This is a genomic window from Clostridium polynesiense (assembly GCF_000820705.1).
GTDB lineage: Bacteria > Bacillota > Clostridia > Clostridiales > Clostridiaceae > Clostridium_AA > Clostridium_AA polynesiense.
This window is the reverse complement of record NZ_CCXI01000113.1, coordinates 1-50,106: the sequence shown is the minus strand read 5'-3', so window position 1 is coordinate 50,106 and position 50,106 is coordinate 1. Positions and strand designations below refer to the sequence as shown.

Here is a 50,106-nt window from a genome sequence, read left to right as displayed (position 1 = left end):
AAAATGAGATTTGGCAGGCAGGAGAAGAGGTTTATTTGAAAATTTTAAAAGAAGGCAGGCTGGATATATAATAAAACTGATTCTGAGCTGCAGCAGATAAAGCTGCAGCTTTTTTGTATTCTGCAGAATTTGAACATTTCTTCAAAACTTTTAGCCTGTGAAGCTTAAGAATCTTCATTAAATTCTACCCCATTCTCTTGCAGAGAAAAAGTTTTACTAGAAATAGTGAGAATATTCAGGTAAAATGTAGATATAATGGTATAAATTGTATAAGGGGGATTATTAATGCTTTGGGTAAAAAGAAAAAATAATAATGAATTTGATATTAAAGATGAAGATATAACAGATGAGGGAAAAAGGCTTCAGAAAAATCCGCTGAAGCTTATTAAAAATCAAAAGTATCAGGGGATTATAGGAAAAAGAATAAAAGGTGAAATAGAGGAGGCTTTAATGGTATCTTCTGAGTTAATCGATTCCGTAGAAAGTATTAACCAGGAGATGATAAAACAAGGGGATCATGTTCAAAAAACTGTGGATGTGTCATTAGAAGTGGGGGCCTTTGCCGAGGAAGTTACGGCCAATGTGGATGAGACTGTAAAAATAATAGGAAGCACCATGGAAAAAGCTCAGTTAGGAAGAGAATCTTTGGAGACTCTTATTAATAGCATAGAAAACGTTAAAGATACCGTGGAAAATATGAAGGAAGTAATTAATGCTTTAATGGACAAATCATCAAGAATTAAGGGGATAGTAGACACGATTAAAGGAATTGCAAAGACCACACATCTGCTTTCTTTAAATGCTAATATTGAAGCAGCTAGGGCAGGAGAAGCGGGAAAGGGATTTTCAGTAGTGGCAGGAGAGGTAAAAAAGCTTGCAGAAAGCAGCTCTCAATCTGCTAATGAGATAGATAGGATAATACAGGATATGGGAGAAGTTACCGCTAAAACTCTTGATACTATAATTTCCGGAGTTGAAAAGGTAAGAGAAAGCACTTCTGTTGCTGAAACCACAGGAAAGACTATAGAGGACATGGTGGCCTCAGTGGAGACCACCAGGGCTATTTCCCATCAGATAGGGGAAGCTGTAAAGGAGCAGTCTAATAAAAATCAGTATCTGATAAATGTAATAGACGGCATGGTTAAGGTAGCGGAGGCTGTTAAAGCATTAAATGAAAATATTTCTGTTAATGCTGAAAGGCAAAAGGCCAGCTTAAATATGCTGAAAAGCACTATAGATAATTTAAATATACTAACTAATATAGAAAATATTGATGGTGAAGCAGAAGAAACTACATTTACCATGGAAAGCCAGGCTGCTGCAACCTTGGATCCTGCATTCTGCAGCGATATTAGTATCTCCAATCTTCTGGCTCCAATACATGTAGGACTTGTACAGTTTGGTACAGGTACTGATATATTAGGAGGTATAGCAAGATCCTGGCATCTGGAAAGTGATAATATTACCTGGATATTTAATTTAAGAAGGGATATGAAGTTTCATAATGGCAGAAATATTACCGCAGAGGATGTTAAATATTCTTTTGAAAGATTATTGAGTAAAAAATTAAATTCTCCAAACAGATGGTTTCTTTCTCTGATTCAGGGGGCAGAAGATTTCTATAATGGAAGAGCCGGAGAAGTAGAGGGATTAAAAATTGCAGATATTTACAGCCTCAAGGTTATTTTAAAATATCCTTATGGAGCCTTTTTAAGCAATCTTGCTCACAGCTCCTGTGTTATAGTACCTAGGGAGGATATAGATAAGATAAGCAGTAATCCAGTAGGTGCGGGACCTTATAAGGTTATTTCCTGCGATAAAACCTCATTGCGGCTGAAAAAGGTAGGGAATTATCCTTTGGGAGAAGCTTTGGTAGATAATATAGTTTTTAATTTCCAACAGGAAAATTCTGAGGAGAGATTCCTTTCTGGAGAAATAGATTATATAAGCATAGGAGCTCACAATAAAGATAGGATTAAGCCGTCAGAATTCAATGTTTCTAAAATTGAATGTGCAGGCTTAAGATTTATAGCTTTTAACTTTAGAAGCAGCAATCCTTTGGTAAATAGCAGAGAAGTAAGGCAGGCTATAAATTATGCTGTCGATAGAGATAAAATAGTTAAAGAAGCATTGGCAGGTTTGGAAACTCCAGCTAGAGGAGTATTTCCTAACATACTTTTTAATAATAAGGAAAATAAGGGCTACAGAAAAGATATGTTGAAGGCAAGACAGCTTATGGAGGCAAGCAAGGTCAAAGGTGGAACTCTGCAGTTTCATGTAACTAAAAATTCTAACAAAAATGCTTTTCAATACAAGTTGTTCAATATCATAAGCGAGGATTTAAAGCAGCTTAATATCGATGTCAAATTAAAAGAATTTGAACCAAAAGATTATTATGATGAAAAGAACTTAAAAAACTGCGATATGTTTCTTTTTGGATGGCTTGGAGATTCAGGAACCGCGGATAATTTTATAGAGCCTTTAATAGATATTAATAATTCCTCAAACAGAAACAAATACAATAATCCGGAGTTAATGAAGCTTTTGGAAAAATCTAAAATGACTCAAAATCCTTATAAATACAGAGAAAGACTAAGCAAGCTTGAAGCCAAGATGATGGAGGATGCTCCGTGGATCACTTTAACAAACATTTGTGTTACTTATGGTTATAATAAAAGAATAAAGGGCTTTAAAGTTCATCCTTTAAATATTATAATGTATAGGGATATGTGGATTGAATAATCTTAACCTATTATGAGTTATAATAAAAATGTATATCATATTTAAGGGGGACTTATTATGAGAGTAAAAAAAGCTATAATACCCGCTGCAGGTCTAGGAACAAGATTTTTACCAGCAACCAAATCTCAGCCAAAGGAGATGCTTCCTATAGTAGATAAGCCTACTATTCAGTACATAGTGGAAGAAGCGGTTTCCTCCGGCATTGAACAGATACTGATAATAACAGGAAGAAATAAAAAATCCATAGAAGACCATTTTGATAAATCAGTAGAATTAGAAAAAGAATTAGAAGAAAAAAATAAAGAGGATCTTTTAGAGCTGGTTAGAGGTATATCTTCACTGGCAGAAGTTTATTATATCAGACAAAAGGAGCCGAAAGGTCTCGGCCATGCAATTTACTGCGCTAAAACCTTCGTGGGAAATGAACCCTTTGCGGTAATGCTGGGGGACGATATAGTAGATAGTTCCAAGCCATGCCTAAGGCAGCTTCTTGACTGCTATAGTGAATATAAAACAAGCATCTTGGGAGTACAGCAGGTTCCTCAGGAAGATGTGAGCAAATACGGAATAGTAACTCCTCTTAAAATTGAGGAAAATGTATATAAGGTTAAGGATTTGGTTGAAAAGCCTAAAATGGAGGAATCTCCTTCCAATATAGCCATATTGGGAAGATATATAATAACTCCAAAGATATTTGAAATACTGGAGCATACAGCACCAGGTGTAAATGGTGAAATTCAACTTACCGACGCCTTGAGACTTCTCATGAAGGAGGAGGCTATTTACGCTTATTCCTTTGAAGGTCACAGATATGATGTTGGCGATAAGCTTGGATATCTTCAGGCTACAGTGGATTATGCCTTGAAAAGACCGGAGCTTAAAGATGGCTTTATGGAATATCTAAAGAAAATAGTTCATGAATAATCAGTGTAATAATCTAAAAATGTATTTTTATACAGATTAAGCTTAAAAAGAATTATTATTTATAAAGTGAAACACCTTGATTTTACTTATAGGGGTGTTTACATTTTGTTTATAATATTCATAAAATATTCTTGCATACCTTGTATTAAAATGGTAATATTATATTGTGTTCAAAATATGAACCTATAGATTAATTACTAACTTTGAATAGAGGGATAAAATGAGAGCTATTATAATGGCTGCGGGAATGGGGACAAGGCTTAGACCCCTTACAGACAACTGTCCTAAATCCTTAGTGAAGGTTATGGGACAACCTATTCTTGAAAGGCAGATAGAATTTTTAAAAGAAAAAGGTATAGAAGAAATAATAATCGTTACAGGTTATATGGCAGAGCGTTTTGATTATCTTAAAGAAAAATACGGCGTGAAACTCATAAATAATGATAAATATAATGTTTATAATAATGTTTATACTATGTATCTTGTAAGGGATTATTTAAAGGATGCCTACGTTACTGAAGCAGATGTTTATATGACAAGAAACTTTTTTACAAGGGATTTGAAGACTTCTACTTATTTTTCCGGAATTAAGAAGGATTTTAAATCAGAATGGATATTCCACTTTGATGAAAATGGAAGGATCCATGAAATAGAGGTAGGGGACGGTACGGATTATATTATGTGCGGAATATCCTACTGGACTGAAAAAGATGGGGGAATCATAAAAGAGGCTTTAGAAGAAGCTGTAAGGGAAGGCAGCTTTAACAGTATGTACTGGGACGAGGTTGTTAACAAATCTTTGGCTAATGCAGAGGTGTACATTACAAAAATCAATTCTGATGATTGGTTCGAAATCGATTCTATTAAGGATTTACAGATTGCAGAAGATTATTTAAAGAGCTGCATCAGATGATTTTGTCAGGTGCCAGGCACCTGACAAATGACTTATAGGAGAACATAATGTCAGGTGCCTGGCACCTGACAAAAAATTATAAGTAGTAGGAAGGGTGTAATTATGAATTTTAAAAAGTTGTCAGCGGTGTGTTTAAGTGTGTTATTGACATTTTCTGTGGCAGGATGCGGCAGTAAGAAAGAAGCAGAAAAGAAGGAAATTACTGTATATACTTCTATAGAAAGCGAATATATACCGGCTTATAAAGAGGCTTTTAATAAAAAGTACCCGGACATAGAGGTAAATATAGTGAGAGATTCCACCGGTGTTATTACCGCTAAGCTTCTGGCAGAAAAGGACAACCCTCAAGCGGATGTGATTTGGGGACTAGCTGCTTCCAGCTGTTTAATATTGGATGGTGAAAAGGTTTTGGCAGAATATAAGCCTCAGGGAATTGAGAAGATAGATAAAAGATTTGTGGATTCGAAAAATGAAATTCCTCACTGGGTAGGTACATGTCTTTGGTTTGGAATAATATCTGCTAATGAAGAAGAAGGAAAAAGCAAAAATTTACCTATGCCTGAATCCTTTGAGGATTTAATAAAGCCTGAATATAAAGGACAAATAGTTATGCCTAATCCTGGATCTTCAGGAACAGGTTACTTGCTTGTGTCCTCATGGATTAAATCCATGGGAGAAGAAAAGGCTTGGAAGTACATGGATGAGCTTCACAAGAACATTAAAAGTTATGTTCATTCAGGAAGTGCACCTACTAAAACTACTGCTACAGGAGAACAATTTTTAGGCTTAGGTATGGACTTTGAAAGCTTAAGAATGCAGAAGAATAACCCTCAGCTTAAAACTATATTTACCAAAGAGGATTTTGGATGGGACGCAGAGGTTAATGCTCTTGTAAATAAAAAGGAGATTAAGGAAGAAGCAAAGCTTTTCTTAGATTGGGCTATTTCTAAAGAGGCCATGGATGCATATTCTGTAAATAGAGGACTTATCACCTATGAAGGTATGGATTCCAAGGTAGAGGGCTATCCACAAAATGTAAAGGAGAGGCTTTTAAAGCTGGATCTAAGCTGGATGGCAGAAAACAGAAGCAGAATAATAAATGAGTGGACTAAGAGATATGGTTCATCAAATAATTAATGGAGTGCAGTGATATGAGTTATCTTAAAATAGAAGGTGTAAATAAAAAATTTGGGAAGTTTAATGCTCTTAAAGATATAAATCTTGAAATAAACAAAGGGGAATTCCTGTGTTTTTTAGGACCTTCCGGATGCGGCAAAACTACTCTTTTAAGGATAATATGCGGTCTCGAAAGGGCTGATGAAGGAGTAATTCTCCTGGAGAATAAAGATATTACAAATCTGGAAGCGTCCAAAAGAAATATGGGAATAGTATTTCAAAATTATGTGCTTTTTCCAAACATGACCATTGAAAAAAATATAGCTTATGGATTAAAGAATAAAAAGCTTTCCAAAGAGGAGATAAACTCAAAGGTAAATGAAGTTTTGGAACTTGTAGGGCTTATGTCTGAAAAGCATAAATATCCTAATGAACTTTCAGGAGGTCAACAGCAGAGGGTAGCCCTGGCAAGAGCTGTTGCCCTTTCTCCAAATATACTTCTTTTAGATGAGCCGTTAAGCGCCTTAGATGCAAAGGTAAGGGAGTATTTAAGGCATGAATTAAAGATGATTCAGCAAAAGCTAGGAATAACTACTATAATGGTAACCCATGACCAGGAGGAGGCATTAACCCTTGCTGATAAAATAGTGGTTATGAAGGAGGCTGAAATAGTTCAAATAGGCACCCCGGAAGAAATTTATAAGCATCCTGTAAATCAGTATGCAGCTGATTTTATAGGAAAGGTTAATTTTATAAGAAAAGCGGATGATATTTTTATGATAAGACCGGAAGAAGTGGAATATTCCATAGAAGAGAAAGAGGGCTACGAAAAATATAAGGTTAAAAGTATAGAGTTTAGAGGACCCTTTTACAGAATAACCGCAGATGCAGAAGAAGAATTAGAATGCGGAGAAATAGCTATAGACATGTTTTCAGCTATAGAAGAAAAATTTAACTTAAAAATGGGTTCAGATATCTTCATAAATACTTTAAATCTTAAGAAATTGGAGGAATAACTTTGAGGACAATGGGAAAGTCACGATTTTTAAAGCTCCTATTCCTTGGAGTTTCACTGTGTTTTTTGGTATCAGCTCTTCTGCTGCCTATTATGACGCTTTTTTCCAGGGTGTTTTTTTCTAATGGAAGCTTTATAGGTATAAAAAATTTTCAAAAGTATTTTTCTTCTCCGGGAGTTGCAAGCTCCGTAAGCCACAGCTTTTCCGTTTCGCTGATAACTACTGTGATAGTTTTATTTATAGCTTTTTGGTATGTGTATGCACTGGAGAGAAGCAGCATAAGGGGTAAGGGAATATATAGGTGGATTGCCATGCTGCCTCTTTTTGCACCCTCAATGACCCATGGTATAGCACTGATTTACCTTTTCGGAGCAAAGGGGATTATAACCTCCGGTTTTTTTGGGGCTTTACCCTGGCTGAATTTTGAGTTTCCTCTTTACGGAAAATGGGGAATAGTATTTGCAGAGGCAATATACGTTTTTCCTGCGGTCTACCTGATGCTTTCTGTAGCCTTTAAGACAGTAGATTACAGGTTATATGAGGCTGCAGAAGTAATGGGTACTAGTAGTGTAAAGCAGTTTTTCACGATAACACTGCCGGGAGTTAAGTTTGGAATTATCAGTGCCTTCTTTTCAGCATTTACAATGGTGTTTACGGATTTTGGAGCCCCTAAGGTAGTAGGAGGCAACTATAATCTTCTTGCTACGGACATATTTAAACAGGTTATAGGACAGCAGAACATAACCATGGGTGCTGTGGTAGGAATGCTGCTTATTATACCTTCTGTTATAGCTTTTATTGCAGACAGGTTAATTAGCCGAAGGAATTCAGCGGTGGATTCAAAGGCAAGACCTTATATAATTAAAGAAAATAAAGGAAGAGACATCGTACTTGCCTTTTTCACTGCGTCAGTATCTTTCATAATACTAGGAATCTTTGTCACAATATTATTTGCTGCTCTGGTAAAGAGATGGCCTTATGATTTAAGCTTAACACTTCAGTGGTTTAAGATTAAAACCTTAGGTAAAAGCGTAATGGAGATATATAGGGATACTATATTTGTAGCCATGCTCAGTGCTGTTATGGGGACTATCATAACCATTATAGCTTCATATATAAGTGAAAGAGGAAGAGATTTCAAGCCCCTTAGAACGGCGGTGAGATTTTTATCCTTAATTCCTTTAGCATTGCCTGGGCTTGTAGTAGGTTTATCTTATATCCTTCATTTTAACGATAAAGATAATCCGTTGAATTTTATATACGGGACATTTTTTATACTGATACTTGCCAATGTACTGCATTTTTACTCTGTTCCTTTTCAGACTATTACAGGAAGCATGAAGCAGCTGGATAGAGAATACGAGAATTTGTCGGAATCATTGGGGATGCCTTGGTATCATGTGTTTTTTAGGGTTATACTACCCATGTCCAAAACTGCAATTATCGAAAGCTTTTCATATTTCTTTGTAAATTCTATGATGACAGTATCTGCGGTAACCTTTTTATATACCACAAAAACAAAAGTGGCATCAGTAGAAATGATAGACAGGTACGATGCAGGGGATATTTCTACTGCAGCGGCAGTAGCGGTACTCATAATATTAACCAATATTATCTTTAAGTTTACCCTTGAAAAGCTTAAGAGTATGAAGCATAGATATATTAAAAAAAGAATGGAGAAAATTAAAATTAATAATCCTATATAAATAATAACCTCCAATAAAAGTATTTTAACTTTTATTGGAGGATTTTACGTATAATATAATGTATAATAATTTTAGCTGTCTGATAGCGTACAGATTGCTGAGCAAAGCAATAAGGAAGGTGGATTTTTATGAAGGGGAACAGTAACAAGAGGAAACACAGGGGTGTAAAGATCGTAGCTATTATTCTTGGTGTATTATTGGTGCTTGCAGTCTCTGCAGGAGCAGTAGGGTATTTTTACCTAAATAAAATTAAAAATATAAAAATAGATGAAAATGCGGTTTCGGTAAGCGAAATACCTGATACCATACAGAATGAGGAAGGAAAGGATATAAAAAGAAACGACGTGACAAATATACTTTTATTAGGAGTGGATAAAGAGGAGAATGCCTCTGACAGCATAATAGTCCTTTCCATAGACAATACTAAAAAGCAGATTAAAATGTCCTCTCTTTTAAGGGATACTTATGTGTTTTACGGCGATAATAATGTTAATAAACTTAATTATGCCTATAACTACGGAGGAGAAGTTAATTCGGTAAAAGTTGTAAATGAGCAGTTTAAGCTGGATATTAAGGATTATGTGAAGGTGGATTTCGGAGGCTTGGCTAACATTATAGATGCAATTGGAGGGATAGAGATAAACGTTAAAGCTAACGAGCTTCCTCTTTTAAACTCCTATGCTAAAAGCATTGCAAAGATCACCGGAACAAAGTATACTCCTCTTTCAAATTCAGGACATCAGAAAATTAACGGACAGCAGGCGGTGGCATACAGCAGGATAAGGTATGTTGGCAATTTTGATTATGAAAGGACGGAAAGGCAGAGAAGGGTGCTTTTTGCTGTGTTTGATAAAATTAAAAGTGCTCCTATAACCAGGTATCCTGAGCTGGTAAACAAACTTGCACCTTATGTTGAAACAAGTTTATCCAACACTGAAATGATATCATTAGGATCAAAGGTAGTTCTTTACGGTAAAAATGGAATCAAGGAAACTAGATGTCCCTATGATGAGTTTAAGCAGGACACTGAAATAAAAGGTGTTTTTTATCTAAAGTGGGATAGAGATAAAAATATAGAAAAGCTCCACAGATTTATTTATACAAATTAAATAAAAAGCTTTGGCAGGAAGTTTTATGTTTCTCCGCCAAAGCTTTTTATTTTTATATATTTTATAATCAGAATTATATTTTAAATCTGCCGGTAACCTCATCTAAATCTGTGACAATGCTGCTTAAGGCAGAGGCTGAGTTTGTGATTTCTTCCATGGAGGTTGACTGCTCTTCCACAGAAGCTGATATTTCTTCCGATGAGGCGGCTGATTCCTGTGCTATGGAAGATATATCTTCAAATATAGAAAGAACTATATCTTTCTTTTGATTTACTCTATTAACTTTTTCAGAAAGAACTTCAATCTGCTTGGTAGTTTCCTCTATAGCATCATATATTTCATGGAAGGAGGTTTCTGCGTTGTCTACAGAAAGTTTTTCCTCCGTCATTACACTTTTAGAAAGCTCCATGTTATTTTTCATATCTGAAATGCTTTTTACTATCTGATTTGTTATGGTTCCTATAGTCTTTGTGGATTCTGAAGTCTGTTCAGAGAGTTTTCTGATTTCCTCAGCTACTACAGAGAATCCTTTCCCTGACTCACCGGCTCTGGCAGCCTCTATAGCTGCATTCAGAGCTAAAAGGTTAGTTTGCTCTGCAATGGAGCTTATACTGGTGACTATGCTGCTTATGCTATTAGAGGCCTTTGTCAGATCTTCAGTGGTATGGGATAATTTATTAACTACATCTTCATTATCACTAGTGCGATCCTTCAAAAGGTTCATTGCCTGTAAGCCGTTAAGACTCTTATCCTTTGCTATTTCTGATTGAAAGTTAACCCTTCGGGAGCTTTGCACGATTTCTTCCACTTCCTTAGAAAGCAATGAAAGCTCCTGCAGCCCTTCACTGGATTCCCTAGCTCGTTTCATAGCACCTTGTGCCAGATCTTCTATACTGGAGGATACCGCGGTAATAGCTCTTGAGTTCTGCTTTGTTATTTCCACCAGCATATTTGAATTATCCATGAGATTTTCAGAGTTTGATTTTAAAAGGGAAACAACCCTTCTCAAGTATTCCCTGAGATTTGCCAGGGCTGTAGCCATTTCTCCTATTTCATCCTTTTGCTGCAAAGCTGAATTTATATCCTGATTTTCATAATGCTCAAGGTTTAAGTCCGCAGTTCTTTTTATAGCCTGAGTCACTGCCTTTATTTTCTTTGAAATCCTCCCACTTATGACCATAGCTGTAATAATAGAAAAAATAATTCCAAAGAATATTAAGATGGATACTATGATAATAAGGCGTGTAATGGGTGCATACACCTCATTTTCCGGGGCTATAATGCCAAAGGTCCACTGATTAGACATACGTGAAAAAACCACTTTTGATTTTTTCCCGTTTATAACTTCAGTAGTTATGCCGTTTCCATTGGATTTTATGTACTCTTCTAAAGCATTAAACCGTCCTTCTTCTATGCTGCTTAAAGTATCTGCTTCGTTATATTTATCATGAATCACGAATCTAAAGCTTTCATTTAGCAGAAATCCGTATCCGGAATTATAAATCTTCATATCTTCTATAGAAGACTTAAAATCCCTTAAAGGTATATGGACTCCGGCAACTCCTATGGCAACACCTTCCTTTAATACAGGTACACTGTAGGTTATAAGCTTAAGCTTCGAAGCTGAATCTGTATAGGGCTGGCTCCAGCTGGAGCTTTTATTATTAAGAGATGTGTAGAACCACTTTAAATCCCCATTTTCAGCGGTGTACTCTCCAATTGTTCTTTGGTTTGTAAACTCATAATTTCCTGTACGATCTTTATCCTGCATTATGTATTCCTTTACATTAGCGGTTACCGAAGGATCAAAGATTACAAATACACCGGAAAACTCGTTATTTGTATCACAGTACTCCTTGATTAAATGCTTCATTTGGCTGTCATAGGCATTTAAATCCTTCTTCAAGGTATTTATATCTATAATGCTTTCTGCGGCATTAGCTAAGGAGTGTGACACAGAGGTAACCTTCATAAGAGTTTTGTCAAAGCTGTTAGCTTTTGCTTCTGCAAGATTCCCCATTTTATCCTGCGATTCAGCTTTAACGGAATTCATAATAATCAAAGTGCTTGTCATAGCCACAGTACAGGAAACTAAAATAGTGCAGACTACTATAGCTAAGGTTATTTTTGAACTTATTTTTTTCATTTTCCTTCCCCCATGATTTCTATAGTCTTCTATATTATATCACTTATAGAAAAATATATAAATTATACCATGTAAAATGAAGAATATTTAGTAATAAATGTATAAACTCAGGTATAATGGATATAATCTTCAATAGAATTATATTGGAGGTATGCAAGATGAATAAAATTGTATTGGTTGGCAGATTGATTAAAGATCCAGAATTAAGAATACTAGAAGGCAGTGAAAAAGTATTTGCAAGATTTGTAATTGCTGTAGACAGAAACTTTCGCTCAGCCGATGGTGAGAAAAAAGCAGACCTTATACCTGTTACCATTTGGGGTAGAAAAGCTCAGGTTGTATGTGAATATATGAAAAAAGGTAGCCTAATCAGCATCAGCGGAAGGTTGAGAACCGGTAGCTATGAAGACGAGGATGGTAAAAAGAGATATATTGCTGAAGTTGTAGCTGAGGATTTTAGATTTGTAAGCAATAAAAGGCCGGAAAAGGAAGAATTGCAGACACAGTAAGGCTTAAAACTGATTTAGAATTAAAATGCTGAAAGTTAATTTAGAATTAAAAGTTAAAATTGAAAGGTTTAGGGGGATTCCTCTGGAATTTCTTAGATTTAATGTTTTTAAAAAACTCCGGAAGGAGTTTTTTTCTTCATTTTAAATTTTATATTATATAAACTGATTGGACAATCTGTTTCAGTGAAAATAAAAACGAGAGGAAGGATTATTTAAAGTCCTCACTCTCGATTTTTATCATCATAGTATACTATTTACAATTAAAGCTTATGTGGCTGGTAAAAGTATGGTTTACAGTATATTGCTGCTTAAAGCTTCTTCTTTGGTTATAGCTTTTTTAATACCGTTCATAATCTTTGTAGAAGCCGCTATATTGCCTAAGAGGATTCCGCCTACGAGCCTATTGTCTTTGAAGAATAACTTTTTATAGATATTTTTGCTTTCGTCTTTAAAGGAAAGCTGCTCTAAGCTCTTATCTTCAAAGTTTATAGTGCCTGCAGAGAAAACTCTGGCATTCATAGAGTTAAATATAACAGAAGAAACAAATTGCTGGAATTCTGCATTGTCTCCTGCAGCATTGATTCCTGCAACTTTGCCCATTTCAATAGCAGCTGGCCAGTTTCCATAAACTATCCCGTTTAATTCTGCGCAGTCACCGCAGGCATAAATGTCAGGAAGATTAGTTTCCATTTTTTTGTTTACTATAATGCCTTTATCAACGGATATACCGCTTTGCTTTGGAAGGGATATATTGCATCTTATACCTACTGAAAATAATAGTACATCGCAATCTACAGTTTTTCCGCTTTTCAATTTTATACTGCTTACTTTATTATCTTTAAGGATAATTTCTTCAGCGCTGTCGCCAAGGATTATATCGATGCCGCAGGTATTTGTTATTTTTTCAAATAGTTCTGCTGCTTCTAAATCCAGCTGTCTAGGAAGAAGTCTTGGGAAAAATTCTACTACTGTAACTTTAACGCCTTTTTGATGCATTTCCCAGGCAGCCTCAAGACCTAACAAACCTCCGCCTATAACTACTGCGTTTTCAGCCTTATCAAGGGAATCCCTTAAGCCGACAGCATCTTTAATATCCTTAACAGTATATATTCCCTGGATGCTTCTGTAGTTGTCAGGACTTAAAGTAATATCTCCCGCTTTAATAGGCAGTACGAAATTATAACTTCCGTTAGCAAGTATCAGCTTATCATAGCTTAATTCTTCGCCGGTATTTAATACTATCTTTTTGTCCTGAGATTTTATCTCCACAACTTCAGCACCTAATATTTTATGGATATTATTTTCTTCATACCATTCCGGTGAAACCAAATAAAGCTTTTTATCTGGAACAGGTCCGGATATTAAATCAGAAACCTGAGGTCTGAAGTAAGAATTAGCCTCTTCTTTAGAAATAAGGGTTATACTGCATTTTGAATTTCTTTCTCTTATAGATTTTGCTGCATAGAAGCCAGCAGCACCATTTCCAATAATGATAAATTGATCTTTACTTTCTGATTTAAAGGCTTCTTTCGCCGCCTTTACCTCTTCAAATTGATCCCTGCCAGCGCCGCATACAGGGCAGATTTCCGGAGGAAGCTCTCCTTCGAAAATCTCTCCGCATATCACGCACTTCCATAGCTTTACTTTACCTGAGGCCTTTATTTCTTCAAAGGATGATGAGCTTTGCGTGGGACCATCGTCTTCTGACTCATCATCATTTAATGACTTTTTTTTTGATGAAGCACCATCGTCTTCAGGAGATTTTCCCAGCATCATATTGGCAAAACCTACTCCGTAATTAAAGCATTCCTTTAAATCCTCATCAGAAGGTTTAAAGTTTATTTTCAGTCCATCGCCATAAATTTTCATTTTAAGCTCTTTTAATCTTGTATTAATCCTAGGAACGGCCTCTCCGCTCCAACCGTAAGAACCGAAGGCTCCAGCTGTTTTTCCACCGTGAATAACAGGATTCAGCTTGGATAACAAGTCTCTTATAGGCTCTAAAAGTTCGCTTACTATAGTAGGGGAGCCAAAAAGTATACCATCTGAATTGGATATATCATTTACTATATCCTTCATATCATGATGAATTACATCATAAAGTTTAACCTCTATATTTCCAACGGATTTAATACCTTCTGCTATGGTCTCAGCCATTTGAGCAGTGTATCCATAAGCAGAAACGTAAGAAATAGTTACCTTCTTTGTATTATTTTCCACAGGAGTACTCCATTCCTTATAAAGCTCAATTACCTTCCAAGGGGTTTCTCTTAAAATAGGACCGTGTCCAGGAACTATCATATCGATGTCCAAGTCTTTTATTTTATCATAAGCTTTAAGTACATAAGGCTTAAAAGGTCCCATGATAACATCATAGTAATATCTTAAAGACTCCATATATTCTCCCAGTTTATCTTCAGGTATAAGATCGTCATACATACCTTCAAAGCAGTAATGTGTTCCGAAAGAATCGCAGGTAATCAAAGTTTTATCTTCAGGTATATGAGTATATATAGTATCAGGCCAATGGAGGAAAGGAGTAGAAATAAAGTTAAGGGTCTTATTTCCAAGGCTTAGGCTGTCTCCATCACCTACGGTTATAGATTCAAATTCTCTGTTAGCAATTCCTTTTAAGAATTTTAAAGCAGCAGCGCTTCCCACCACCTTAGCTTTAGGGGAAAGCTCTAATATTCTTGCTACGGATCCGGCATGGTCAGGCTCTGTATGGCTTACTACTATATAGTCAATATTTTTGATATCTATATTTAAGGAATCTAATCTTTCTATATATTGATCAAAAAACTGAGCCTTAACGGTGTCGAATATAGCTGTTTTTTCACTTCCTTTAACAACATAAGAGTTATAAGTTGTGCCATAAGGGGTATACATTATAATATCAAAAATTCTTAAATCCGGGTCAAAGGCACCAACCCAATAAATATCCTTTTTAACTTCTAAAGATTTCATATGCACGCATCCTCCATAATAATTTATTATATATGTTAATTTATTATCAAATATAGGCAAACAAATAGAAGTAATAAATGTATATAGTATTACTTAATAATGATTATTTGTTATATATTAATTATACACTAAAAATATATAAAGTAAAGGTCTCTTTGTTAAATTTTATATAAATACCACTGGTGAAAAGTTAAAGTTTCTTTTATAATATAATAATTGATAGTAAATTTGTTTACAAAACTATTAATTTTTTAGACACTTATAGTCAAATTATAAGGAGAGTAATATGAGCAAATTATTATTTATATTCTTATTTTCTGCAGTTCCTATAGTGGAACAGAGAGGCGCTATACCTATAGGAATACTTGCATACAATTATAATCCTCTGCTGGTTATGGTATTAAGCTATATTGGAAGCCTGCTTCCGGTACCTTTTATAATGCTGCTTTTTAATAAAATATATAACTGGCTTAAAACAAAAAGGCAGTTTGATTTTCTTACTAATATTATTGACAATAAGATTAGAAAAAATATTGGAAAGTTCGAAAAATATAAGGAAATTGCCCTTATTACCTTTATAGCTATACCACTGCCTACTACAGGCGTATGGACAGGTACAGCCATAGCAGCGTTTTTAGGATTAGATTTTAAAAAATCCTTTTTATGTGCAGCTTTAGGAGGCTTGTTATCCGCTATAATCATTACAGTGATTTCTGTAATGATACCGGGATTCTTCCCAGTTAAGCAGGTATTCTAAAAAATTGAGGCGATTAATTGAGAGTGAGTTTATTTATAAAGCTCTCTCTAGCTCCATAACCCTTTAAAAGGGATAAATTGCAGATTAAACCCGGAGATTTTAGCTGATCTCCGGGTTTATTATTTTTTTTGAATATATTTTTAGAAAATTTAATGTTATTTTGTATTATTTTGTTAAAATGTGATGTAAACTTCCTCTAAAAAGCTACGATAATAGTAACCAGGCTTTAACTATAAAATAAGGCTCTATATTAACATAGGATCATTCTAGGAGGAATAAAATGAAATTAATAAAGGATTTATCTATAAAAGCCAAACTGCTGATGTCCTTCGGCATAATAGCATTTTTAGTATTAGTTATAGGGTTCCTAAGTAACGGCGCCATTAATAGAATTTCAGAAAATGGTAATATACTTTACGATGAGAATCTTCGCAATATAAAGGAAGTTCTTACTATTAAGAATAACTTGATGAATGTGGAAAGTGAAATATTTAAGGCTGTTCTTTTGAATAATCAAGAGGAAACGAATAAGTCTTTAAATGAAATAGAAGAAATTAAAGCAATTAACAAAGAATTGGTGGATCAATATGGAAGCAGAAGTCTTTCTTCAGAGGAAAGAGAAATCTGGGAGAGATTTTATTCCCATTTAGAGGAGTACAGAAAAGAAAGGGATTCTGTTTTAGCGCAGGCCAAATACGGTAATTACACAGAAGCACGTATGAGATTAAATGGATTAAAAGAAAAAACACAAATGATGTTTAAGCAGATAGATGAATTAATACAGATTACTGATACCCAGGCAAAAGACAAAAATGATGACAATGCGGATATCCATGTTAAAACTGAAATATTCATGTACTGCATCATAGCTTTAATATTCTTAACTGCGTTAGTCATTGGTTTAATACTTGCAAGATACATTTCAAAGGTACTGAAAAAAGGGATAAGCTTTGCGGAGGCTTTGGGAGAGGGAGATTTAACCTATTCTATAAGTTATGATAATAATGATGACTTTGGAAAACTTATAAATGCTTTAAACACTGCTCAGGACAGAATGAAAAAAACCATTAAGTCAATAGTGGATCAGACAGAAGAGGTTACAGCCTCCAGTGAAGAGCTGTCAGCTATAATGGCGGAAATGGCAGGAGGTTTTAATCACATAAATGACAGCACTGTAGGTATAGTAAAGAGTGTGCAGGAAATAAATGCGGTGACAGAAGAGCTTACAGCTACTATACAGCAGGTTAACTCAGGTCTTAATGAAATGGCGGTTCATTCTTCAGAAGGAAGTCATCAGTCTGAAGCTGTTAAATCAAGAGCTGCAGATATTAAATCAAGAGGTGAAAAATCACAAAACATTACTTATGAAATTTATGAAGAAAAAGAAAAGAATATCATTGAAGCCATAGAAAACGGTAAAGTGGTAAATGAGATTGGAATAATTGCTGATTCCATAGCTGCAATCGCCGAGCAGACTAACCTTCTGGCGTTAAATGCCGCCATTGAAGCAGCAAGAGCAGGGGAAAACGGAAGAGGGTTTGCTGTAGTAGCGGAGGAGATTAAAAAGCTTGCAGAGCAGTCTGTGCAGTATGTTAGAGACATACAATCAGTGGTTTCAGGAGTAAACGGTGCTTTCAGTTATTTAACTGAAAACTCAAAAGGATTACTAGACTTTATAGACAATCAGGTTAAAAAGGACTATACTCTGTTAATAGATACAGGAAATGTATATGAAGAGGATGCAGGCTTTCTTAGTGAATTATCACAAAATATGGCGGCAATGTCCCAGGAGCTTAATGCTTCAGCAGAACAGATTTCCGGAGTAATAGAAAATATAGCTGAAAATATGCAGGATACTACAAATAACTCAGAGGATATATTAAGCAATATAGAAGATACTTCTAAGGCTGTAAGCCAGGTAGCTCTCACAGCACAGCATCAGGTTGAGATAGCTGAAAACTTAAATCGATTGGTGCAGGTATTTAAGATATAGGCTTTGAAAATTATTTTCTTAATTGATTTGTAAGCACCAGAAGTTTTTCTGGTGCTTTTCTATTTTGGTTTTTTTTGGTTATCTATTGATTTATCGGTATAATCTGTTATAATAAAATTAGGGCGTGAGAACGTATACAATCCATCGACTATGGTAAATGAGAATTAAAGTCAAGACAGCTGAATGACAAGGTCATTCGGCTGTCTTGATTTTTTACTATACAGGGCTATATAAATACCTAAGAACTTCATCTCATTCTTTCTATTCTTATTTTCATAATTATATACTGTAATTAAATGTATATTGAGTGTATATTATTTCCAGTGATATAATTAATATATATTTTACTAATATATGTAAAGGGGTAGAAATATGGAAATTAATAAATTTCAAGAGTTTAAAGAAAAACTTCAAAGAAATATAGGAAAGGTTATCATAGGCAGAGAGGATAAAATAAACAAGATAATTGCAGCTTTTATATGTGGAGGACATGTTCTTCTGGAAGACGTGCCTGGGCTTGGAAAAACAAAGCTTGCAAAGAGTCTGGCAAAAAGCCTGAATTTAGATTTTAAAAGGATACAGTTTACTCCGGATATACTTCCCTCGGATTTAACGGGGATATATTTTTACAATCAAAAGCTGGGGGAGTTTCAGTTCAGGCAGGGACCGATCTTAAGCAATGTACTTTTAGCTGATGAGATAAACAGGGCAACTCCAAGAACTCAATCCGCTCTCTTGGAATGTATGGAGGAAAGGCAGATTACAGTGGAGGGAAACACTATTAAGCTTCCAAAGCCTTTCTTTGTAATAGCCACGGAAAATCCTGTGGAGCAGTTTGGTACCTTTCCTCTTCCGGAGGCACAGTTGGACAGGTTTTTTATAAGGATTTCCATGGGGTATCCTGATTATAATGAGGAAAAAGGGATAATGGATAGATTCATGCTGGAGGACCCTTTAAACAGCCTTACAGAAGCGGTAAATGAGGCTGAGATAAATTATGTTATGGAAAATGTGGTTAAAGTACAGATTAATGATGAAGTTAAGAATTATATACTGGACATTGTTAGAAGAACAAGGAATCATGAGATGATTGCGCTTGGAGCTTCTCCCAGAGCTTCTTTAAGCCTTATGAAGGGAGCCCAGGCTATAGCTGCTATTCAGGGAAGGGATTATGTTATACCGGAGGATGTTAAAACTATTGCAGTGGAGGTTTTAAGCCACAGGATAATACTTAAGAATAAAAGCTATTCCTCAGAAAATTTATCTGCTTCAAAGGTAGTTGAGAATATACTTAACGAGGCGAATGTCCCCCTTGAATATATTGCCTTGGAAAAATAATGAGGTGTAAATATGAAAATATATATTATATTTATATTCCTTCTCACAGGAGCTTACATAGCATCAGTGTGCTACAGAAAGTATGCTTTTAACAATTTATCCGTTAAAAGAAGCATAAGCAGGGATAAATTATTTCCCGGGGAAGAATTTAAAATTAACCTTCAAATCGAAAACGGAAAGTTAATCCCTGTTCCTTTTTTAAATATCGAGGAGATAATGCCTTCCCAGGTAAAGAAAAAGAATTTAAGATACAACGAAACCATGGGAAATACAGTAAGCTACTCTGATATATATTCAGTGGGAGGAAGAGAAAGGGTAAAAAGAAGTTATCCTGCTGAAATAAATAAAAGAGGCGTGTATTTTTTAAGAAATTTAAATGTAACTATAGTAGATTTTTTTGGTATGGATAAGGAAGAGAAGCAGATAGAGGATTTTAAAGAAATAGTAGTTTACCCTAAGCTGAAGGATTTTAGCCATATAAATGTTACAAGTAATTCTATATTGGGAGAAAATATAATAAAGAGGTGGATATTCACCGATCCCATATTTATAAAAGGAATCAGAGATTATACAGGCAGTGACAGGATGAAGGATATCCACTGGAATTCCAGCTTAAGGATGGGCAATCTCATGGTTAAGGAATATGACTATTCCTCGGATAAGGAGGCAGTACTAATAATAAATGTTCAGTATAACAGACCTTTCTGGAACAGCATTAACGAAGAGAGAGTAAATAAAAGCTGCGAAATAGCAGCTTCACTATCCCAAAGCTTTTTAGATAAGGGTATTCCTGTAGGGCTTTGGAGTAATGCTCATATAATATCCCACTATGGTGATCTAATGGATAAGGTGCCTAATTCACTGAATAATATGGCGGATATATTAGAATTCTGCGGAAGGGTAGACAGCACGCCCAGAGAAGATTTTTATGATTATTTCAAAAGGAATTTAGGTTTACTAACAGGAAATACAGTATGTGTTATTATTGCGGGCTATCTTTCAAGAGACGTTCAAGAGCTTATAGAAGCCTCAGCAAGGCAGGGAAATATAATAAAGATTATAGATATATCCAGGAAAAATGATTTAGATGAGATAGCGGGAACAGAAAAATTAAATGTTAGGGAGGTATTATAGTATGAAGGCTTATAAATTTTTAAGACTGCTCTACGGTCTCCATATAATAACCCTGACTTACATCGCTTTTTTTGTCATCTATATTGGTATCTTCTATGAGAATTATGGTTATAAAGAATTTTTTATTTCAGTGATTACGGTCCTTAGCTTTCTGTATTTAAGCGACAGGCAGTTGAAGAATAAAAAGCTTATTCTTGCACTCCCAATGCTTCTAAGCTGTGCTTTGACCATTATATTTTATGGACACCGTTGGTTGCTATATTATATACCTTCTCTGTTAACTCTTATATATACTTCCCATAAGAATGTATACAGCCTTTCACCGGATTATTTAAAAGAAGAAATTAAAAAAGGTATTTACGTTATAATGGCTCTGGGAATAGTGGTGATATTTTTAAGAGAGGAATATACAGGGTATATACTTAGGTTTTATATTCTCTATCTCCTTCTTTCTGTTTGGATGCTAAGGCAGTCCAGCAGGCTTCAATATGAAATAAAGGGAAGAAAGTCGTTGATAAATGATGTGTTTATAATGGTTGCGGTGCTGATACTTTCTATGGACTTTTTTTATAATAATACCGTGAAGATTATAAAAACCATTTATTCGTATCTTATGGAAATTTTTGATAAGCTGATATATATTTTTTTATATTTGATAAAGGATGGATTCCAATGGCTTTATTACAGGATAAATCTTTCTTCTCAGGGACTGAATACAGAGGCTAATAATGAAAAAGTTAATGAATTTGAATTTATGGATATGGAAGCGGTAAACTACCATATCTTAAGTAAACTTCTTAAATTGGCTGTATTAGCAGTTATAATTTATATAATATATAAGGCTTTCAAAAGGTTAAAGCTCCAAAGTGAGTATATTGCAGAGGGGGTTTTAGAGGAAAGGGAGAAAATATCAAAGGAATCCTTGAGAAAAAGATCTTTAGACAGGTTAAAGGAGGTATTTAAGAATATGACTCCTCCCAAGAATCCCAGAGGAAGGGTGCTGTATTACTTTGGTAAAATTCAAAGGTTCTCTCAGGGAAAGGATATATTCAGAAACTTTATGACCGCCACTCAGCTAATGAGAATACTAAAGCTGAAGGGAAACTACGGAGAGGACGCTGGTGTTGAAGAAATAGGCAATATATATAACAAAGCGAAATTTTCCATGAATGAAATTAAAGACAGTGACAGTGAAAAGCTGCAAAAGGGATATAGGGACATAAAAAAGCTGTATAGAGAATGATATTTGAACTGATGGGTAAGGTTCTATGGCAGCATATATGTAGCTTTATGGATTATTTATAAATATTTTAAAATAAAATTTTGCAACAGATATACTAAGGATTCGACAAAATTGTGAGAAAATTAGGAATATTATACCAATTACCATCTTTAAATGTAGTAAACAAGCCATTTATAGGCACAAACATGTCAAAATAAAAGGATAAAATCTTTTAACTCACTTCACTATTTGACATATATTTTGTATTTTTAATGTTAATATAAAATACATAAATATGACTTATAACGTATGCTCAAAAGTGAATAATTTTTTGAGGGGGAAAAAAGATGAGGGTTGTAAAGAATTTAGTAAGGATTATGGAGGATGCAAACAGAAAGTCTATTTATTATTACAGGGTAGTAAAGGGTATAAAAATGGGAATACAGGCATACGGCATAGAAATAGAAAGGATAGATATGGAGGGAGAAGATATAATCAACATTGAAAGGGACAGCATAGACAGTATAACTCCCCAAAGATACAAAGTATATGACTTGATTAATATCCTTTATGATAATGAGGTGTCGCCTATTCATCTTGTTGATATCATCGGTGAATATGTAGATTCCTATATATCTGATTTTGATAAAACCTTAAACTGTATAGCTACGAACTAATATAATTTTAAATATTCCGGAAGCTGATGCACAATGAACCATGTATCTTGTGTAACAGCTTCTTTTTTGCTGAGTTTACTAATTACTATATTTTAAGGTATTATTTAAAATATAAACATTTAAAAAGAAGGTATTAATATGATAATTGGCATTGGAACGGATATAATTGAAATAGAGAGAATTAAGAAGGCTGTATCTGAAGGAGTGAGCTTTAAAGAAAAAGCTTTTACTTCCGGGGAAATAAACAGTGTAAAAGGAATTATGCAATATTCCAATCTAGCGGGATATTTTGCAGCTAAGGAAGCCTTTGCTAAGGCTCTCGGAACGGGATTTAGAGGATTTGGATTAAAGGATGTTGAGATATATAAAGATGACTTAGGAAAGCCTAACGTAAGGGTATCAGGAAAGGCCGAGGCCTTGTGTGAGCAACGAAAGGTTATGAATATACATGTATCCATATCTCATAATAATGAAAATGCTGTGGCATTTGTTATTTTGGAGGGAAAGTAAAATGAAAATCGGCAGATCGGAAGTATTGAGAAAAATAGATAAATACTGCATAGAAAATTTAAATATACCTGGAATTGTACTTATGGAAAATGCTGCCCTTAAGGTTATGAAGCATTTAAACATAGAGGAAAATAATAAATTCTCAGTGGTGTGCGGAAGTGGAAACAACGGAGGAGACGGCTTTGCTGTAGCAAGGCACTTAAAGGCTCTGGATAAATCTGTGGAAGTGTTTCTAATTGGAAACAGCAGCAGGCTTTCAAAGGATTGCAGGATTAATTACGATATATTAAGAAATATGGGACTAAAAATAAAAGAAATTTCAAATGTCGAAGATTTCACTGAATTAAAGGATTCTCTTCAGCAGAGCGATATAGTGGTAGATGCAGTATTCGGTACAGGACTTACAAGAGAATTGGAGGAACCTTATTTATCAGTGATATCCATTATGAACGAAAACAGCAGATATATACTGTCAGTGGATATTCCTTCAGGTATGGAAAGCGACAGCGGTGAAATAAAAGGAAATGCAATAAAGGCTGATAAAACTGTAACCTTTGAATTATATAAAAAAGGCTTTATAAACTATAAAAGTCATAAACACACTGGAAATATAGCAGTAGAGGATATAGGAATTCCCGGTAAGGTAATTGACATGTACCATGAAGGTGAGTTTATAACTTCACTGGAGGATATTAAAAAAGTCATTCCAAAGAGAGATAAAGTCTCACATAAAGGAAATTTCGGAAGGGTAGTCATTATTGCCGGAAGTGAAGGATATACCGGTGCTGCATATATTACTACTGAAGCAGCGGTAAGCAGCGGAGCAGGACTTGTAACCTTATGCTGTCCAAAGAATATTCAGTCTGTAATGTCAGCAAAGGTAATAGAAGCTATGACCTTTGGTTTTAAAAGAAGTGAAGATCTTATTGAGAGGATTTCTTCAGCGAATGCAGCAGCAGTTGGACCGGGTATGGGCAGTAATGATGAAACCCTGGAGGTGGTTAAGGAGGTTTTAAGCCATTCTACTGGGACTGTAGTATTAGATGCTGACGCTTTAAATGTCTTAGAAGGAAATACGGAGCTTTTAAAAGGGAGAAAAGCTTCAGTGATAATAACTCCTCATCCTGGAGAAATGTCTAGGCTTACAGGTTTAAGCATAGATTATATCAATGAAAACAGGATAAAGACAGCTAAAGAATTTGCAGAAAAGAATTCTGTAGTGGTGATATTAAAAGGTTATAATACCGTTATAACAGACGGTATAAGCACTTATATAAATCCTACCGGTACCAGCGCCATGGCATCGGGAGGAATGGGAGACTGTCTTACTGGAATTATAGCTGCATTAGCTGTGCAGGGGCTAAGCCCGCTGGAATCAGCATATACAGCAGCTTATATCCATGGTGCTGCGGGAGATAAACTAAGCTGCTTAAAATACAGCGTAAGTGCCCATAATATTATAGAGGAACTTCCATACACACTGAAGGAAATGGAAAATTTATAGAATAAAAACCACCCTAAGAGAATAATAGTATTAAAGGTAATAATAATAGGGGTGGGAAAAACGAAGAAAAAGATAATAATTGCATCATTAATATTATTCATTGCCCTTACAGTGCTTTTTGCCCTGCTGCTTAAGAGGAGGGTAGATACCCCTCAGGAATATGTAGATTATTTAAGGACCATTACCTGCTACAGCAGTGATGTGAATTATTTCGTTATTAACGATAAAGGGCAGTTTGAAGAAAAGGCAAGGCTATATTATGATGCAGAAAAAGGATACAGATTGGAGCTGGGAGAAGACAGGGTATATTTCTATATCAAGGATACAATCATAGTTAAAGATTTAAAAAGCAATAGAAGCTATACATTAAAAGAAGATTTTGATGTATTTTATAAATGGGCTTTTCTCAGAGATTTTGTTGAGTTAATATATACTAATGAAGAAGTTAAAATTTATTCTGAAAATAAAGAAGGAAAAAATTACCTTTTTATAGAATTATATATACCGGGAGGAAACAAAAATATAGATAAAGGGATTCTTCAGGTAAACACTGATACTAAGGCTCCGGAGAAATTATGTATACTGGACTTTAAGGGGAATATTAAAGCAGAAATTGTCTACAGCAACTTTATAATAGAAAAAGAATTAAATGCAGCATTATTTGAACATTGACATTTAACAGAAAGCTAGATAAACAAGGGGGATAAGAAATGTTTAAAAGTATACGGCCGGTATGGGCAGAGATAAATCTTGATAATCTTGCACATAACATGAGAGAAATTAAAAGAGTTACAAAAACTAAGGAAATAATGGCTATTATTAAAGCTGATGCATACGGTCACGGAGCTATTGACGTAGCCCCTGTACTTTTGGAAAATGGAGCTACAAGCTTTGGGGTAGCAGTAATTACAGAAGCCTTGGAGCTTAGAAAGAGTGGAATTAAAGCTCCCATTATGATTTTAGGTTACACTCCTTTAACCTTTGCAAAGGAAATATTAAAATATGATATTGAGCAGACGGTGTTTACCTTTGATTATGCTAAAGCTCTTTCTAATGAGGCTGAGAAGTTTGGTAAAACAGCAAAGATTCATATAGGACTGGATACAGGCATGGGAAGAATAGGCTTTCTCCCAAGTAAGGAAAGTCTTGAAGAGGTTTATGCCATAAGCAAGCTTCCCAATATAGAAATAGCAGGTCTCTTTTCCCACTTTTCCAGTGCTGATGAAGAAGATAAAGAATATACATATGAACAAATGGAGAAATTTAATACCTTCTATTCAGCTCTTATAGAAAGAGGTGTAAAAATTAATAAACGCCACATTGCAAACAGTGCAGCTGTAATAGATTTACCGGATACTCATTTAGAATGTGTACGCCCTGGATTGATTCTATTCGGCTACTATCCTTCAGAAGAAATACACAAAGATAAAATTGCATTAAAACCTGTTCTAACCCTTAAGACAGATGTAGTACATGTTAAGAAGGTAGAAAAGGATGTGTATATAAGCTATGGAAGAAAATACAGAACAGAAAAGGAAAGTGTTATAGCCACCCTTCCTATAGGATATGCAGACGGATATACCAGACTTTTGTTTAACAAAGCAAAGGTGATAATAAAGGGTAAACTTGCTCCTGTAGTAGGAAGAATATGCATGGACCAGTGCATGGTGGATGTAACGGATATTGGAGAAGTTAATGTAGGAGACGAGGTTATTTTAATCGGCAGAGAAGGAAATGTAAAGTTTGATGCTGATGATATAGCTGAGCTTCTAGGAACCATTAACTATGAAATTGTATGTATGATAGGAAAAAGGGTGCCTAGAGTATATATTAAAAATGGAAATGTAGTTAAGGTCAGAAATTATATGTAAACATAATTTGTTAAATTTTTAAATACCCTGACAAATCCTTTGACATAGTGACATATATTGCACTATAATTTTAGTGTACATATCGCTCTTTACTGCGTAAACATAGGAGGTAAGGTGGAATTATGTCATATTCAAAGGAAATACAAGACTATTTATCCACAGCAACAGGAAAATATAAAAAAAATAATCAATTAAATGATGATTCTTTAATATTATATATTGAAGAGATTAATAATGCTGAATATGTTGAGCAAGTAGAAAAGGCCTATGAAGAAATGTCTTCTATTAATTTAAAATATTGTGAAATGGGTTGCTGCTTCGAATTAGAAGAAGCAATAGAATATGAGGCGTGGCTTTCGGAGAGTGATATGTCTGATGACGACGATGATAGTGAAAAGAGGAGATATATTTTATGCTGATTTAAGCCCGGTTATCGGATCGGAACAGGGCGGCATAAGACCTGTAATTATAATACAAAATGATATTGGAAATAAATACAGCCCTACTGTGATAGTTGCAGCTATAACTTCACAGATAAATAAGGCGAAACTTCCAACACATGTTGAAATCTCTTCAGAAGAATATGGTCTTAATAAAGATTCTGTAGTGCTTTTGGAGCAAGTAAGAACTCTTGATAAAAAAAGGCTTAAGGAAAAAATAGGTCATGTGACGGATAGTGATATGGAAAAGGTGGATAAGTCACTTTTAATCAGTGTAGGACTTTATTAAAATCGCTTAGGCGATTTTTTTTTGCTTAAATATAAATTATAGAATAGTACATATAATAATTTACGTAACATATAGGAGAATATATAATAGAAGAGGACTATGAATTATAATTTTAAATTAATCTCAATTTTATATTTTTAATTCTAAATTACAAAAGGGGTTGTTACTAATGAAGGGTGCCTTTAAAGAATATTTATTTATAACCATAGGCTCTATACTGATTGCTATAGCGGTAGAATACTTTTTTATACCTAATAATCTGGCGACAGGAGGGATTACAGGGCTTTCCCTGGTAATAAATCATTATCTTCCTATGCTGTCTACAGCTAATATAATGATTATATTGAATATAATATTGTTTTTGACCGGTGTGATAGCTCTAGGGAAAGCCTTTGGAGCAAAAACCCTTTATGGAGGTTTTGGTCTTTCTGCGTTTATGTGGTTTATAGAGAATTTTCTGGAGCCTTTTGCTGTTACCTCTGATTTAATGCTGGCGTCACTTTTTGGTTCTGCTTTATTAGGAGCAGGTCTTGCTGTTATTTTTATGCAGAATGCTTCCAGCGGAGGAACTGATATCATTGCAAAAATATTAAATAAATATTTTAATATAAATATGGGGATGTCTGTTCAGGCTGTGGATTTAATCGTGGTAGTAGCCGGCGCAGTTGCTTTTGGGTTAAACAGGGGTCTTTATTCAATGCTTTCTGTCATTTTAAATGGAGTGGTAATAAACAAGGTGATTTCCGGGTTTAATTCCTGTAAAGAAGTTATGATAATGAGCGGTAAAATAGATAAAATAAAAAAGTACATAACGGTAGACATGGACAGAGGCTGTACTATTTTAAAGGGAGAAGGGGGATATACAGGCGCTGAAACTCAGGTAATATACTGCGTTTTAGGTGCTAGAGAACTTATAAGGCTGAAAAGATACATAAGAGAAATAGATGAAAAAGCTTTTGTAACTGTAAATGAAGCTCACGAAGTAATGGGTGAAGGGTTTAACAACATAATATAAAATTTAATCAAAAATTGAGAGGTATAATATGAGGAAAAATTTTAAGGATTATCTAATAATAACCTTAGGCATAATTTTAGTTGCCTTTAGTGTGGAGTATTTCTTTATCCCTAATGATTTAGCGGCAGGAGGAGTAACAGGCTTTGCCATAGTCATAAATTATTATTTTCCTTTTTTAAATACCAGCATCCTTGTACTTATAATGAACCTTATATTATTTATAGTAGCATTTATATTTATAGGAGGTAATTTTGGAGCAAAGACTATTTACGCAGCTTTTGGATTATCTTTAAGTCTATGGATTATAGAAAGCTTTTTGAATCCTATAGCCATTACTAAGGATTTAATGCTTGCTGCTATATTTGGAACCTTCATATCCGCAATAGGCATGGCCATGGTTTTTAACGCTAATGCCTCCACCGGTGGTACTGATATATTGGCTAAAATACTTAATAAATTTTTTGATGTTGATATCGGAAAGTCACTTTTGGCAGTGGACTTTATAGTTACGCTGTTAGCCACAGTAACCTTTGGAGTGGATGTGGGACTATATGCGCTGCTTTCAGTGATGATAAACGGCTTTACTATAGACAGGATAATAGATGGATTTAATTCCGTTAAAGAAGTAATCATAATAAGCGCTTATTGGGAGGAAATTTCCCAATATATAATCGTTAACCTTGAAAGAGGTTGTACCATATTCGAGGGTAAGGGTGGATTTACTAAAAAGGATACAAGTATGATATATACTGTGGTAGGCAGAGGAGAATTCATAAAGCTGAAAAAGTATATAAAGGAAAAGGATCCTAAAGCCTTTCTAACCATAAGCGAATCCTATGAGGTTTTAGGAGAGGGGTTTAAGTCTCTGTATTAAAATCACATATTGTAAACAATTAATTAAATTTTATTGAATTAAATATTAATAATTTGTAAAAAGATAGATTAGAGGACAGATACGGATACAATATTTGTAATCTGTCCTAATTTATTACAGTTTTTTCAGTAAATTTTGTAAAAATTAATTATTAACTTTGGTGTGAGAAATTTTACAGATTTGCGTATTATGTTATAATATGTTTGTGTTAAAAATCATGTGAATTTTAGTAAGGGGTTGTACAAATGATCGAGTTCAAAAATATAAGTAAGATTTATAATAATAACGTTCATGCTTTAAGGAACGTTAATATTAAAATTGAACGTGGGGAGTTTGTTTTCCTTGTAGGACCAAGCGGTGCAGGTAAATCCACCTTCATCAAAATGCTCCTTAAGGAAGTTGAACCTACCTCGGGGAATATTGTAAATAATGGGGTGAATCTTTCTACTATTAAGAGATCCCAAATTCCATACTACCGTAGAAAAGTAGGTATGGTTTTTCAGGATTTCAGACTTATTCCATCTCTTAGTGTTTATGAAAATGTTGCCTTTGCAATGAGAGTGGTTGGAGCATCTTCAAGAGATATAAGGAAGAGGGTTCCTACAGTGCTTTCTTTAGTTGGTCTTTCAGATAAGTATAAGGCCTTTCCTCATGAGCTGTCCGGGGGAGAACAGCAGAGGGTTTCTTTAGCCAGGGCAATTGTAAACAATCCTACTTTACTCATTGCAGATGAGCCAACAGGAAATTTAGATCCCGAAACTGCAAAGGAGATTATGGCTCTTCTTGACGATATCAATAAAGCGGGAACCACAATACTTATGGCTACCCACGCTAAAGATATAGTTGATACCATGAAAAAGAGAGTTATAGCCATTGAAAAAGGAACTATAACCAGGGATGAAAAGAGAGGAAGATACGAGTATGAGGATTAGTACCATTAAATATTTTTTAAATGATGCATTTAAAAGCTTATGGAGAAATAGGACTATAAGCCTTGCTTCAGTTGCAACTGTCACAGCAACTTTATTTATATTTGGAGTGTTTCTTTTAGCAGGACTGAATATAGGTAAAGGTGTTGAAGATGTTGAATCAAAAGTTGAAATGAGAATTTATCTTAATGAAGATATTACAATAGATCAGAAAAATGCTTTAGAAAAACAGCTCAGAGAAGAACCGGGAATAAAAGGACTAGAATTTGAGACAAAAGAACAGGCATTAGAAAATTTCAAAAAAGAATTAAAAGGTAAAGAGTATCTTTTAGAGAGTTATGAAGGAAAGGCCAATCCACTGCCAACTTCATATATTGTGAAGCTTACAGAACCTCAATTTGCAGAGGTTATAACAGAAAAATATGCTAAGGCTCCTGGGGTAGAGGATATAGGAAATGATCAGGATCTTATAAATCAAATTTCCTCCATTGCAAATACCGTTAAGTGGGTAGGAGCTGCAATATTTGTAGTGCTTATTGCTGTTTCTTTATTCTTAATAGGAAATACAATAAAAATAACTGTATTCTCACGAAGAAGAGAAGTAGGAATAATGAAGTTTGTAGGGGCAACAGACTGGTTCATAAGATGGCCTTTCGTTATAGAAGGTATAGTTATAGGTATAGTGGGTGCTATTGTATCCACAGTGATTTTATACTTTGCATATAAATATTTATATTTAAATGTAACTTCAGCGCTTATAACTTCACAGCTAATTGCACCTTCTTACGTGTATACCACTATGCTTTGGGAATTTATATTGTCAGGAATATTAATAGGTACAGCTGGAAGTATAATTTCACTTAGAAAATTCTTGGTTGTATAATTAACAGAATAGACATATACTTTAAAGACAAGAATATACTATGGTAGCATAGTTCAGTGAAGAAAGGATGTCTTATATGAATGGGTTTGAACCACAAGAAGACCGAAAAAGAAAAGGCGGCAGGGGGAAGTGGATAGCATTAACGGTAGTATTGGTACTATTCACTGCTTTGGGTTCCTTTTATTTAGGTACAGTTGCTGCTTTTTCACTGCCTGGAATAGCGGGAGTTTCCGGTTATAAAGGGTTAGAAGATATTAAGGATGTTGAAAAGTTCAATAAGCTTTTTCAAATTAGAGAAGCTTTATATAAATGGTATGATGGGCCTATTGACGACAATCTCTTAGTGGAGGGCGCAATTAAAGGCATGACCTCATCTTTAAATGATCCTTATACGGTGTTTATGAACCAAGAGGAATTTCGGGACTTCAGTGAAAAAAATGAAGGAGAATACGTAGGCTTAGGAATCCAGGTAGGAGTTAAAGATGACAAGATTACAGTGATTTCTCCTTTTGAAGGTTCACCGGCAGATAAAGTCGGAATATTACCCGGAGATGTTATTTTAAAGGTTAATGGCATTGATGTTACAGGAAAAGAAATAGATAAAGCCGTTTCCATGATGAAGGGAAATGAAAAGGTGGAAGTTAAGCTTACTATGTTCCGTGAGAGCAAAGGCAGCTTTGACGTGTCAGTGAAGCGGGATACTATTAATATGACAACTGTAAAAAGCGAAATGCTTAATAATAACATTGGATATATTTCTATAAGCATGTTTGATGAACATACTACAGAAAATTTCAATAAAAAGCTTAAGGATTTAAAGAGTAAGGGAATGAAAGGTCTTATACTGGACCTTAGAGATAATCCCGGAGGGTTATTGTCCTCCAGTGTGGAAATAGCATCTAACTTTATACCAAAGGATAAAGTTATAGTTTCCACCATAGACAAATACAAAAAAGAACAGCGTCTGAATTCAGAAGGCGGAATAGCACAGGGACTTCCTTTAGTGGTTCTCATCAATGAATATACTGCCAGCGCTTCAGAAATTGTTTCCGGAGCTATAAGAGATTATGACGCCGGTGAGTTAGTAGGAACTAAGACCTTCGGAAAAGGTGTTGTACAGTCAGTGGTTTCAGGAAGCGACGGAACTGCATTAAAGGTTACGATATCAAAATACTACACTCCTAAGGGGGAGAACATTCATCAAAAGGGAATTTCTCCGGATATAGAAGTGAAGTATCCTGATGAGCTTAGAGAAAAAGTTTATAAGCGTTCAGAAGATCCTCAGTTCAATAAAGCTCTGGAAGTTATTAAGGAAAAAATCAAATAGGAGGATCCTTCAGAATGAATGTAGCAATTTATACCTTAAGATCCGTTGCATACGCCATAGTAGAACCATCACTTTTAATTGTGCTGATATTTTTAGGGATAATATTTTATAATCAAAACAAAAAAACTTCTGTGATGCAGAAGATGATTATAGGGGAGAGACTTCATTCTCCCCTTGAACTTACTCTGTCTCAGATAGTTATAGGAATCTTGGCAGGAACCATGGGCAGTTTGTTGTTTTCTTATTTAGGGATAATGTTTCCGGAAAACTCTGGTATAGAATTTTTGTTCTTAGTATCCATATTGCTTATGCTCTTCAGACCCAGATTCTTTTGTTTTGCATATTCAGGCTCAATTTTAGGGCTTATAAGCATAATAGTCTCATATTTTTTTAAGAGCTATGGAATGGAACTTCCTTTAAACATAGATATAGTTTCACTGTTTTCCTTGGTAGGGGTGCTTCATATAATAGAAGGAATATTGGTTATTATAGATGGCAATAAAGGAGCGATCCCCATATTTACTACAAGAGAAAATAAGATTATTGGTGGCTTTGCTTTAAAAAGATATTGGGCACTTCCTGTGGCGATTTTTATTATGTATGCCGGAAAAGAAAATATGACAGGAGGGCTTATAAGTGTCAATACACCAGGATGGTGGCCTATTTTAAAGGGCGGCAGTGTTGAACTGCTAAAGAATATGGTATTGGCAATGATACCCTTTTACGGTGTTTTAGGTTATTCAGGAATAACCTTTACTAAAAACAAAACAATGAAGGCACTGCATTCCGGTGTGGGGATAATCATATTTGGAGTTCTTCTTACCGCAGTGGCACAATTGGGCAGATTAGGCATATTAGGACAGCTTACGGCAGTAGTATTTTCTTCAGCAGGACATGAAATCATGCTTTATATACAGAAAAAGCTTGAGGAAAAATCCAATCCTAAGTACGTAAGCGATGATGAAGGAATAATGGTTCTGGAGGTAGCTCCTCAATCCCCAGCATATAAAGCAGGTATTAAAAGTGGAGATAAGCTCATATTAATAAACGGAAAAGAAATTGCAAGTGAGGCTTCCATATATACTATGCTTAAGGAAAGCTTAAATCAGGTTATTGTAAAGGTGAAGGATTATAAGGGTAACTTAAAGGACATTCCCTTATCAAGAAGAGGCAGCGAAAGATTAGGACTTGTTCTGGTTCCAAGGTTTATACCTAAGGAGGAACAGATAATAAAATTTGATAATGAAAAATTTAAAGATATAATCGATAAATTTAAGGGCGATAATAAAAATTAGGCTATGTTTATAACATAGCTTTTTAATTTATAATCATAATAATTAATAAAGATAATAATTCAATTAAAACTATAAAAATTCTTGATTTATTATTTTTGTAATATTAAAATATAAACACGAACAAATGTTTTGAGGTGATAAAATGAATTTTAAGATAAAATCCTCTTTTAAGCCCACAGGAGATCAGCCTCAAGCCATAGACAGCCTGGTAAACTCCATAAAAGAGGGAGATAAATTCCAGACCCTTTTAGGGGTAACCGGCTCCGGTAAGACCTTTACCATGGCAAACATAGTTGAAAGGCTGCAGAAGCCAACTCTGGTTCTGGCTCACAATAAAACCCTGGCAGCACAGCTTTGTTCTGAATTTAAAGAATTTTTCCCTGATAATATAGTGGAATACTTTGTTTCCTACTACGATTATTATCAGCCGGAGGCTTATGTTCCTCAAACAGATACTTATATTGAAAAGGATGCCTCCATAAATGATGAAATTGATAAACTCAGACACTCAGCTACTTCAGCTCTTTTAGAAAGAAGAGATGTTATTATCGTAGCTTCAGTTTCCTGCATTTATGGTTTAGGTAACCCGGAGGAATATGCAAAATTAACCTTATCCTTAAGACAGGGAATGATTAAAGACAGGGATGAGGTTATAAGAAAGCTTGTAGAAATACAGTATGAGAGAAATGATATAGATTTTGCCAGAGGTACCTTCAGAGTAAGGGGAGATTATTTAGATATTATACCTGCTTCTTCTTCCAATAAAGGTATCAGGGTAGAATTTTTTGGAGATGAGATTGACAGGATTAGAGAATTTGAGGTTCTTACGGGAAACATACTGGGAGAAAGACAGCATGTGAGCATATTCCCGGCATCCCACTTTGCTACCTCCAGAGAAAAGCTTGAAATAGCTATAAGGAAGATAGAAGAAGAGCTTGAAGAAAGACTTAAAGAATTAGTAGATAAAGGAAATGCATTAGAGGCTCAGAGATTAAAGCAGAGGACTAATTTTGACATTGAAATGATGAGAGAGATGGGATACTGCAGCGGCATAGAAAACTACTCAAGAATATTAGACGGCAGAGCTCCCGGAACTCCTCCTAAAACTTTAATAGATTATTTTCCTGATGATTTTTTAATGTTTATAGATGAAAGCCATGTTACTCTGCCTCAGGTTAAGGCCATGTACGCCGGAGACAGATCCAGGAAAAACAGCCTTGTGGATTATGGCTTCAGACTTCCATCTGCCTTTGACAACAGACCGCTGAAATTTGATGAGTTTGAAAATAAGCTTAATCAGGTGGTTTTTGTAAGTGCTACTCCTTCAGAATATGAACTTAATCATTCAAAAAACATAGCTGAGCAGATTATAAGGCCTACAGGGCTTTTAGATCCTGAAGTGACTATAAAGCCTATAAAAGGACAGATAGATGATTTATATGAGGAAATAAGAAAAACTACTGAAAAAGGATTCAGAACTCTGGTTACCACTTTGACGAAACGTATGGCAGAGGATCTTACAAAATACCTTAAGGACTTAGGTATTAAAACTACCTATATGCATTCAGACATAGATACTATAGAAAGAATGAAGATTATAAGGGATTTAAGAGTAGGGGAATTTGACGTCCTTGTAGGAATAAACCTTTTAAGAGAAGGCCTGGACATACCTGAGGTGGCTCTTGTTGCAATTTTGGATGCAGACAAAGAGGGTTTCTTAAGGTCTCAAACCTCTTTGATACAGACTATAGGAAGAGCTGCAAGAAACTCTGAGAGCAAGGTTATAATGTATGCGGACAATATAACCAGATCCATGAATAAAGCTATAGAGGAAACTAATAGAAGAAGAGAGATTCAGATTGCATATAATGAAGAGCACGGTATCACTCCTACCACTATAATTAAAAATGTCAGAGATATAATCGAAGCTACAAAAACTGCTGAATCTACTGAAGAATATAAGGCAAGAGGGAGAGCTAAGAGCATAGAAGAGGCACTTAAAGAGGAAAAGGGCACTATAGATGAGCTAATTAAGAAATATGATGCTGAAATGAAAGATGCTTCTAAAAATCTTCAATTTGAAAGAGCGGCACAGCTTAGAGATATGATAGCGGAGCTGAAGAAGAAGAAAAAGAATAGGAAGTGAGAAGTCAGAGGTAAAAGATAATGGGTATATAGATGAGATAAGATTAAATACTGTGGAGTATAATGGATTATATATAATTTGGTGCATTATGGGTTTGACGCCTGCAATGTGCCTTATTTTTTCAGGGTTTTATGTTATTACATTTTAATTTCAAAGGATTTAATTTCATTTATATGAGTTAAATATTATCATGGCTTCTCTGTTGACAAATAAAAATATAGAGTTATAATTAATATCTGTTTTTGGGAAATAATATTTAGTGTTTGTATAAATAGAATTGACATAATACTTTAAAAGAATTAAAATTATATCGAACAAGTGTTCAGGTATAGATTAAAATTATTAAATGGGCAAAATGGTAATTGCTCTGGAGGTTATTAAGTTTATGCGAGATAAAATAGTGATTAAAGGCGCAAAAGTTCATAACTTAAAAAATGTGGACCTTGTAATACCAAGAGATAAATTGGTGGTTTTTACAGGGCTTTCAGGGTCAGGTAAGTCTTCACTTGCTTTTGATACCCTGTATGCTGAAGGGCAAAGAAGATATGTTGAGTCATTGTCAGCCTATGCAAGGCAGTTTTTAGGTCAGATGGATAAGCCTGATGTGGAATATATAGAAGGATTATCTCCTGCTATATCCATAGATCAAAAGACCACCAGCAGAAACCCTCGTTCTACAGTAGGTACCGTCACTGAAATATACGATTATTTAAGGCTGTTGTACGCCAGAGTTGGAGTTCCTCACTGCCCTAAATGCGGTAAGGAAATAACCCAGCAGACAGTGGATCAAATGGTGGATAAGGTATTGGAGCTTGAGGAAAGAACTAAAATACAGGTGCTTGCACCTATTATCAGAGGAAGAAAAGGAACTCACGAAAAGGTTCTGGAAAATATTAAGAAAAACGGATATATCAGAGCGAGAATAGATGGAGAAATAATCGATTTAACGGAAGAAGAAGTAAAGCTTGAAAAAAATATAAAGCATAATATAGAAGCTGTTATAGACAGGCTTATTGTGAGAAAAGATTCCGCCGGAAGGCTTTCAGATTCTATTGAAGCTGCTTTAAAGATGGCTGAGGGACTGGTTATTATAAATATAATAGATAAGGAAGATATGCTTTTTTCAGAAAAGTTTGCCTGTGCCGACTGCGGTATAAGCATAGATGAATTGGCACCGAGACTGTTTTCCTTTAACTCACCCTTTGGAAAATGCGATCACTGCGATGGTTTAGGAACTCTTTTAGAAATAGATGAGGATTTAGTTATCCCTGATAAAAATAAAAGCATAATGGAAGGTGCTATTGCTTCCTGGGGAGAAGGAAGACTTAAAGAGGATTCCTGGACCTACAGCATATTAAGAGCCTTAAGTAAAAAATATAAATTTGATTTAAATACTCCTATAAAGGATCTTCCAAAGAAGGTTGTAGATATACTGCTTTACGGTACAAAGGGAGAAAAGCTGAAGGTTCAATACGATAGGGAATATTCTTCAGGAGAGTTTTATCATAACTTTGAAGGAGAGATAAATTCCTTAAAAAGAAGATATATGGAAACGGGATCAGACAGTATTAAAGCAGATATTGAGCAGTACATGAGCGATAACCCATGTCCAAAATGCAGGGGGGCTAGGTTAAAGCCTGAAGCTCTTGCTGTAACTGTGGGAGAAAAAAATATAAATGAATTCACCAGGCTTTCTGTCCGTGAAGAGCTTGAATATGTAGAGAATTTAAAGTTCTCTGAAAAGAATGAAATAATAAGCGGTCAAATAATAAAGGAAATACGAAGCAGATTAAAATTCCTTATAGATGTAGGGCTGGATTATTTAGATCTTGCAAGAAATTCAGGAACCCTGTCCGGAGGGGAATCTCAAAGGATAAGGCTTGCCACTCAAATAGGCTCAAGCCTAATGGGCGTCCTTTATATACTTGATGAGCCTAGTATAGGGCTTCATCAAAGGGATAATGACAGGCTTATTGCAACATTAAAGCATCTTAGAGATTTAGGAAATACCCTTATAGTGGTAGAGCATGATGAAGACACTATGAGAGAAGCGGATTTTATAGTGGATATAGGTCCTGGTGCCGGTGAGCACGGTGGAAAGGTTATTGCAGCAGGTCCTCTTGAAGAGGTTATGAAGGTAGAGGAATCAATTACCGCTCAGTACCTCACAGGTAAGAAGGTCATAGAAATACCTGAAAAGAGGAGAGAGGGGAATGGTAAATTCATAACCATAAAGGGAGCATCAGAAAACAACCTTAAAAATGTTAATGTGGATATACCATTAGGAACCCTTAACCTTGTAACAGGAGTGTCAGGTTCAGGAAAGAGTACCCTTATAAATGAGGTGCTTTATAAAGGGTTAAATAAGGCTGTAAATAATGCCAGAACTATACCTGGAAAGCATAAGGAAATATTGGGCTATGAGAATATTGACAAAATCATTGATATAGACCAAAGCCCTATAGGAAGAACTCCAAGATCCAATCCTGCAACCTACACAGGAACCTTTGATATTATAAGAGAGTTGTTTTCAAACACTCCTGAAGCGAAGATGAGAGGGTATAAACCCGGAAGGTTCAGCTTCAATGTAAAAGGCGGAAGGTGTGAAGCCTGCAGTGGTGACGGAATAATTAAAATTGAAATGCAGTTTTTATCTGATGTTTATGTTCCCTGCGAAGTATGCAAGGGCAAGAGATATAACAGAGAAACCTTAGAGGTAAAATACAAGGGGAAAAATATAGATGATATTTTAAACATGACTGTAGAAGAAGCCTTAGAATTCTTTGAAAGCATTCCAAGAATTAAAAATAAGCTTCAGACCCTTTACGATGTAGGTTTAGGATATATAAGGCTTGGTCAGCCTTCCACACAGCTCTCCGGAGGAGAAGCACAAAGGATAAAGCTTGCTTATGAGCTTTCCAAAAGGAGCACAGGTAAGACTCTGTATATTCTTGACGAACCAAGCACAGGGCTTCATATCGATGATGTAAAGAGGCTTATCGCAATACTTCAGAGGCTTGTAGATTCAGGGAACACCGTGGTGGTAATAGAACATAATCTGGATATTATTAAATGTGCAGACTATATTATAGACCTTGGTCCTGAGGGAGGAGATAAAGGCGGTACCATCATAGCTACAGGCACTCCTGAAAAACTCTGCAGGAGCCAAAAATCCTATACAGCTCAATACCTAAAAAGAGTACTTAAATAGAATGTCACTTGTCAGGTGCCTGGCACCTGACATTTTTTCTGTTTTGTCAGGTGCCAGGCACCTGACAAATGTTAATATTATTACATAAATATTAATATATTGTGAAGTGCAGCTTTTTTAACCCTTGTTTAATAACTAGAAAAATTCCTGTGGTATAATATTATGGTGTATAATCTAATTAAGTTCTTATATAATAAGGATTATAGTAATATAGTATCGGAATAATTATAATTACTTATGGAGTGGATGATATGAGTTTTATGAAATTACTTAGCTTTGGTTTTACCATAATTTTTGTTGTCATTATTTATTTTATAATTTTTTATGCACTGAAGATAATGTATAAAGATGTGAAGACAGGTAATAAAAGAAGGAGCAGCGATTCTCCAGAATATGAATTGGGACTTGAAGTATTGGATCCCGGTGAAAATGAAAATCTGAAAAAAGGCTCTGTAGTGCCTATAAGAGGGGTTATATCCTTAGGAAGAAAAGAGGATAATACCATAGTTTTAACGGATCAGTATATTTCAGGGCATCATGCTAAGATATTCGTTAAAAACAGAGAGTTTATACTTGAGGATTTAGACAGTACAAACGGAACAATACTAAATGGCAGCAGAATATATGGCAGGGTTAAGCTTGAGGAAGAGGATGAAATAAAGATGGGAAGCTTGACCTTCAGAGTTATTGGATAATGGAGATGATATAATGCGCAGCTTTAAGGAAGAGAAGCGAATGCTTCTTTTAACATATTTACTAAGTATTGCACTTTTTTTAAACTTAGCACTGCTGAAGCAGCCTATAGATAAAGGAGCCCTCATAATGGGAGGGGTAATGTGCCTGCTTATAGGATATGCACATTTTATAATAAGAAAATTTTATCCCGATGGAGATAAATATATACTGATCTTTGCCAGCATTCTTTCCGTAATAGGGGTTGCTATGCTTTACAGGATAACTATGGTGTCTGCTATAAAGCAGGTGGTGTGGTTTGTTCTGGGAATGGCGGGATATATATTAATTGTAGTTCTTCTTCCGGATTTAAAAAGATTTCATAAGTATAAGTATGTATATCTAACAGCTACCCTCATATTCATGGGGATGGCAACATTTTTTGGGAAAGAAATATACGGAGCTAAAAACTGGGTATATATTGGAGGCTTTGGATTTCAGCCTTCAGAACTAGGAAAGATATTTTTAATACTTTATCTGGCCGCGGCGCTTAGAAGCTACAGCAGCTTCAAGCAGCTTATAGAGCCTGCCTTAATAGTTATGATTTCTTTAGGCTTTATGGTACTTCAGAGGGACTTGGGATCAGCTCTTATAATATTTGGAATATCTATTACTATACTGTATATTGCCACCTCAAAGCTTAAATATATAGCAGCCTGTTTAGGATTGTTTTCCATAGGGGCCACTATAAGCTACAAGCTCTTTGGGCATATAAGAAACAGGGTTATGATATGGAAAAATCCCTGGGCTTATGCCAATGATGAAAGCTATCAGATAGTTCAGGGGCTTATCGCCATTTCTTCCGGAGGCTTATTGGGCTTAGGGCTTGGACAAGGTTTTCCTAAATGGGTTCCTGTTAAAACCACTGACTATATATTTGCCATAATAACTGAAGAATTGGGAATTATCACAGCAGTGGGAATTATTATAATATATTTCCTTCTTTTCTATAGAACCATGAGAGCAGCTCTTAAGGCTGATGATGGTTTCTCGCAGCTGGCGGCTGTAGGCTTCTCCGCTATGATAGCTTCACAGGTGCTGGTAATAATCGGGGGAGTATTTAATTTAATACCTCTAACAGGGATTACTCTGCCTCTAATTAGTTATGGAGGAAGCTCCATGCTCACAATGTTCTTTGCACTTGGCATTCTGCAAAAGATATCAGAGGAGGGGTAGTATGAATAATAATGATCTAACATCAAATATAAAAAAGGTTTTAGTAATATTTTTACTGCTTTTTATAGGTTTGATTTCATATATAGGATATTTTCAACTTTTCAAAGCCAGTTCAATAGCTGCAAGACCTGAAAATAAAAGGCTTTGGGTAAAGAGAAATCAAGTTACCAGAGGAGTAATATATGACAGAAATAAAAATGTGTTAGCAAAAACAGTAGAAAAGACTGAGCTCAATCAAAAAAGGCAGTATCCCGGTGGAGAAAGCTTTGCCCATATAGTGGGGTATGTGGATCCTGCGTACGGATTAGCGGGATTGGAAAGCAAATTTGACGAGGAGCTCATTAAATATGATGTCATTAATGCAAGTATAGATGCACTTTTGAGCAAACTAAACTTTAAAGAAGAATTCAACAACAGGACAAAATCCCAGGAGAAAAAGGGTAATGATTTAGTTACCACCCTGGATTGGGATATACAGAAGGCTGCCTTCGATGCATTAGGAAATAATAAGGGAGCAGTAGTAGCGTTAAATCCCAAGACCGGAGAGGTTCTTGCAAGTGTTTCAAAGCCTTCCTATGATACTAATAATTTAAGTGAGATATGGAAGGATGTAAACACTGATGAAGAGGGAAAACCTCTTATAAACAGAGCAACCTCCGGAATATATCCTCCAGGGTCTACCTTTAAGGTAATAACCACTGCCAGTGCGTTGGAAAATATACAGGGAATAACTAGCAAAAATTTCAGGATAAGGGGAAAATTGAGTTCAATAAAACTCAATCCTTAAGCAATTACGGAGGAAAGGCTTATGGAGAGCTTAATTTAAAGCAGGCTTTTGCCGTTTCCAGCAACGTGGTTTTTGGTACAATTGCAATGGATTTAGGCAATGATAAGCTTAAAGCAACAGCTGAAAAATTTGGCTTTAACAGTAAAATACCTTCTCCGGATATTTATATTTCAGAAAGCAAATTTCCAAAACTTGAAAACTATGAGGTGGGAAATATAGCCCAAAGCGGTATAGGACAGAGCAGTGTAGTGGCAACTCCTATGCAGATGGCTTTAGTAGCTGCTACTATTGCAAACAACGGGGTTATGATGAAGCCTCTTATTATGAAGGAGATATTGAGCAGCGGAGGCAGAACGGTAAAAAGCATGAAGCCGGAACCTGTACAAACGGTTATATCTAAAGATAATGCTGCAATAATAAAGGATTATATGAAATCCTTGGTAGATGACAAGATGAAGAGAGACTGGAAAAAAGTATTTAATGGCACAAATGCTGCGGGAAAAACCGGAACTGCCGATTACAAACTCCCTAACGGAAAGGATGCAGAACCCCATTCATGGTTCATAGGTTTTGCACCGGCAGATAATCCTCAAGTAGCCATAGCGGTGATTGTAGAAAATGGAGGATTAGGAGGAGTAGCTGCAGCTCAGGTAGCAGGAAAGGTGCTTAAAACAGCCTTAAAGGTTAAGTAAAAAATCAAAAGAGAAGCCGGAGGGGATTATCATATTTGACTTTGAATATCAATTAAAGATATTGCCGGACAAACCGGGAGTTTATATAATGAAAAATTCCCTGGGTGAAGTGATTTATGTTGGAAAGGCAAAAATATTAAAAAACAGGGTAAGGCAGTATTTTCAAAGCTCTAAAAACCATTCTGAAAAGGTTAGAGCCATGGTAAAAAATATTGCGGAATTTGAGTATATTATTACTGATAATGAGATGGAAGCTTTAATTTTAGAAGGAAATCTCATTAAAAAGTACTCGCCCCGATACAATATTTTATTAAAGGATGATAAATTTTATCCTTTTATAAAGATTACTACCAATGAAGATTTTCCCAGGGTGTTTGTAACAAGGAATTATGCAAAGGACGGAAATATGTATTTTGGACCATATACAAATGGTACAGCGGTTTATGAAACCATAAATCTGATAAACAAAATATTTCCATTAAGAACCTGTAAAAGGGTAATAATAGAAGGTGGAGAATTAACTACACCATGCCTTTATTATCATATTCATCAATGCAAGGCACCCTGTGCGGCTTACATAAGCAAGGCGGAATATGGAGAAATGATCAAATCAATAATCGATCTCCTTCATGGTAAAAATTCTTCCATAGTTAAAGACTTAAAAGAAAAAATGGAGGCTTCAGCGGAAAATTTAGAATTTGAAGTTGCGGCTAAATACAGAGATAAGCTAGTTGCCGTAGAGGCAATTGCTGAAAAACAGAAAATATTTACCTCTCGATCAGAGGATGAAGATTTTATTGATTTTTACAGCGACGAAAAGGATACATGTATACAAGTGTTCTTCGTAAGAGAAGGTAAGGTTAACGGTCGTGAGCACTTTACCTTTGAAAATACTGCAGATGAGAATAAGGAAGAGCTTATTCAGGATTTTATAAGCAGCTTTTATGGAGGCACTGCCCTTATTCCCAGAAATATATATGTTCCGGAGGTTGCTGATTTAACACTTATGGAGCAGTATTTAACCACAAAAAAAGGTTCCAGAGTATTCATTAAAATTCCTCAAAAAGGAGAAAAAAAGGAGCTGCTTAATATGGTAAGAAGCAATGCGAAAATTACCTTAGAGCAGTTTAAAACAAAGATTCTCCAGGATAAAGAAATTAATAAAATATCCCTTACAGAGCTGGCTGCAGTACTTCAGCTGGAGGAGCTTCCCTTACGAATAGAGGCTTATGATATTTCCAATATTCAGGGGATGGATTCTGTGGGAACCATGGTAGTCTTTGAAGAAGGCAAGGCTAAAAACAGCGATTACAGAAGGTTCAAAATAAAGAGTGTCCAGGGAGCTAACGATTATGATAGTATGAGGGAAATTCTAAAAAGAAGATTTCTCCATGGTCTGGAAGAAATAAAATCTATTCAGGAAAGAAATCTGGAGTTATCTAAAGGTAAATTTTCCTACTTTCCGGATTTGATTATGATGGATGGTGGAAAAGGTCAGGTTAATGTAGCCGTTGAAGTCCTAAGGGAGTTGAATATAGAGATCCCTGTATGCGGCATGGTGAAGGATGACAGGCATAGAACCAGGGGACTGATATTTAATGGCGTGGAGCTTGCCATAGCACCAAATTCTAATGTAATGCATATGATAACAAGAATACAGGATGAGGTCCACAGATTTTCAATAACCTATCATAGAAGCCTTAGGGATAAAAGAACCCTTCATTCCATATTAGAAGATATTCCTTCTATAGGGGAAAAGAGAAGGAGAAACCTTCTTATGAAGTTTGGAAGCGTAGAAAATATAAGAAAAGCATCTATGGAAGAGCTTTTAGCAACACCCTCCATAGATAAAAAGGCTGCAGAAAACATAAAAAGATATTTTAAAGACAAAAAGTAATAAGAAACACCAAAAAGTTACAAAATATTGAACATAAGGTTATGGGTTTTTTAACATTAATTAGTGTTGTATACTATTGGCAGCTTTTTATGGTATAATAATTTTTGTTTAAAACGAGGGAGAATTAATTTTAATCGAGGAGATAAATAATGAATCAGAAAATAGAATTCAGCATAAAGTTAAAGGATATACTGGATGAACACGAAATGGCATTAGATGTACCAATGAGGGATCATACTTATTTTAAGGTTGGAGGACCTGCAGATATAATGGTTACTCCTTCTACAAAAGAAAAGCTGGTGAGGGTTGTAAATCTTTGTAAAGCTGAAAATATAAATTATATTATAATAGGAAATGGCTCTAACCTCCTTGTAAAAGATGGAGGAATAAGAGGAGTAGTTATAAAACTGTCAAATTTAAATAAAATAACTGTAAATGAGGAAGAAATCACGGCAGACAGCGGAGCTTTACTGGCAGATGTTTCATCTGCTGCTTTAAAGCACAGCCTTACTGGTTTTGAGTTTGCCTGCGGTATACCGGGAAGCGTAGGAGGCGCGGTGTTTATGAATGCCGGAGCCTATGACGGCGAACTTGTTAATGTTATTACCGAGGCTACGGTTATAGATGAAAATGGAAATGTTAAGAAGCTAAACAATTCAGAATTGGAACTAGGATATAGAACCAGTGCAGTGATGCAGAAGGGGTATGTGGTTTTAGAAGCAAAATTTAACCTTAGGAAAGGTATATATGAGGATATAAAGGCCAGGATTGATGAGCTTACCGCTAGAAGAGAAGAGAAACAGCCTTTGGAATATCCCTCTGCAGGAAGTACCTTTAAGAGACCTGTAGGTCATTATGCCGGCAAGCTCATTCAGGATGCAGGATTAAAAGGCTATTGCCTTGGAGGAGCATCAGTTTCAGAAAAGCACTCCGGATTTATAATAAATAAAAATAATGCTTCAGCAAAGGACATATTATGCCTTATAGAGCATGTTCAGAAAACTGTTAAAGAGATGTTTGACGTAGATTTACATCCAGAGGTAAGGATAATTGGTGAGGATGTTCCTGAATCCAATGTACTTGCTGCTAATCAATAATAATAGAATATGAAACTTTAAAATGGTCTTATGTACTCTGAATTATACATATTCACCATGGATAAGACCATTTATAATTACATATAAAAGCGGAGGCAAAAATCCGGAAAGGATTTTTGCCTCCACTTTTTTTGCTTGATTTAATCTGATAAAGTGCTAGCAGTTATTCTTGCGGAAATTTCAGAAAAATATTACAATTTCTGTAGGAAGAATTTGTATGTATAAAGGGGGAATATGCAGTGTCAACAGGAACATTAAGAGATTATTCCATAAGACCAGAGGTTTTAAATATTGAGAAATATGTTGCTGGTAAGCCTATAAGTGAAGTTAAAAGGGATCTTGGACTGGATGAAGTAATAAAGCTGGCATCTAATGAAAATCCTTTAGGATGCTCTCCAAAGGTGAAGGAAGTACTTAAGAAAACTATTGAGGAGTCTGCACTTTATCCTGATGCATCCTCTTATGAGCTTAAAAAAGCTATTGCAAAAAAGTTGAAGGTAGAGCAGAATCAGATTTTCTGTGGAGCCGGTTCGGATTCTTTAATCAGGGTTATATGCCAGACCTTATTAAATCCCGGAGAGGAATCTATAATGGGGGAAGTGACCTTTGCAAGATATGAGGATAATACGAAACTAATGGGCGGTACTGTAGTTAAGATTCCTCTTAAAGATAATTTTTTAGATATAGAGGCTATGGTAGACAGGATAACTCCAAAAACAAAAATAATATGGTTTTGTAATCCTAATAATCCTACAGGGGGAATGTTTACTCAAAAGGAATTGGACAGGGTTTTAGGGCGTATCCCTGAAAGTGTTTATATAATCATGGATGAAGCTTATTATGAATATGTAACGGATGGAGATTATCCTGATTCCATTAAGCTCCTTCCTGAGTATCCAAATATGATTATATTGAGGACTTTTTCAAAAGCATATGGACTTGCTTCCTTAAGATGCGGCTACGGTATAGCTCATGGAGAACTTGTGCAGTATTTTAACAGGGTTATAAATGCCTTTGATGTAAATCTCTTTGCTCAAACTGCTGCAGCAGCTGCCATTGAAGATGATGATTATTTAAAACTGGTTCATGAGAGCAATAAAAAAGAAAAAGAATATTTATTTGATGCATTTAAAGATATGAACCTTCCATATATTCATTCAAACGCCAATTTTATAATGGTGAATATTAATGGAGATGACATGAAAATATTTGATTATCTACTGAAGCATGGTGTAATAATAAGACCGGGATTTCTTCTTGGCATGCCTGGCTGGATAAGGATATCCATCGGAACAAGATATCAAAATGAAAAATTCCTGAAAGCATTAGAGGGAGCTTTACAAGTATAATAAGCAGGATGTAAAAATAAATAACATAATATATAAAATACTTGCTTTTATTGGCATATAATGTATAATGATTTATAAATATTTATTCTATGAAGAGAATAGTAGGTTTTATTGCTGCTTAAAGCGAGTGAGAGAGGGTGTAAGACTCACAGCAGGATTTAGCCGAAAGACATCTCAGAGAATTTTGTATGAAGAAGCAGTAGTACAGAAGGGATGACACCCTTAAAGCCTTAAAGAGAGCTGATTATTCAGTTAAGCAGGATGGCACCGTGAGAAACCCTCATTCCTACATTGGGAATGAGGGTTTCTTTTTATATAAAAAAGGAGGGGAAAGAATGAAAAGAATTTTGATAAATGACCTGGAAAGCTATATTGGCGAAAAAATACTGATTAAGGGATGGGTTCACAGGATAAGAAAGCTCAGCAGGGTGAGCTTTCTTATAATAAGAGACAGAACCGGATTTGTGCAGGTGATATTTGATAATGACAGCTTTAATATTAAAAATATAAAAAATGAAGCTGTAGTAAGCATATACGGAAAGGCAGCAGAAGGAAAAAACAAGTATGGAAATGTGGAGATTCAAGGTGAAGAGTTAGATATAATACAGGGAGTAACAGAAGATTTACCTTTAGATATAAATAAGGATAGCCTTGAAGCAAATCTGGAAACACAACTGAACAACAGAGTTTTAAGTTTAAGGCATATTAAAAACAATTCCATATTTAAGGTTCAAGCATTAATAGCTCAAGGCTTTCAGGAGTTTCTAACCAATGAAGGCTTTACTCAGGTTTTTACTCCCAAAATAGTGGGAGGAGGAGCAGAGGGAGGAACTGCTATATTTCCTGTTAAATACTTTGAAAACACCGCATATTTAGCTCAAAGCCCTCAATTTTATAAACAGATGCTTGTGGCAGCAGGCTATGAAAGGGTTTCTGAAATAGCTGCAGTATATAGAGCGGAGGAGCATAATACAAGCAGACATCTTAATGAGTATATAAGTTTAGATTTAGAAATGGGGTTTATTGAAGATGAAAGGGAGGTTATGGAGCTTGAAGAAAAGCTTTTAAGGTATATATTTAAAAAGCTTAAAAAGGAGGGGAAAGAATATTTAGATATATTAGGGGTGTCAGTTCCAAAGGTTCCGGAAAAAATTCCTTTTATGCCTCTTAAGGAAGCCTTGAATATACTTAAAAACAAGTATGGAAAAGAGCATTTAGATGGAGATTTAGATCCTGAGGGAGAAAAGCTGATTTCTCAATATGCAAGAGAGAAATTTTCTTCTGAATTCTTATTTTTAACCCATTACCCCAGTAAAAAACGGCCTATGTATACTATGCCTCAGGGGGAGGAAAGCACTCATTCCTTCGACTTATTATTCAGAGGACTTGAAATTACTACAGGAGGACAGAGGATTCATGACTACTCAATGCTTGTAGAAAGCATGATAAAGAAGGGATTGAAGCCTGAAGATTTCAATTACTATACTGAAATATTTAAATATGGAGTTCCGCCTCATGGAGGTCTTGCTATCGGACTTGAAAGGCTTACCTCTCAGCTTTTGGGGTTGAAGAATGTAAGAGAAGCCTCGCTGCTTCCAAGAGACAGAACCAGGATAATGCCATAATATATAAAAATCTCTTTAAAGCTTTTAATAATGTTTAAAGGAATCAAAGCCTGTAAATTACAAATAATCTATAAACAAATCCTTTAACCTTCAGAGAAAATACTGTATATTATTCATTAATAGATTATAATAATAATGTATGTGAAATATATATTGGTGAAGGCTTATAATCACTTGATATAAACAGGAGGAGGAATTAAATGAGATTTATAATTGTGACAGGGTTATCCGGAGCAGGTAAGACGGAAGCCACCAGAAGCTTAGAGGATCTAGGATATTTCTGTGTAGATAACCTTCCCCCTACGTTGATACCTAAGTTTGCAGAAGCCTGTGTACAAAGTGAAGGCAAAATTGAAAAGATAGCTTTGGTAATTGATATAAGAGGAGGAACATTCTTTGACAGCCTTTTTCAAAGCTTGAATTATTTAAAGGATCATGAATTTAAATATGAAATTTTATTCTTAGATGCTTCCGATGAGGTGTTGGTAAAGAGATTTAAAGAAACAAGAAGAAGGCATCCTTTGGCACCGGATGGAAGGATTATTACAGGAATCACTAATGAAAGAAACAGACTCAGAGAGGTTAGAGACAGGGCAGACACCATTGTGGATACCTCAAAATTTGCCATTAGGGATTTAAGGGAAAAAATAACCTCTTTATACGGAGATAACAGTAAGATAGATAGACATTTATCGGTAACGGTGCTTTCTTTTGGTTTTAAATACGGAATACCTGTAGATGCTGACTTGGTATTTGATGTAAGGTTTATACAAAATCCTTTTTATATACCTGAGCTTAAAAAGTTTTCAGGTATGGAGGAACCGGTTAGAAAATATGTTATGGAACATGAAGAAACTCAAGGTTTTATGGAGAGAATTATCGACATGCTGAATTTCCTTATTCCTAATTATACCAGAGAGGGAAAGAGACAGCTCATAGTTGCTATAGGCTGTACCGGCGGAAGACACAGATCCGTTGCCATAGCAAATGCTTTATATGAAAACCTCATAAAAAATAACTACAAAGCAAACATAGAACACAGAGATATAAACGAAGATGTGAATAGAGGTGCTTCTAAGCTATGAGGATGTGGGAATGGCTCAGGCCGGGAATAAAAATTAAAAGATGGATATTATTTGCCTTGTTGGGAATACTGCTTATTGGATTTGGAATAAATGAATTTGTAATTCATAAGTGGTACACTTTAAACTATAAGCTTTTTTGGTTATTCTTAAATGCATCAGGTTTTTTTATACTGTATATATCCGTTACAGAAGGTATGAAGTCTATTGTAGCCCTTATTAATAAAGGGTACTTGAAGGTATCCTTTGATAATAAAAAGATTGAAAATCTTATTTATGAAAAAAGGCTTTTAGTTAAAGGACCAAGAATTGTGGTTATCGGCGGAGGAACAGGGCTATCCACAATGCTTAGAGGTTTAAAATATTATACCTCTAATGTAACTGCTATTGTTACCGTAGCTGATGACGGAGGAGGTTCAGGAGACCTTCGAGAAGATTTGGGAATGCTTGCACCGGGAGATATAAGAAACTGTATTTTAGCCCTTGCTGATACAGAGCCCCTTATGGAGGAGCTGCTTCAGTATAGATTTAAAGATGGAAGACTTAAAAATCAAAGTTTTGGTAACCTCTTTTTAGCTGCTATGGATGGCATATCAGATAATTTTGAGGATGCGGTACAGAAGATGAGCTCTGTATTGGCGGTTACAGGCAAGGTTCTTCCGGTAACCCTGGATGATATGAAGCTTAAAGCAGAGCTTAGCAACGGAAGTATAGTGGAAGGTGAATCTGTTATACCTGAAGAGGCATTAGAGCAAAAGTCAAGCATTAAGAGGCTTATGATAGAGCCTGAAAATGCACAGGCACTTCCTGATGCTTTAGAGGCAATATATGATGCAGATGCCATAATAATGGGTCCAGGAAGCTTATATACTTCTGTTCTTCCTAATCTTCTGGTAAAGGATATAGCCAATGCTGTGAAAAGAACTAAGGCTATCAGGATTTATGTGTCTAACATTATGACTCAGCCCGGCGAAACTGATAATTTTACCGTGGCAGATCACGTAAAGACCATATACTCACATATAGGCAGCGGAGTGATAGATTATGTTGTAGCAAACGTTGAGCCTATTGAAGATGACCTTAAAGAAAAGTATTTAAAGAAAATT

At 35.3% G+C, this 50,106-nt stretch carries 39 protein-coding genes, 1 pseudogene and 1 other annotated feature; of the genes and pseudogenes, 37 read left to right on the top strand and 3 right to left on the bottom strand.

Annotated features, from left to right (window positions below; genetic code table 11):
- Positions 1-31 precede the first annotated feature (31 nt).
- Positions 32-178 carry a hypothetical protein gene (locus TA89_RS18300; protein ID WP_156120038.1) on the bottom strand — a complete coding sequence of 49 codons (147 nt, stop codon included), beginning with the start codon at positions 176-178 and terminating at the stop codon, positions 32-34.
- 107 nt (positions 179-285) lie between these two features.
- Here TA89_RS18300 and TA89_RS10845 point away from each other — a divergent pair, with 107 nt between their 5' ends.
- The 7 genes from TA89_RS10845 to TA89_RS10815 all read left to right on the top strand — a co-directional run bounded on the left by TA89_RS10845 (position 286) and on the right by TA89_RS10815 (position 9,526).
- A complete protein-coding gene (locus TA89_RS10845) occupies positions 286-2,742 on the top strand; it encodes an ABC transporter substrate-binding protein (RefSeq protein WP_040213336.1) in 2,457 nt (818 codons plus the stop codon).
- A gap of 57 nt (positions 2,743-2,799) precedes the next feature.
- A complete protein-coding gene (gene galU, locus TA89_RS10840; protein ID WP_040213335.1) occupies positions 2,800-3,666 on the top strand; it encodes a UTP--glucose-1-phosphate uridylyltransferase GalU in 867 nt (288 codons plus the stop codon).
- A 220-nt stretch (positions 3,667-3,886) separates the two neighbouring features.
- A complete protein-coding gene (locus tag TA89_RS10835; RefSeq protein WP_040213334.1) occupies positions 3,887-4,579 on the top strand; it encodes a CTP--phosphocholine cytidylyltransferase in 693 nt (230 codons plus the stop codon).
- Between the two features lie 102 nt (positions 4,580-4,681).
- Positions 4,682-5,716, top strand: coding sequence for a putative 2-aminoethylphosphonate ABC transporter substrate-binding protein (locus TA89_RS10830; RefSeq protein WP_040213333.1), 1,035 nt, complete (start codon positions 4,682-4,684; stop codon positions 5,714-5,716).
- A 14-nt stretch (positions 5,717-5,730) separates the two neighbouring features.
- Positions 5,731-6,711: an ABC transporter ATP-binding protein gene (locus tag TA89_RS10825; RefSeq protein ID WP_040213332.1), complete on the top strand. Its 981-nt coding sequence runs from the start codon at positions 5,731-5,733 to the stop codon at positions 6,709-6,711.
- A gap of 11 nt (positions 6,712-6,722) precedes the next feature.
- Positions 6,723-8,417 (top strand): putative 2-aminoethylphosphonate ABC transporter permease subunit, encoded by a 1,695-nt coding sequence (locus tag TA89_RS10820; RefSeq protein WP_242850121.1) that lies wholly within the window; start codon positions 6,723-6,725, stop codon positions 8,415-8,417.
- Positions 8,418-8,545: 128 nt separating this feature from the next.
- Positions 8,546-9,526 carry an LCP family protein gene (locus tag TA89_RS10815; protein WP_052447445.1) on the top strand — a complete coding sequence of 327 codons (981 nt, stop codon included), beginning with the start codon at positions 8,546-8,548 and terminating at the stop codon, positions 9,524-9,526.
- Positions 9,527-9,599: 73 nt separating this feature from the next.
- Here the strand turns inward: TA89_RS10815 and TA89_RS10810 are convergent, their stop codons facing one another.
- Entirely contained in the window at positions 9,600-11,672 is a 2,073-nt protein-coding gene (locus tag TA89_RS10810) for a methyl-accepting chemotaxis protein (protein WP_040213327.1), read from the bottom strand.
- 158 nt (positions 11,673-11,830) lie between these two features.
- Between TA89_RS10810 and TA89_RS10805 the strand changes: the two genes are divergently transcribed.
- Positions 11,831-12,181: a single-stranded DNA-binding protein gene (locus tag TA89_RS10805; RefSeq protein WP_040213325.1), complete on the top strand. Its 351-nt coding sequence runs from the start codon at positions 11,831-11,833 to the stop codon at positions 12,179-12,181.
- A 291-nt stretch (positions 12,182-12,472) separates the two neighbouring features.
- Here the strand turns inward: TA89_RS10805 and TA89_RS19065 are convergent, their stop codons facing one another.
- Positions 12,473-15,148 carry an FprA family A-type flavoprotein gene (locus TA89_RS19065; RefSeq protein WP_040213324.1) on the bottom strand — a complete coding sequence of 892 codons (2,676 nt, stop codon included), beginning with the start codon at positions 15,146-15,148 and terminating at the stop codon, positions 12,473-12,475.
- A 286-nt stretch (positions 15,149-15,434) separates the two neighbouring features.
- Between TA89_RS19065 and TA89_RS10795 the strand changes: the two genes are divergently transcribed.
- The 29 genes and pseudogenes from TA89_RS10795 to TA89_RS10655 form a co-directional block, all read left to right on the top strand.
- A complete protein-coding gene (locus tag TA89_RS10795) occupies positions 15,435-15,905 on the top strand; it encodes a COG2426 family protein (RefSeq protein ID WP_040213323.1) in 471 nt (156 codons plus the stop codon).
- Positions 15,906-16,185: 280 nt separating this feature from the next.
- Positions 16,186-17,898, top strand: coding sequence for a methyl-accepting chemotaxis protein (locus TA89_RS10790; protein ID WP_040213321.1), 1,713 nt, complete (start codon positions 16,186-16,188; stop codon positions 17,896-17,898).
- A gap of 372 nt (positions 17,899-18,270) precedes the next feature.
- Entirely contained in the window at positions 18,271-19,236 is a 966-nt protein-coding gene (locus TA89_RS10785; RefSeq protein WP_040213319.1) for an AAA family ATPase, read from the top strand.
- 12 nt (positions 19,237-19,248) lie between these two features.
- Complete coding sequence (locus tag TA89_RS10780) at positions 19,249-20,370, top strand: DUF58 domain-containing protein (protein WP_040213317.1); 1,122 nt, start codon at positions 19,249-19,251, stop codon at positions 20,368-20,370.
- A 1-nt stretch (position 20,371) separates the two neighbouring features.
- The gene (locus TA89_RS10775; RefSeq protein ID WP_040213316.1) at positions 20,372-21,613 is read left to right on the top strand and encodes a hypothetical protein; all 1,242 of its coding nucleotides are present in this window, start codon (positions 20,372-20,374) and stop codon (positions 21,611-21,613) included.
- Positions 21,614-21,939: 326 nt separating this feature from the next.
- Positions 21,940-22,269 carry a DUF6514 family protein gene (locus TA89_RS10770; protein WP_040213314.1) on the top strand — a complete coding sequence of 110 codons (330 nt, stop codon included), beginning with the start codon at positions 21,940-21,942 and terminating at the stop codon, positions 22,267-22,269.
- A gap of 138 nt (positions 22,270-22,407) precedes the next feature.
- On the top strand, positions 22,408-22,779 hold the full coding sequence (acpS, locus tag TA89_RS10765) for a holo-ACP synthase (protein ID WP_040213312.1): 372 nt from the start codon (positions 22,408-22,410) through the stop codon (positions 22,777-22,779).
- A 1-nt stretch (position 22,780) separates the two neighbouring features.
- Entirely contained in the window at positions 22,781-24,283 is a 1,503-nt protein-coding gene (locus tag TA89_RS10760; RefSeq protein ID WP_040213310.1) for a bifunctional ADP-dependent NAD(P)H-hydrate dehydratase/NAD(P)H-hydrate epimerase, read from the top strand.
- A 51-nt stretch (positions 24,284-24,334) separates the two neighbouring features.
- Positions 24,335-24,955, top strand: a complete 621-nt coding sequence (locus TA89_RS10755) for a germination lipoprotein GerS-related protein (protein ID WP_052447444.1) — start codon at positions 24,335-24,337, stop codon at positions 24,953-24,955.
- A 38-nt stretch (positions 24,956-24,993) separates the two neighbouring features.
- Positions 24,994-26,154, top strand: coding sequence for an alanine racemase (gene alr / locus TA89_RS10750; protein WP_040213307.1), 1,161 nt, complete (start codon positions 24,994-24,996; stop codon positions 26,152-26,154).
- A gap of 122 nt (positions 26,155-26,276) precedes the next feature.
- A complete protein-coding gene (locus TA89_RS10745) occupies positions 26,277-26,573 on the top strand; it encodes a hypothetical protein (RefSeq protein ID WP_052447443.1) in 297 nt (98 codons plus the stop codon).
- On the top strand, positions 26,530-26,883 hold the full coding sequence (locus TA89_RS10740; protein WP_040213305.1) for a type II toxin-antitoxin system PemK/MazF family toxin: 354 nt from the start codon (positions 26,530-26,532) through the stop codon (positions 26,881-26,883). Before TA89_RS10745 ends, TA89_RS10740 begins: the two co-directional genes overlap by 44 nt.
- A 169-nt stretch (positions 26,884-27,052) precedes the next feature.
- Complete coding sequence (locus TA89_RS10735) at positions 27,053-27,898, top strand: YitT family protein (RefSeq protein WP_040213303.1); 846 nt, start codon at positions 27,053-27,055, stop codon at positions 27,896-27,898.
- A gap of 28 nt (positions 27,899-27,926) precedes the next feature.
- The gene (locus tag TA89_RS10730) at positions 27,927-28,772 is read left to right on the top strand and encodes a YitT family protein (protein ID WP_040213301.1); all 846 of its coding nucleotides are present in this window, start codon (positions 27,927-27,929) and stop codon (positions 28,770-28,772) included.
- A 245-nt stretch (positions 28,773-29,017) separates the two neighbouring features.
- Positions 29,018-29,704 carry a cell division ATP-binding protein FtsE gene (gene ftsE / locus TA89_RS10725; RefSeq protein ID WP_040213300.1) on the top strand — a complete coding sequence of 229 codons (687 nt, stop codon included), beginning with the start codon at positions 29,018-29,020 and terminating at the stop codon, positions 29,702-29,704.
- Positions 29,694-30,584 (top strand): permease-like cell division protein FtsX, encoded by an 891-nt coding sequence (gene ftsX / locus TA89_RS10720; protein WP_040213299.1) that lies wholly within the window; start codon positions 29,694-29,696, stop codon positions 30,582-30,584. Before ftsE ends, ftsX begins: the two co-directional genes overlap by 11 nt.
- A gap of 67 nt (positions 30,585-30,651) precedes the next feature.
- Complete coding sequence (locus tag TA89_RS10715; protein WP_082023912.1) at positions 30,652-31,911, top strand: S41 family peptidase; 1,260 nt, start codon at positions 30,652-30,654, stop codon at positions 31,909-31,911.
- Positions 31,912-31,925: 14 nt separating this feature from the next.
- Complete coding sequence (locus tag TA89_RS10710) at positions 31,926-33,206, top strand: PDZ domain-containing protein (protein ID WP_040213298.1); 1,281 nt, start codon at positions 31,926-31,928, stop codon at positions 33,204-33,206.
- 142 nt (positions 33,207-33,348) lie between these two features.
- Positions 33,349-35,352 (top strand): excinuclease ABC subunit UvrB, encoded by a 2,004-nt coding sequence (gene uvrB / locus TA89_RS10705; protein WP_040213297.1) that lies wholly within the window; start codon positions 33,349-33,351, stop codon positions 35,350-35,352.
- A gap of 385 nt (positions 35,353-35,737) precedes the next feature.
- Positions 35,738-38,563: an excinuclease ABC subunit UvrA gene (gene uvrA / locus TA89_RS10700; protein ID WP_040213296.1), complete on the top strand. Its 2,826-nt coding sequence runs from the start codon at positions 35,738-35,740 to the stop codon at positions 38,561-38,563.
- A 251-nt stretch (positions 38,564-38,814) separates the two neighbouring features.
- Complete coding sequence (locus TA89_RS10695) at positions 38,815-39,258, top strand: FHA domain-containing protein (protein ID WP_040213295.1); 444 nt, start codon at positions 38,815-38,817, stop codon at positions 39,256-39,258.
- Between the two features lie 13 nt (positions 39,259-39,271).
- Positions 39,272-40,471 carry an FtsW/RodA/SpoVE family cell cycle protein gene (locus tag TA89_RS10690; protein WP_040213339.1) on the top strand — a complete coding sequence of 400 codons (1,200 nt, stop codon included), beginning with the start codon at positions 39,272-39,274 and terminating at the stop codon, positions 40,469-40,471.
- A 1-nt stretch (position 40,472) separates the two neighbouring features.
- Positions 40,473-41,950: pseudogene (locus TA89_RS10685) on the top strand (peptidoglycan D,D-transpeptidase FtsI family protein).
- A gap of 31 nt (positions 41,951-41,981) precedes the next feature.
- Entirely contained in the window at positions 41,982-43,847 is a 1,866-nt protein-coding gene (gene uvrC / locus TA89_RS10680; RefSeq protein ID WP_040213293.1) for an excinuclease ABC subunit UvrC, read from the top strand.
- Between the two features lie 149 nt (positions 43,848-43,996).
- Entirely contained in the window at positions 43,997-44,944 is a 948-nt protein-coding gene (murB, locus tag TA89_RS10675) for a UDP-N-acetylmuramate dehydrogenase (protein WP_040213291.1), read from the top strand.
- Positions 44,945-45,183: 239 nt separating this feature from the next.
- On the top strand, positions 45,184-46,293 hold the full coding sequence (hisC, locus tag TA89_RS10670) for a histidinol-phosphate transaminase (protein WP_052447441.1): 1,110 nt from the start codon (positions 45,184-45,186) through the stop codon (positions 46,291-46,293).
- An 80-nt stretch (positions 46,294-46,373) separates the two neighbouring features.
- Positions 46,374-46,584 (top strand) — a binding site (T-box leader).
- A 44-nt stretch (positions 46,585-46,628) separates the two neighbouring features.
- Positions 46,629-47,918 (top strand): aspartate--tRNA(Asn) ligase, encoded by a 1,290-nt coding sequence (aspS, locus tag TA89_RS10665; RefSeq protein ID WP_040213337.1) that lies wholly within the window; start codon positions 46,629-46,631, stop codon positions 47,916-47,918.
- A gap of 200 nt (positions 47,919-48,118) precedes the next feature.
- Entirely contained in the window at positions 48,119-49,003 is an 885-nt protein-coding gene (gene rapZ, locus TA89_RS10660) for an RNase adapter RapZ (protein WP_040213289.1), read from the top strand.
- Positions 49,000-50,106: gluconeogenesis factor YvcK family protein (locus TA89_RS10655; protein ID WP_040213287.1), on the top strand; the 1,107-nt coding region annotated here is incomplete at its 3' end. The genes rapZ and TA89_RS10655, both read left to right, overlap by 4 nt.

Excerpts from the sequence above, each read along its gene's own strand:
- TA89_RS18300 (WP_156120038.1), bottom strand. The coding sequence starts at position 178 with ATGAAGATTCTTAAGCTTCACAGGCTAAAAGTTTTGAAGAAATGTTCA.
- TA89_RS10845 (WP_040213336.1), top strand. The coding sequence starts at position 286 with ATGCTTTGGGTAAAAAGAAAAAATAATAATGAATTTGATATTAAAGAT.
- galU (WP_040213335.1), top strand. The coding sequence starts at position 2,800 with ATGAGAGTAAAAAAAGCTATAATACCCGCTGCAGGTCTAGGAACAAGA.
- TA89_RS10835 (WP_040213334.1), top strand. The coding sequence starts at position 3,887 with ATGAGAGCTATTATAATGGCTGCGGGAATGGGGACAAGGCTTAGACCC.
- TA89_RS10830 (WP_040213333.1), top strand. The coding sequence starts at position 4,682 with ATGAATTTTAAAAAGTTGTCAGCGGTGTGTTTAAGTGTGTTATTGACA.
- TA89_RS10825 (WP_040213332.1), top strand. The coding sequence starts at position 5,731 with ATGAGTTATCTTAAAATAGAAGGTGTAAATAAAAAATTTGGGAAGTTT.
- TA89_RS10820 (WP_242850121.1), top strand. The coding sequence starts at position 6,723 with ATGGGAAAGTCACGATTTTTAAAGCTCCTATTCCTTGGAGTTTCACTG.
- TA89_RS10815 (WP_052447445.1), top strand. The coding sequence starts at position 8,546 with ATGAAGGGGAACAGTAACAAGAGGAAACACAGGGGTGTAAAGATCGTA.
- TA89_RS10810 (WP_040213327.1), bottom strand. The coding sequence starts at position 11,672 with ATGAAAAAAATAAGTTCAAAAATAACCTTAGCTATAGTAGTCTGCACT.
- TA89_RS10805 (WP_040213325.1), top strand. The coding sequence starts at position 11,831 with ATGAATAAAATTGTATTGGTTGGCAGATTGATTAAAGATCCAGAATTA.
- TA89_RS19065 (WP_040213324.1), bottom strand. The coding sequence starts at position 15,148 with ATGAAATCTTTAGAAGTTAAAAAGGATATTTATTGGGTTGGTGCCTTT.
- TA89_RS10795 (WP_040213323.1), top strand. The coding sequence starts at position 15,435 with ATGAGCAAATTATTATTTATATTCTTATTTTCTGCAGTTCCTATAGTG.
- TA89_RS10790 (WP_040213321.1), top strand. The coding sequence starts at position 16,186 with ATGAAATTAATAAAGGATTTATCTATAAAAGCCAAACTGCTGATGTCC.
- TA89_RS10785 (WP_040213319.1), top strand. The coding sequence starts at position 18,271 with ATGGAAATTAATAAATTTCAAGAGTTTAAAGAAAAACTTCAAAGAAAT.
- TA89_RS10780 (WP_040213317.1), top strand. The coding sequence starts at position 19,249 with ATGAAAATATATATTATATTTATATTCCTTCTCACAGGAGCTTACATA.
- TA89_RS10775 (WP_040213316.1), top strand. The coding sequence starts at position 20,372 with ATGAAGGCTTATAAATTTTTAAGACTGCTCTACGGTCTCCATATAATA.
- TA89_RS10770 (WP_040213314.1), top strand. The coding sequence starts at position 21,940 with ATGAGGGTTGTAAAGAATTTAGTAAGGATTATGGAGGATGCAAACAGA.
- acpS (WP_040213312.1), top strand. The coding sequence starts at position 22,408 with ATGATAATTGGCATTGGAACGGATATAATTGAAATAGAGAGAATTAAG.
- TA89_RS10760 (WP_040213310.1), top strand. The coding sequence starts at position 22,781 with ATGAAAATCGGCAGATCGGAAGTATTGAGAAAAATAGATAAATACTGC.
- alr (WP_040213307.1), top strand. The coding sequence starts at position 24,994 with ATGTTTAAAAGTATACGGCCGGTATGGGCAGAGATAAATCTTGATAAT.
- TA89_RS10745 (WP_052447443.1), top strand. The coding sequence starts at position 26,277 with ATGTCATATTCAAAGGAAATACAAGACTATTTATCCACAGCAACAGGA.
- TA89_RS10740 (WP_040213305.1), top strand. The coding sequence starts at position 26,530 with ATGACGACGATGATAGTGAAAAGAGGAGATATATTTTATGCTGATTTA.
- TA89_RS10735 (WP_040213303.1), top strand. The coding sequence starts at position 27,053 with ATGAAGGGTGCCTTTAAAGAATATTTATTTATAACCATAGGCTCTATA.
- TA89_RS10730 (WP_040213301.1), top strand. The coding sequence starts at position 27,927 with ATGAGGAAAAATTTTAAGGATTATCTAATAATAACCTTAGGCATAATT.
- ftsE (WP_040213300.1), top strand. The coding sequence starts at position 29,018 with ATGATCGAGTTCAAAAATATAAGTAAGATTTATAATAATAACGTTCAT.
- ftsX (WP_040213299.1), top strand. The coding sequence starts at position 29,694 with ATGAGGATTAGTACCATTAAATATTTTTTAAATGATGCATTTAAAAGC.
- TA89_RS10715 (WP_082023912.1), top strand. The coding sequence starts at position 30,652 with ATGTCTTATATGAATGGGTTTGAACCACAAGAAGACCGAAAAAGAAAA.
- TA89_RS10710 (WP_040213298.1), top strand. The coding sequence starts at position 31,926 with ATGAATGTAGCAATTTATACCTTAAGATCCGTTGCATACGCCATAGTA.
- uvrB (WP_040213297.1), top strand. The coding sequence starts at position 33,349 with ATGAATTTTAAGATAAAATCCTCTTTTAAGCCCACAGGAGATCAGCCT.
- uvrA (WP_040213296.1), top strand. The coding sequence starts at position 35,738 with ATGCGAGATAAAATAGTGATTAAAGGCGCAAAAGTTCATAACTTAAAA.
- TA89_RS10695 (WP_040213295.1), top strand. The coding sequence starts at position 38,815 with ATGAGTTTTATGAAATTACTTAGCTTTGGTTTTACCATAATTTTTGTT.
- TA89_RS10690 (WP_040213339.1), top strand. The coding sequence starts at position 39,272 with ATGCGCAGCTTTAAGGAAGAGAAGCGAATGCTTCTTTTAACATATTTA.
- murB (WP_040213291.1), top strand. The coding sequence starts at position 43,997 with ATGAATCAGAAAATAGAATTCAGCATAAAGTTAAAGGATATACTGGAT.
- aspS (WP_040213337.1), top strand. The coding sequence starts at position 46,629 with ATGAAAAGAATTTTGATAAATGACCTGGAAAGCTATATTGGCGAAAAA.
- rapZ (WP_040213289.1), top strand. The coding sequence starts at position 48,119 with ATGAGATTTATAATTGTGACAGGGTTATCCGGAGCAGGTAAGACGGAA.